Consider the following 55,058-nt stretch of genomic DNA (forward strand, 5'->3'; position numbering starts at 1 on the left):
GCCGTTCCGTCCGGAGCACGTCCTCGCCATCAGCGAAGTCGGGGTTCCAGTCGGGGACGTCCCGGCGGTCGCAGCTCGGGCCGAGGCAGCGTTCGGCATCGAGGCCTATGGCACCGGAACATCCGATTTCCGGCCCATCGGGAACGTCGAAGGCCTCCTCATCCTCGTCGCCCCCGGTCGGCACTGGTTCCCGACGGCGGTGCCGAGCGGGAGCACGAGCCTCTCGGTGCACATCGTCGGGAAGGCCGCGGGATCGCTGGAGCCCGCTCCCGGCATTACGATCCATTCGGATATTATCCGAATCTAGTTTCGGATTACTCTAGTAATTATCGTAACTATATTCTAAAATGGCTACATGGGGACGACGGGCGGGGTCGGGAGGCAGCGGGGCGTGGGAGCGTCCCCGGCAGTCAGCCTCGACGGTCTTCCTCCCGATGACGAGCTGCTCACCAAGGAGTACGAGGAGTACGGCTTCGTCGACCCGCTGAGCCCCGAGGGCAGGGCCTCCCTCCCGGTCATCGACGACTACCTCACCCTCGTGGAGGGCCTCGGGGCAGGAGAGATCGAGCCGGATTCCCTAGCCCCAGCGGTCCTGGCGCTCGTCGCGCCGCATCTGTCCGAGGGGCGCCCCTTGGAGGCAGCGGAGACCGGCTCAACACTGCTTGACCCAGCCGCGCTTGAGCCTTGGACCATCAGCGCGGGCGAGTGGGAGGCCGTCGGCATCCCCGCCCCTCGCCGTGACGACGACCTCGAAGGCGCCGCGCGGGCGCTCCGCCTCGAGCATGCGGCGGAGATCGTGCGGGCCATCGAGGAGACCGAGGTCGATCAGGCGCGCCTGGATGCACAGCGCGCCCGACTCATGGCCGAGCTCGTGCAGATCCACGAGCGGTCAGGGGATCTCCAACGGCGCCTCGAGGCCCCAGCCCTCGCGGCCTCCGAAATTGCCGCAGCACTCCGCGTGTCCCAGCGGACCGCGCGGGCGAGGGTCGAGGAAGCCCGCGCCCTCGCCGATCCCGCCCTGGCCCCGGTGCTCGCCGCCATGCGGGCCGGGCGTCTGACGCGGCAGCGTGCGGCGACCGTGCTCGACGCCGCCATTCCGGTCCCGTCCGCGCGCCTGGAGAATTTCGCAGCGGCGGCCACCGCCATCGCCGCCCCCGAGGACCCGGACCGCCGGCCCACCCTTCCCGCCTTGGGTCAGCGCCTGCGACGCCTCGCGGAGGACTACTGCGAGGAGCCCCTCGCGGCGCGCAGGGCCAAGGCCGTCACGGACCGCCGTGTGGAGGTGACTCCGGTGGGCGACGGCATGTGCTACCTCACGGCGCTCCTCCCCCTCGAAGTGGGAGCGGTGGTCGACACGCGCCTCGCGGCGATCGCGCGTTCGCTGCAGTCGCCCGCCGAGGCACGCACCGTCAACCAGCTCCGCGCCGACGTCCTGACCGACCTCCTGCTGGACGACCCGGGGCGGCAGCTCAGCGGCACCCCAGCCACCGGCGGCGCGCCGCTCGGTGGCGTGCGCCTGCAGCTCGTGGTGACCGCACCGGCGTCGACCGTCGACGGCACCGGCGACGCACCCGGCGAGATCCTCGGCTACGGCCCCATCGACCCCGACACCACACGGCGCCTCGCAGCGCAGGCCTCGACCTGGACGCGGCTGCTCGTGAGTGCCCGGGACGGAGCGCCGCTGTCGATCGGCCGCATCCGCTATGCACCCACCGCAGCCATGCGGCGGTTCCTCACGGTGCGCGATGCGACGTGCCGCTTCCCCGGGTGCGACAAGCCCTCGGCCGCCACGGAGGTCGACCACACGGTCGAATGGCACGAGGGCGGCCAGACCGACGTCCGCAACCTTGCCCTCCTGTGCCCCGAGCACCACCGCCTCAAGAGCCTCGGCCTCTGGACGGTCCGGCACCTCGGAACGGACACGGAGGTGCTTGGCACAAAGTCGCCGGCCGCTACGGCTGCACCGCCTCACGAGCGGGCGCCGAGCCGAGCGTCACCGCGCAGCCAAGCGTCACCACCCAGCCCCGAGCCCCCGGGCACTCTCGAGTGGACCGCGCCCTCAGGACGCCGCTACATCACCCACCCGTACCGCGAGGATCCGCCACCGTTCTGAGCCCAGCCCTGCGATCTGTCCCGCTGCCCACGAGCCGGGCCATTCGCTCCCCCGTGTCGGAGCCGGGCGCGGGAAGGTAGGCCACGATGTGCAGCGTCGGGGCATCCGCGGGCACGAGCTGGTGCTGCTCGAAGTCCAGCCGCCCGGCCACGGGATGGAGGAAGGTCCGGGCGCGGGAGGCGAAGCGGCGCACCTCGTGGTCGTCCCAGGCTCGGGCGAAGTCCGCGGAGTCCTCGCGCAGGCGCGTCACGAGCTCGACGTGCGCGGCCCGGTCCGCGTGCGAACCGGCCTCCGCGCGGTAGTCGGCCAGGAAGCTGCGCACCGTGACCTCCCAGTCGGGCAGCATGCCCCGCACGTAGGGGTCGGTGAAGGTCAGGCGCAGGAGGTTCCTGTCGCGGGCGGGCACGGTGGCGATGCCCGGGAAAAGCGCCTCATACCCGCTGTTCCACGCACCGATGTCCCAGGTCGAGGTCACCGCGAAGGCCGGCGAGGGATCCAGCGCATCGAGCAGGTGCTGGACGTGCTCGGGAACGGGCTCCGGGGTGCCGGGGACCTCGCGGGGCGCCGGCGCGAATCCGCTGAGGCCCAGGATGTAGTCGTGCTCGGGGGCGCTGAGGCGCAGGTTCACGGCCACGGCGTCGAGCACCTGGCGGGACGGGTGGATGTCCCGGCCCTGCTCGAGCCACGTGTACCAGGTGACCGAGACGCCGGAGAGGAAGGCGACCTCCTCGCGCCGCAGCCCCACGGTGCGGCCCCGGCCCACGGGCGGCAGGTCGTAGTCGGCCCGCACGGCCCGCTCCCGGCGGGAGCGGAGGAAGGCGCCCAGCTCCTTGCGGCGCGTCTCGGCGGGCGTGGCGGTGTCCAGGGAGGCCTCCTCGAACGCTAGCAGTTTCACTACTAGTATCGCTGCCGTCTGGCAGCCCGTCGCGCGCGCGTGGTGTTCTAGTCCAATGCCAGCTCTTCGCTCTCGTACCGTCACCCATGGCCGCAACATGGCCGGCGCCCGCGCGCTGATGCGCGCCTCCGGCGTCGCCAACTCGGACATCGGGAAGCCGATCATCGCCGTGGCCAACTCGTTCACCGAGTTCGTCCCCGGCCACACGCACCTGCAGCCGGTGGGCCGCATCGTCTCCGAGGCGATCCACGCTGCCGGCGCCATCGCCCGCGAGTTCAACACCATCGCCGTGGACGACGGCATCGCCATGGGCCACGGCGGCATGCTCTACTCGCTGCCCTCCCGCGACCTCATCGCCGACTCGGTCGAGTACATGGTCAACGCCCACTGCGCCGACGCCCTCGTGTGCATCTCCAACTGCGACAAGATCACCCCCGGGATGCTCATGGCCGCCCTGCGCCTGAACATCCCCACGGTCTTCGTCTCCGGCGGCCCCATGGAGGCCGGCCGCGTGACCCTCACCGACGGCTCGGTCCGCTCCCTCGACCTCGTCAACGCGATCTCGGACGCCGTGGACGAGTCCATCTCGGACGCCGACATCGACCTCATCGAGCAGAACGCCTGCCCCACCTGCGGCTCCTGCTCCGGCATGTTCACGGCCAACTCGATGAACTGCCTCACCGAGGCGATCGGCCTCTCGCTCCCCGGCAACGGTTCCGTCCTCGCGACCCACACCGCACGCAAGGCGCTCTACGAGCGGGCGGGCGCCACCGCCGTCGACCTCGCCAAGCGCTACTACGAGGACGACGACGACTCCGTCCTCCCGCGGTCCATCGCCACCGCGCAGGCGTTCGACAACGCCATGGCCCTGGACATCGCCATGGGCGGCTCGACCAACACGATCCTGCACCTGCTCGCGGCCGCGCAGGAGGCCGGCGTCGAGTACGGCCTGGCCGAGATCGACGCGAAGTCCCGCAAGGTCCCGTGCCTGGCCAAGGTCGCCCCGAACGTGGCCAAGGACAAGACGTACTACATGGAGGACGTGCACCGCGCCGGCGGCATCCCGGCGCTGCTGGGCGAGCTCAACCGCGGCGGCCTCCTGCACACGGACGTGCGCTCGGTCCACTCCCCCGACCTCGCCTCGTGGCTCGACGCGTGGGACATCCGCGGCGGCAAGGCCACCGAGGAGGCCCAGCAGCTCTGGCACGCGGCCCCGGGCGGCCAGCGCTCCTCGACCGCGTTCTCGCAGTCGAACGAGTGGACCTCGCTCGACACGGACGCCGAGGGCGGCTGCATCCGCTCGGTCGAGCACGCGTACTCGAAGGACGGCGGCCTCGCGGTGCTGCGCGGCAACGTTGCGGTGGACGGTGCCGTGGTGAAGACCGCTGGCGTGGACGAGTCGATCTGGACCTTCGAGGGCCCTGCCGTGGTGTGCGAGTCGCAGGAGGAGGCCGTCGAGAAGATCCTCAACAAGACGGTCAAGGAGGGCGACGTCGTGGTGATCCGCTACGAGGGCCCCAAGGGCGGCCCGGGCATGCAGGAGATGCTCTACCCGACCTCGTTCCTCAAGGGCCGCGGCCTGGGCAAGAAGTGCGCGCTCATCACGGACGGCCGCTTCTCCGGCGGCACCTCGGGCCTCTCGATCGGGCACATCTCGCCGGAGGCGGCCTCGGGCGGCACGATCGCCCTCGTCGAGGACGGGGACCTGATCCGCATCGACATCCCGAACCGCTCGATGGAGCTCGTGGTCGACGCCTCGGAGCTCGACGCCCGGTGCGAGCGGCTCGAGGCCACGACCGGCTACCACCCGGTGAACCGTGAGCGTGCCGTCTCCGCGGCCCTGCGCGCCTACGCGGCCATGGCCACCTCGGCGGACAAGGGCGCGGTGCGGGACATCGACGCGCTCACCCGCCTCACTTCGCCGCAGGCCCAGCCCATCGGCTGAGAAGCCCGGGCACTTCGACACAACTCAGGCGGCTCCTGCCCCCGAAACGGGGCCTGGGCCGCCTGAGTTGTGTCGTTCTGCACGCCGCTGGGCCCGCGCACGCCCACGCCCGGCTCAGCGCCGCCGGTAGTAGTCCCGCCAGATGAGCCGGTGGAGCGGGATGATCCGGGGAATCGACCGCAGGCCCGGGATGAAGGGCAGGAACATCAGCGCAAGGGTCAGGACCACCATGATCCCGGTGACCACGAGGTCCGCGTTGGCGAGCCCGTTGAACGGCGGGATCTGGTACCAGAAGGAGTAGAGCCACAGCCACGACTGCCCGGGGTAGTTGCCGGTCTCGTTCATCATGCCCCACTGGTCGCCCGTGAGGTGCTGGTCTGCTGCCAGGCCCTTGAAGTAGGTGCCGTCGCCGAGGAGCAGCTCGGTCCGGGTGCGGTCGAGGCCGGCGGCAGTCCCGCTCCCAGTCCCGCCGTCGAGGACCCGGTCGAGGGCGCCCGAGCGGGCCATGCCCAGGAGTGAGCTGGTCAGAGCGGGCACCGGGCCGTAGTTGCCGGGCGCGACCTTGCTGGGATCGCCGTCGGGCGCCTTGGTGAGGGCGTCCGAGTACGCGGCGGTCCAGTCGGCGCGCTGCTTGTCGGTGGCACCGGTCCACGCGGAGAGCGCCGAGGGCGGCTGGGGCAGCGCCGCGAGGGGCGCCACCACGAGGTCCTGCGCGGTGTCGATCGGCAGGCGGACCCCCGAGAGGCTCTGCAGGTCGATCGGGCCGAGGGTCTGGCTCACGCCCTGGGTGGCGTTGTACGGCGGCCCGTACTGGGCGGTGTCGCTGGTCCCCCCGAGCTCGGCCGTGGCCGTCGCCACGAAGTCCGACGGCGCCGCGCCAGCCCACGAGGCCAGCGTCACCGGGGCGTCGTCCGGGGACCCGACCACCGCCGCGAGCCCCAGAGTCAGCACCCCGACGACGACGAGCGCGTAGACGAGCTCCTTGACGAGGTCGTACTCGCGGACGGCCCCGCGCCAGGGCCTCCGGTCGAGATCGCGCCGGCCCTCGAGATCGTGCCGGCGGTCGAGGTCCCGTGGCTGGCGGGAGCGCGGCTGGCGGGAGCGGGACTGGCCGTGGCGCTCAGGGCCCGCAGCAGGCGGGCGGGACATGGTCGTCATGCCGGACCGCCCTCGGTGGCCCGAGGAGCCGCCTCCGCGTCCGCGGCCTGCATCCCGCTGAGCTGGGAGCCGCCGAGCTGTGAGCCGCTGAGCTGGGAGCCGCCGAGCTGGGCGTCGGTCTCGGCGGCCTCGAGCGGCGGGGCCACCCCGTGCACGCGCACGAGGAGCACGTGGAGCACCACGACGGCGCCCACGGCGAGCGGCAGCAGCACGATGTGCCACATCAGGACCTGGCCGAGGTTCGCCACGTTGAACCACGCGCCGACCCCCACGGCGTTGAGGGCGTCCTTCGCCTGGAAGGCGATCCACTGTGAATCGAAATTCGTCTGGAGGAGGTACCCGGTGAACGCCGTGACGATCGAGACGACGAACGCCAGGACGCCCGTGATCCAAGTGAGGGTGCGGCCGCCGCGCCACGACGCCATCCAGAACTTGCCCCAGAGGTGGATGACCATCGTCATGAAGAACAGCTCGACCGACCACAGGTGGGTGCTGTTGACGAAGTGGCCGAACGCGGACACGTGGTACCACGAGGGCCCGTTGAGCGCGAGGACCAGCCCCGAGATGACCACGTAGGCGAGCGCCGCGATGGCGGCCATCCCGAACACGTAGATCCACGAGGCGACGTAGCTGGGCTGGGTCTCGGGGAGGAGCTTGTCCGGTGGCAGGGTCCGCAGTCCCCAGCCCCGGAAGCGTCCGGTCCAGTTGACGATCCGGCCGCCGGGCTCCGGCTGCGAGGGCTGGGCGGTCACCGCTTGTCCCTCCCCCCGGGGAACGGCAGGAAGAGCGCTGCGACGAACAGCGCGATCATCGCGAGGATGACGATGAGGTTCCCGAGTTGGACCGTGAAGGAACCCCAGCCGAGATAGATGCCGGCCGCCTGGAGACGGAGGGCGCCCGCGAGGGCGGTCAATGGCGTGTCCACGCCATTACCGTCCGCCCCCGCGGCCGGGCGTACCTAGAGACTTTGTGCCTGTACTCCCAGATCAGCCCGGATTCCCGGCGAACTCACAGGACCCACAACGGACTCAGAACGGGTACGGCGCGATCTCCGGGCGCATGGTGAGCCACTGCACCTCGGTGAAGGCGTCCATGTTGGCCGTGGCCCCGCCGAAGCGGGCGCCGGTCCCGGAGGCGCCCACGCCGCCGAAGGGGGCGTTGGCCTCGTCCGAGACGGTCTGCTCGTTGATGTGGACCTTGCCGGAGTGCACGCGGTCGGCGATCTGCATCGCCGTGCCGACGTCGCCCAGGATGCCCACGGACAGCCCGTACTCGTTGGCGTTGACCAGGTCCACCACCTCGTCCACGCTCGTGAACCTCGTCACGGGCGCCACCGGGCCGAAGATCTCGTCGGCGAAGGCGGGGTTGTCCAGGTCGAGGTCGGCCAGGACGGTGGGCCGGTAGAACAGCCCCTCGAAGCTGCCGCCGGCCGCGAGCCGCCCGCCCTGGGCCACCGAGGCCTCGACGATGCCGTGGATGCGGTCGCGCTGCCGCTCGTCGATGATGGGGCCGAGCGCCACCTGCCCCGTGGCGGGATCGCCCACGGGGAGGTGCTCGGCCTTCTCGGCGAGGGCGGCGACGTAGTCCTCGTACACCGTCTCGTGGACGAAGTGCCGGCCGGTGGTCATGCAGATCTGGCCCTGGTGCATGAAGGATCCGAAGGCGCCCGCGGACGCGGCCTTGGCCAGGTCGGCGCCCGGGAGCACGATCAGGGCGTTGTTGCCGCCGAGCTCGAGGTGCGCGCGCTTGAGCAGCCGCGCCGCGGTCTCGCCGACCTTCCGGCCGGCCGCCGTGGAGCCGGTGAAGGAGACCACCCGCACCTCGGGGGCCTCCACCACGGCCTGGCCGGTCTCGGCGCCGCCGGGCAGGAGCGAGAGCACGCCGGCGGGCAGGCCGGCCTCCTCGAAGACGCGCATGAGGGCCACGCCGCCGCACACCGCGGTGCGGGGGTCCGGCTTGAGCAGCACCGCGTTGCCGAGCGCGAGGGCGGGCGCGACCGAGCGGATGGAGAGGATGAGGGGGAAGTTGAACGGTGCGATCACGCTCACGACGCCGACCGGCCGCCGCCGCGCGAAGGACCACCGGTCCTCGTCCGAGGTCAGGACCTCCCCGTGCGGGTGCGAGGGCAGGGCCGCGGCCTCGTAGCACTCGTTCGCGGCGATGTGCGTCTCGAGCTGCGCCTTGGGCGGGATGCCGCCGGACTCCCGGACGATCCAGTCCTGGACCTCCGCGGCGTGGTCCTCCCACAGCTGGCCGGCCCGCCGCAGCACCGCGGCGCGCTCCTCGGGCTTCTTCGCCGCCCACGCGCGCTGCGCCTCGGCGGCAACCCGCGCCGCCCGGTAGACGTCCTCGCGCGAAGCGGTCCCCACCGAGCCGAGCGTGGCCCCGGTGGCGGGCTCGGTGACGTCCTGCGTCCCGCCCGCCGCCTCCGTCCAGCCACCGATGTTCACCTTGCCGCCCCACAGGGCGACGTCATCGAGAAGTGCCATTGCCGTGTCCTCCTTGATCACTCACATGTCACTGAACGAGCTGGGGGCGCTGAACGAGCCCCGGTGCATAACGAGCCGTCAGGCGGCCCCCACCGCGCGCGCGGCCTCGGCGATCGAGGCGGCCGCCGCCTGCAGCTCGGGCACGAGGCGCGCGACCTCGGCGTCGCGGCCGGCATCCCGGCCGTCGCCGTCGATCCGCGCGGAGAGGGCCATGTTGATCGCCGCGACCGTGCGCCCGTCCGCCCCGAGGACCGGGACGGCGAGCGAGCGCAGGCCCACCTCGAGCTCCTGGTCGACGACGGCGTACCCCGCCTCGCGCACCCGGCCCACCTCGGCCTCGATCGCCTCGCGCGAGGTGAGGGTGCGCGGCGTGAGCGGGGCAAGCTCGGCGCGGGCGAAGTAGGCGGCGAGCTCGGCCGGAGTGAGGGCGGCGAGCAGGACCCGGCCCATCGACGTCGCATGCGCGGGGAACCGCGTGCCCGGCGAGATGCCCACCGAGATGATCCGGCGGGTGTGGATCCGGGCCAGGTAGACGATGTCGGTGCCGTCGAGGATCGCGAGGGAGGTCGACTCCCCGTGCCGGTGCGAGAGCTCCTCGAGGATGGGCTGGGCGAGCTCGGGCAGCCGCTGGCCCGAGAGGTACGCGTAGCCGAGCTGGAGCACGAGCGGGGTGAGCGAGAAGGTCCGCCCGTCCGTGCGCACGTACCCCAGCTCGACGAGCGTGTGGAGGAACCGGCGGGCCGTGGCCCGCGTGAGCGCCGTCCGCGCGGCGACCTCGGAGAGGGTCATCTCCTGGTGCTCGGCGTCGAACGCGCGGACCACGGCGAGCCCGCGCGCGAGTGACTGCACGAACGCGTCGCCCGGTTTCGACTCCGCGTCGCTCCGCTCAACCACCGGAAGCTCGGCCACAGGTTCCCCTCTGCTCTCGGGCTGCGTGTGCCCAGGCTGTGTGTACTCAGGCGGCGGGCAGCAGCGGCACGTCGACGAGGTCCTGGAGGTCCTCGAAGCTGATGCCGAACGTCTCGCGGACGCGCACGCCCTCCTGCGTGATGAGGAAGACGGCCTTCTCCGTGTACACCCGGGTCACGCGGCCCACGCCGGTCACAGGGTAGGTCAGTTCGGGGACGAGCTTGGACTTCCCGTCCTTGGTCAGCAGGGTCATCATCACGTAGACGTCCTTGGCCCCCGTGGCGAGGTCCATGGCGCCGCCCACGGCCGGGATCGCGTCCGGGGCACCGGTGTGCCAGTTCGCGAGGTCACCCGTGGCGGAGACCTGGAACGCGCCGAGCACGCACACGTCGAGGTGCCCGCCGCGCATGATCGCGAACGAGTCGGCGTGGTGGAAGTAGCTCGCCCCCGGAAGCTCGGTCACCGGGATCTTGCCGGCGTTGATGAGGTCCTGGTCGATCTGGTCGCCGACCGCGACGGGACCCATCCCGAGCATGCCGTTCTCGGTATGCAGCGTGACGTCCTGCTCCTCGGTGAGGTAGTTGGACACGTTGGTCGGCTGGCCGATGCCGAGGTTCACGAACGAGCCCGGCTCGATGTCCTTCGCGACCAGCTTCGCCATGTCGTCGCGGCCCAGGGGTGCGTCGCTGCTCTGGGGCACGGTGCTGGTCTCCGGCTCGGTGCCCGAAGCGGTGCCCGCCGAGGTGATGCCCGACGTCGTCTGCTCGCCCATGCGTTCAGCCCACCTTCACGATCGTGTTGACGTAGATGCCCGGAGTGATCACGTTCTCCGGATCGAGGCCGCCCACCGGCACGACCTCGGAGACCTGCACCACGGTGTGCTTCGCGGCGGCGGCCATGATCGGGCCGAAGTTCCGGGCCGTCTTGCGGTAGACGAGGTTGCCCTTGCCGTCCGCCTTGAGCGCCTTGATGAGGGCCACGTCGGCGTGGATCGGGGTCTCGAAGACCTGCCACTTGCCGTCGAGGAAGCGCGTCTCCTTCCCCTCGGCGAGCATGGTGCCGTAGCCGGTGGGGGTGAAGAAGCCGCCGATCCCGGCACCGGCGGCGCGGATGCGCTCGGCGAGGTTGCCCTGCGGGACGAGCTCGAGCTCGATCTCCCCGGCGCGGTACTTGGCGTCGAAGTGCCACGAGTCGCTCTGCCGCGGGAAGGAGCAGATCATCTTCTTCACGCGGCCTTCCTTGATGAGGAGCGCGAGGCCCTCATCGGCCTGGCCGGCGTTGTTGTTGACCACGGTGAGCTCCTTGGCGCCGCTGGCGAGCAGCGCATCGATGAGCTCGAACGGCTGCCCGGCGTTGCCGAACCCGCCGATCATCACGGTCGAGCCGTCCTGGACGGCTGCCACCGCCTCCGCGGCGGTGTCCTTGAATTCGAGGGTGTGTGCCACTGACGGCCCTTCCTTACTTCGCCGAAACGTTCTCGAGCACCACGGCGAGGCCCTGGCCCACGCCGATGCAGATGGCCGCAACGCCCCACCGCTGTCCGCTGCGCTGGAGCGAGCGGGCGAGCGTGCCGAGGATGCGGCCGCCCGACGCGCCGAGGGGGTGGCCCATCGCGATCGCGCCGCCGTGCTGGTTGACGATCTCGGGGTCGATCTTCCACGCGTCCACGCAGGCGAGGGACTGGGCGGCGAAGGCCTCGTTGAGTTCGACGGCGCCCACCTCGTCCCAGCCGATCCCCGCCTTGGCGAGGGCCCGGTTCGCGGCCTCGACGGGCGCGAAGCCGAAGTACTGCGGCTCGTTGGCGGCGGCACCGCGGCCGGCGATGCGGGCGATGGGCTCGAGGCCCAGCGTGCCCGCGGCGGCCTCGGAGCCGAGCAGCACGGCGGAGGCGCCGTCGGAGAGCGGGGAGGCGTTGCCGGCGGTGACGGTGCCGCCCGCGGTCGAGCCCGAGCGGTCGCCGTTGTCCTTGCGGAACACGGTCTTGAGCCCGGCGAGCTTCTCGGCGGAGGAGCCGGGGCGGATGCCCTCGTCGCGGGTCAGGTCGGTGCCGGGCACCGGGACCACGAGGTCGTCGTAGAAGCCGGCGTTCCACGCGGCGTCGGCGAGGGTGTGCGAGCGGGCGGCGAACTCGTCCTGGCGGTCGCGGCCGATCGAGAAGCGCTCGCGCAGCTGCTCGGTGGCCTCGCCGAGGGAGACCGTCCACTCGGCGGGCATGGTCGGGTTCACGAGCCGCCAGCCGAGCGTGGTCGAGGCGAGGGTCATGTCCCCGGCCGGGTAGGGCTTCTCGGTCTTGGGCAGGACCCAGGGCGCGCGGGACATGGACTCGACGCCGCCCACGAGCATGACGTCGGCGTCGCCCACCTGGATCTGGCGGGAGGCGATCATCGCGGCGTCGAGGGACGAGCCGCACAGCCGGTTCACCGTGGTGCCGGGGATGGAGACGGGCAGGCCCGCGAGGAGGGTGGCCATGCGGGCCACGTTGCGGTTCTCCTCGCCGGCGCCGTTGGCGTTGCCGAAGATGACCTCGTCGATCGCACCGGGCTCGCCGTCGCTGCCCTCGAGTGCCTCGGGGGTCAGGCCGGGCGCGCGGTCAACGATCGAGCGGACCATGTGGGCCGCGAGGTCGTCGGGGCGCACGCCGGCGAGGCCGCTGCCGAACTTGCCGAACGGGGTGCGGATGGCGTCGTAGACGAAGGCGTCAGTCATGAGTTCGAATCCTTGCTGGCATCAATCTGGTCGAGAGTGTTCTGGGCTACCTTGAAGGCGGTGTTGGCCGAGGGGACCCCGCAGTAGATGGCGCTCTGCAGGATCACCTCCTTGATCTCGTCGCGGGTGAGCCCGTTGCGCAGGGCCGCGCGGACGTGCATCGCGAACTCGTCCCAGTGCCCGTGCGCGATCATGGCCGTGAGCACGGCCACAGAGCGCATCTGGCGGCTGAGGCCGGGGCGGGTCCAGATGCCGCCCCAGGCGATGCGGGTGATCATGTTCTGGAATTCGGCGGTGAACTCGGTGGTGTTCGCGTTGGCCCGGTCCACGTGCTCGTCGGAGAGGACCTCGCGGCGCACGGCCATGCCGCCGTCGTACAGCTCGCGCTGGGTCGCGTCCGGCTGGACGGCCCCGGCCTGCTCCTGCGGGACCCAGTTCTCGCCGGCCTGCTGGTGGCTCATCGCGCCTCCTGCCCGGCTCCGGATCCGTCCACGCCGCTGGGCTTGCGGGCCGCTGCGGCGAAGTGCCCGCGGAGCAGGTCCGCGACGAGGGCGGGGTTCTCGGTCGGGGCGATGTGCGCGACGCCCGGGATCTCGACGGCGGTGCCGTCCTGGGCGTGCTCGGCCATCCACCGGGCATCGGCGATCGGGCAGACGGAGTCGAATTCGCCGGCCACGGCGAGGAACGGCACGGCGATCTCGCCGAAGCGGTCGCGGACGTCATAGGCGGCGATCGCGCGGCAGACCGCCGCGTAGCCGAACCGGTCGGCGTCGCGCAGGGTATGGAGCAGGCGCGAGGACTGGGTCGGGTGGGAGCCGAGGAAGCCGGGGGCGAACCAGATCTCCGCGGAGGCCTGCAGGCGGACGGCCGTGCCCTGCTTCGCGACCTGGTCGGCGCGCTCGGCGTAGCCCTCGGCGCCGTTGAAGCGGGCCGACGAGCAGAACATCGCGAGGCTCAGGAGGCGGTCCGGGTGCCGCAGCGCCAGCTCCGCGCCCGTGGCCCCGCCGACGGAATCGCCGGCGTAGTGGAAGCGGACGGGGTGGCCGTCCTGGGCGGGGAGGATCGAGTCGACCAGGGCCACGACGGCGTCCGCGAGCTCGCCGACGCTGAACTCGGTGTCCGGCTCGGCGGCGGGCGAGATGCCGTGGCCCGGGAGGTCCCAGCCGAGGATGTCGTAGTCCTCGCCGAGGAGGCGCGCGGCGTCGTCCCACATCACGGTCGAGGTCCCGAGCGAGGGCCCGAGGACCACGAGCTCCTTCTCCCCGAACTGCTCGCGCGGGCTCAGCCGGACGGCCTTGATCTTGGGCACGCTCACGTGCTCGTCCTTTCCCTCAGGTCTGTGGTGGATGTCGTGGTGCGGGTTCAGACTCGTGGGAGCTGTCCCCGCAGCGGTTCGCGGCGCTGGGCCACGGTGGCCTCATAGTCGGCGAGGATGCGGTCCACGATTCCGGCGGCGTCGCCGCGGTAGCCGGCCGGGTCGAGCAGCTCGTCGAGGCGCTCCTCGCTCACCTGGTCCAGGCGCACGACGCCGCGCAGCGCCTCGCGCAGGACCCTCGCCTGCTCGTCGGGGCCGGCGCCGTCCCTCGCGGCGCCGATCGCGGCGTCGACGGCGGACTGGACGCCCTCGCGGCCGCCGTCGGCGACGGGGGCGAGCTCGAGCATGATCCGCTCGCTGGTCAGCAGGGGGCCGGAGAGCGCGAGGTTGGCCCGCATGCGCTCGGGGAAGACCCGCAGGCCCTCCGCGAGCTCGCGCAGCGCGGCGGCCGCCCCCGAGGTCAGGCGAAGCAGGGTGCGCAGGGCGGGCCATTCGGTGTGCCAGGCCCCGCCCGTGCGCTCGTCCTCGGACAGGGCCGCGGCGAGCTCGACCTGCGCGGCGTGCGCGGGGGCCTGGAGCGCGGCGGAGCGGATGAGGGTGGAGAGGGCCGGGTTCTGCTTCTGCGGCATCGCCGAGGAGACGCCGCGCCCGGCGGCGAGCGGCTCGCCCAGCTCGCCGATCTCGGGGCGCGAGAGGAGCATGACGTCGTTGGCCACGTGCCCCGCGGCCGTGCAGGCGGCGGCGAGGGCGTGGGCGAGGTCGGTGACCGGCCCGCGGAAGGACTGCCACGGCGCCACGGCCGCGTCCAGGCCCGCGCGGCGCGCCCAGTCGGCCGCCAGCGTGGCGGGCTCGGCGCCGAGCGCGACGAGCGAGGCGTTGGTGCCCGCCGCTCCCCCGCACTGGACCGGGAACCGCAGCTCGGCGAGCCGGGCCTCCGCATGGGCCACGCCCTGGAGCCAGTTGGCGGCCTTGAGCCCGAAGCTCGAGGGGAGCGAGTGCTGCGCGAGCGTCCGGGCCACCTGGGGGGTGTCCCGGTGCTGCGCCGCGAGGTCCGCGAGCGCGTCGGCGGCCCCGGCGAGGTCGGCCGCGACGGCCACGACGGCACGCCGCGCCACGAGCTGGAGCGCCGAGTCGAGCACGTCCTGGCTCGTGAGCCCCTGGTGGACGGCCCCCTTGCCGGGGCCGTCCGGGTCAGCGTCCGCCACGGCGGCCCGCAGCGCCTTCACGAGGGGGATGACGGGGTTCCCGCCGCCCTGACCCGCCTCGGCGAGCCGGGCGGCGCTGAGCGGCCCGTCCGGCGAGCCGACGGCGGTCCGCACCGCGGAGCGGACCGCGGCGCCCGCGCCCCGGCCCGCGAGGCCGGCGGCCTCGAGCGCCTCGGCCCAGCAGGCCTCGAGATCGGCCATCGCGGCGGCCAGCGCGGCGTCGCCCGTGGGGGCCGCCACGGAGGGCGAGGCCCAGACGGGGGCGAGCAGGCCGACGTCGGCCGGGTCGAGGCTGGCCGGATCGAGGCTGGCCGGGTCGAGGCCCGAGGGGCTGGCCGCAGGACCGGTGGGCCCGGGGGTGGCGGGAACCGTCATCGCTTCGTCCTCGCCCCGCTACGGCTGGCCGTGGAAGTCGAGGAACACGGTCTCGTCCTCGCCCTGCAGGCGGATGTCCCAGTGGAGCGAGCCGTCGGCGAGGCGCTCGGCGATGAGCGTCTTGCGGCGGTCGGGCTCGAGGGCGGACAGGACGGGATCGTTCGCGAGCGCCTCGGTGTCCTCGGGCAGGTACACGCGGGTGAACAGGCGGTTCAGCAGGCCGCGGGCAAACACGGTCACGGCGATGAACGGGGCCTTGCCCGGCTCGGTCGGGCCGGGGTTGACGGTCGTGAAGACGTACTTGCCCGTGTTGCCCACCGCGACGCGGCCCCAGCCCGTGAAGGTGCGGCCGTCGCGGACCAGCGAGCCGGTCTCGGCCACCACGTTGCCCCTGGCGTCCGCCTGCCAGATCTCCAGCAGGGCGTCCGGGATCGGGTCGCCGTGGCCGTCCAGCACCGTGCCGTGCAGGGCGACGCTGCCCGGGGAGCCCGGCGGGACGAGCTCGCCGCCCTTCTCGAACGGCAGCGCGAAGCCGTAGAACGGGCCGATGGTCTGCGCGGGGGTGGCGGTCAGGCTGCGGGCCTGCCCAGTGCTCGCGGTCCCGGTGCTGTTCGTGGTCTCAGTGCTCATCGTCGCCCTGCTCTCCGTAGGCTTCGTTCTCGGTCCACGTGCGCTTCGGGCCGGTCAGGACGATGTCCCACTCGTAGCCCAGCGCCCACTCGGGCGAGGTCAGGTCATGGTTGTACTTTGCGACGAGGCGGTCGCGGGCGTCCTGGTCCACGATCGACTGGTAGATCGGGTCGAGCGGGAACAGCTGGTCGCCGGGGAAGTACATCTGGGTGATGATGCGCTGCGTGAACTCCGAGCCGAAGAGGCTGAAGTGGATGTGCGCGGGGCGCCACGCGTTGAGGTGGTTCTTCCACGGGTAGGCGCCGGGCTTGATGGTGAGGAACTCGTAGGAGCCATCGGGCCCCGTGATGCAGCGACCCACGCCCGTGAAGTTCGGGTCGATCGGGGCCGGGTGCTGGTCGCGCTTGTGGATGTAGCGGCCGGCCGAGTTGGCCTGCCAGATCTCCACCAGCTGGCCCGCCACGGGGCGGCCGTCGCCATCGAGCACCTTGCCGCGCAGCACCATGCGCTCGCCGAGCGGCTCGCCGTTGTGCTGGATGGTCAGGTTCGACTCGAGCGCGTGCACGTCCTGGTGGCCGAATGCCGGGCTGTAGAGCTCGATCGTCTCGGGGTCGGCGTGGTGCAGGCTCTTGGTGGGGTGCCGCAGGATCGAGCTGCGGTACGGGGCGTAGTCGACGCGCGGCTGCGTCTCGGCGGGGGCGCCTGAGGCCCGCCCGGCCTTGTAGGACTCCTCGATGTCCCGGATCTCCTGGCTGACAATCGCCTGATTGTCCGCCGCGGCGTCCGACGACTTGACGGGCTCGCCCATGGGCTCTCCTCCTCTAGCTTCCTTGCAGAGAGTCGTTTCTCAGCAGAGTGCCCCGCGCTTCGCCTGGCCTCCTGTTTCAGAGTAGCGCGATGTTCGCATCCTGGACAAGTGTTCGCGATGCGAACAAATCAAGACGCCCAGGTCCAGCGGGGCTGTGCTGCCAATGTAGGTCTGGACACGCGGTGTGATCTATGGAACTTCCGATCAACGGAAGAAGTTGGGACCGACAGGCAGGCGAGGGCCAGGCCTCCCCCGTTTCGGTCCCCGGCCCCGCGGGTACTGGTGGGAGGTGCTGACGGGAGCCGTGGCCATGGGCCACGCGTCAAAGGTCTTCTCCTCGACCCACTGGTTCGGGATTCCCATCGCGCTGCTCGGCGCTGTCTTCCTCGCCTTGGGCACCATCTACCAAGGACGTGGAGTCGGGGCGCACGCGACGCGGGAGACGAGCCTGCGGGCCCTCGTGCGCAGGCCCGTCTGGCTCGCGGGGAGTGCGATGCTCGGCGCCGCCGTGCTGCTGCAGCTCGCGGCCCTCCGGTTCTCCCCCCTCATGGTCGTCCAGCCGATCGGCGCCGCCGCGCTCGTGGTGACGGCGCTCGTCAATGCCCGCGCGGCCAGCCGCGCTCCCGGCCGGAGGCAGACGGCGGCCATCCTCCTCAGCGTCGTCGGCATCGCCGCGTTCGTCGCCGTGGCAGCGGTCTCGGCGCAGGACGTCGAGATCAGCGACACGCACCTGCGCACGATCCTGGTCCTCCTCGCGGTGGCCGTAGCCGCGGCACTGGCCGTGGGCGCCCGCACCCGAACGCACCCCAGCGCCACCCTGTCCACGGCCGCGGCCGGCGTCCTCTACGGGTTCGTGGCGACGCTCGTGAAGGCCGTGATCGGCCGCCTGGTGCAGGGGGACTTCGCGTGGCTCTCGCTCGTGGGCGTCGCCGGACTCGGCGTCGCGGTCGTCGTCGGTGCCCGGCTCGTCCAGAAGGCGCACGCTGGCGGCAGCGACGAGCTCGTCGTGGCGGGGCTGACCGTCGTGGACCCGATGACCGCCGTCAGCCTCGGCATCGTGGTCCTCGGCGAGGCCGACGCCGCCCCGCCGGCGTCCTTCGCGGGCTTCCTCGCCGCGGGGGCCGCCGCAGTGGTGGGCGTGTGGCTGCTGGCGAAGTCCCAGGAGCACCACCAGCCCGCCGCCGGCAGCCGCACGAGGGAGGGATGAGCATGGGCAGCGTCTCCATCGTGATCCCTGCCTTCAACGAGGAGGGCCTCATCCGGCGCAGCCTCCAGGCCGCGGTGGACCAGACAGTCCCCGCCCGGGAGATCCTCGTGGTCGACAACGGCTCGGCCGATGCCACCGCACGGCTGGTCCGCGAGTTCCAGTCTGCCCATCCGGGCAGCGGAATCCGGCTGCTCAGCCAGAACGGGGCTTCGGGGATCGTCCCCACCCGCAACTATGGCTTCGACGAGGTCACCGGTCGGATCATCGGGCGCTTCGACGCGGACAGCCTCCCCGCCCCGGACTGGGTGGAGCAGGTCGAGGCCTGCTTCGCGGACGGCACCGTCGCGGCAGCCACCGGCCCGGTGTACTACTGGGACCTCCCCTTCCGGCGCTTCCTGCTGCGCCTGGACGCTGTGGTGCGCCGCCTGACGCTCACGGCGGTGCCGAACGAGTACCGCTTCCTCTTCGGTTCCAACATGGCCCTCCGCGCGAGCGCCTGGGAACTCATCCGCGGAGAGACGTGCACGGACGAGCACGACCGCATGCACGAGGACATCGATCTGGCCCTCCATCTGGCGGGAAGGGGCCTTCGGATCGCCTACAGCCCGTCCATGGTCACGGGCATCTCGTCCCGCCGGCTCGACGACTCACCGCGGGACTTCGCCTCCTACGTCACCCGCTTCGGCCGCACCTATGCGGCCCACGGCATCCACTCGAAGCGGCTGGGGGCACCCACCGTGTTCTTCCTCGGCGTCTACGGCCCGGCGAGGCTGCTGCGGAGGGCCTATGCCCGCTGGTCGCGGAGCGATCGGGGAAACGTCTGAGCCCTACCTCCGGCGCCCAGCAAGGGCGAGGCGCAGAGCGACGAGGCCGATGACCGAGACTGCGACCAGACCCGCGAGGTAGAACTCGGAGGACAGCGACGCCACCGCCTGGTCGGTGCCGGGGCGCAGGAACCCGTAGTCCAGGGCGGGAACGGCATTCCCGGTCACGACCACGGCCAGGAACGCGGCGATCCCGCCCATCGAGTCCCACAGCCCGTGGAGCAGAGAGACGCCCACGTAGGCCATGAGCACCCCGGCGCTGAGCCGGTAACGCCCTCCGGGAGCGCGGGCGGCGGCACCGAAGATGATCGCGCCGAGGAGCGCCGTCCAGAGTACGTGCCCGAGAGGGGTCATCACCGAGCGCATCACCTCGGTCTGCAGCAGGGAACCCAGATCGATCCCGTTCTGGGTCAGGGCCGAATTGAACGCATAGCCCGCTGACTCGAAGGCCGCGAACCCCGCCCCCACGCAGGCCCCGAGCAGCGCGCCCAGCCGCGGCTGCCGGGGCAGCACGGACCGGCCGACGACCAGCAGGATGACCGCCTTGACGAACTCTTCGATGAAGCCGACACGGAAATAGATCCACGGCGTCGGATGCAGCTCCGATTCGAGGACTGAGGCGCCGAGGACGCCGAAGACCCCGCCGACGAAGAAGGCGAGGAAGAGCTGGACGGGCACCAGGTTCCCGCCGATCCGTTCGGTCGCGAACAGCACCACCGAGAAGGGCACGAGGAAGCTTCCCAGCAGGATCAGGGTGGGGACCAGGTTGCTGTTGCCGGTCTGGGCCGTCACAACGATCGTGGCGATCCAGAGGACGAAGCCACCGAGCAGCGCCTTCCACCACCACCCGTGGCGATGGGTACGTCGTGGTGCCGAGAGTGCGTTCATGGCGGGCATCCCTTTCCGGTCCTCCTCTACCCCCGCCGCATCGCGAGGAAACGCCGAGGGCTGCCGCGGAAGCGCCCGACCAAACAGAAAACGACCCGGCAGCCGAGGGCTGCCGGGTCGTTCCGCGTCAGGAGATCAGGCGCGGCGCTGCTTGCGCACGAAGCCCAGGGTCGCGACGATCGCGACGCCGAGGACGAGGGCGCCGGCGCCGATCCAGACCATGAGCATCGGGAGCGAGGCACCCGTCTCGGCGAGGGCGGCGCCGCCGGCGTTGCCCATCGAGGCGCTCGTGCCGGTGTTGGCGACGCTGGCCGGGACGACCGTGATGGTGGCCGTGCCGATGTTGCCCGAGGTGAGGCCCTTGGCGGTCAGCGTGTAGGTGCCCGAGGCGTCAGCCGGCAGGGTCACGTTGAAGGAGACGGCGCCGGTGGCGGACGCCTGCTTGGTGAACTGGGTCGTGACGGCAGCCTTCACGACGGAGAGGGTCACCGCGGTGTTCCCGGTCACGGAGGCGCTGACCTCCTCGTTCGGAGCGAAGGAGCCAGCGGCGAAGTTCACGGTCACGGTTCCACCGGGAACAGCATCGCCCGAGACGGTGATGTTGTTGCTCACAACGTAGGCGGCGTTGGCGGCGGACGGCGCAGCGACCAGCGCCGCGACGGCGACGGCTAGGACTGCGAGGGCTTTCTTCAGCATCACGAGGCTCCCCCAGAAGGTGATTGATAGTTGACAGTCGGTTCTGCAACCGCCCGCGACGATGGTTCTAACACGGACACGTTACCGAGCTACATCTTTGCACGAAAGTGCCGATAGGGAAAAGGTAGGCTTATTAACAGTTGGTGTCGAAATCAAGCCTGGCGTTGTTTCGGCGTGTTCACCCCCGAGGAATTGGAGGCGCAGCGTCGTCGAGGCGCCCGGCGCCAGGGACACGTAGGTCTGGGCCACGGGGTAGCCGGCGTCGGCATCGCGGTGCACATCGAGCGGCTTCGAGTCCTTCCAGGCCCCGAGGAACACGGCGGACTGGGGAGCGTACACATTGACCTGGGTCTTCACCACGCCCGGCGGGACGCCGAACACGCCGCCGCCGGTCACATACCGCGGCAGCGCCGTGGCCGCGTTCGGCGAGGCGGCGCTCGTCAGCGTCACGTCCACCTGCCAGGTGGGCCTGCCGTCCTGGCGGCACATGGCCCCGCTGACGCTGTAGGCCTCGCGGAGGTAGTAGTCCATCTTGGCCCCGGTCGCGTCGTTGAGGTAGACGCCGAAGGAGTCCTTGGACGAGCTCGAGGCGGGCGGCCAGCCGGCGAGGTCCGCGGCGGCGATGGCGTCCTGCTCCTGCTTGTCAGGGCTCCATGCGAGGAGCCTCCGCTCCGATGCGGCATGTGCCAGGGCGTCGAGCATGGCCTTCGGCTGGAAGCCTCCGGCCGAAACCTTCTGGAACACCGCCGCCGCGGCCGTGGCGAAGAACTCGTCCTTCTGCTGGACCACGCGGTAGTCGGCGTACGCATCGCTGAGGAGCAGCCGCACCGCGTTGCCGCTGTCCATGGTCTCTCCGCTCGGCAGCTTGACCGGTCCCGTGGCCTTGAGCAGGTAGCCCAGGGCCACGGGGTCGAGGGAGACGACGCCGTCCACCTTCTGCCCGAACTGGCGCCGCCACATCTCGGTGGCCAAGCGGGCACTCACCGGGAACTGCGGGGTGAGGTTCACGTCCTGGAAGTACTGGCCCGTGATGGTCTCGTAGAGGCCCTGGGTCTGGTCCGTCAGCGGCAGGACGGGCTCCTCGAACGGCCCGATGTTCTTGCCCGCCGCCTGCCGCCCGAGCGTGATCTTCCCGTGGTCCACGCGGACCTCGGCCGCAGCGCCGGGGATGCCTCCCGTGGCCCGCAGCTCGGCGTTGTTCTGGAAGATCACCAGATAGGTGCGCGGACCGTCACTGCCCAGCATGGCGGGAAGCACGCTCGTGGCCGTGTCCGCGGCCGAGACCTGCTGGGCCGCCTCGCCCACCACGGTCTTGAAGCGCTCGAGCCCGTCACGGACGGGAGGCAGCGTTCCGTCCCCGGGCGTGAGCGCCGCGAGCTGGGCAGAGGCATCCTTGAGCGCCTTGTCGGCCTGGACGATCGCCGGGCGCGCGGCCGAGACCGGCTTCAGGTCCACGGCGCCGTGGGACGGCTTCAGCGTGGCCGGGCTGATGGTGCCGGCGACGTCGGCCAGCGGCAGCACTGCCTGGTGCGTGACCGTGCCGAGGATGTCCGCGAGCCGGGAGCCGGTGGAGAAGTTGGTGCCCACGAACGGCACGTGGGCGGCCAGGCCCCAGACCGGATCGTCCACGTAGGAGCGCCCGGCGTCGACGTGGGCGGCGAACTGGCGGGCCGAGTCCTGGGCTGCGCTGCCCTGTCCCGCGACGACCTGGGTCTGGATCACCTTGGCCAGGCGCTGGGCCTCGCCGATCTCCTGCTGGGCCAGGAACGCCCGCACTCCGAGCCACACGCAGCACCCGAGCAGGAGCAGTACGGCGACGGCGGCACCGGCCAACCACGCTCCCATGCGCCCGCTCGGCCAGCGCAGGCGGCGACCGCCGGAGCGGCGGCCGGCCACCCGGCGTCGGCCGCTCTCGGGTCGGCCGCCCTCGGACGGGGCCTCAGCATGCGCCTGCGGTGACGGCCTTCTTCGGCGCAACGGCTGGTCCTTCCCCCTGGGCCACATGGCAGCGAACGCCCCGGCCCGGCGATCCTGCCGTGGCGGCGACGTTCGGCATCGCCATCCTACGGGACGGGGACGGGCCCGGTGGTAGCCTTCGATCCGTGCGCCGCCGGGCGCCCGGATACCCGCGATGACGGCCTGTGATGCCGCCCTGTGAGTGGAGGACCATGGTCACGAAGACCTCCCGCCGCGTCCCGCGGCTCGTGTGGGCCGGCCTCGGGCTGGTCGCCGCGGTGCTGTGCGGCTGGACGGTGGAGGCCGCCGCGTCCGCCCGCCTCGACCCGGCCCTGCTGGGGATCGCCGCCTACGTGCTCGTCTGGGTCCCGCTCGTCCTCGCCCTCATGCTGAGCTTCGCCGGGCAGACCATGCGCGAGGCGGCGGCGTTCCTGGGCCTGCGGTTCCGGGCGATGGACCTCCTGTGGGGCGTGGGCATCGGGTGCCTCGCCCGCGCGGCGGACGCCCTCATCCGCACCGTGGCCACCGGCTCGACCGGCCTGGCTCCCCAGCCCACGCTGAGCTCGATCGGCGGGATCGGCGTCCAGGCGCTCGCCCTGGGCGTCATCGCGCCCGTGGTCATCGCGCCGATCCTCGAGGAGACCTATTTCCGCGGCCTCGTGCTGCGCTCCCTCGCCGCCGCCCTCGGCAGGCTCTCCGCCGCGGCGAGGTGGGGCGCCGCCGTCGTCATCACCGCGGCCGCGTTCGCGCTGGTGCACGCCCTGCTGCTGGCCGGCACGCCGGGCGAGGCGGTCCTCACCGGCGTCTCGACGTTCCTCTTCGCTCTCCTGGCGGGGGCGGTCGCGGCGGCGACCCAGCGGCTCGGGGGCGCCATCGTGGGGCACGTGGTCTTCAACGGGCTGGGCGTGCTGCTGACCTGGGCCGTCTGACGCGGCCAGTCGCCCCGAGGAGATTCGGACCCGGGCGACTCAGGCCTTCGGCTGGCGCCCGATCAGGCAGGCCCCCTGCGCGACCGGGGCCGCGAGCTCGGTCGAGATGCTCGCGTCCGAACGGACGAACTGCCCCACGAGGCAGTCCGCGCCCACCCGGACCGAGACCGTGAGCACGGGGGCCTGGAGGTTGGCGCTCGTCTGGTCTGCGCTGCGCTGCATCGCGGACGGCGCGAACCCCGCAGCGGCCAGCGCCCCGGTGAGGGTGGCCGCGTCCACCGACGAGGACGACGCCGACCGTGCCGCGCCTTCCAGCGTCCGCGTGAACACCCCGAGGTTCTCCGTCGGGGAGGCTCCCGGGTCGAACCGGGTGAGGCTGCGGGCGGGCGAGGGCGTGGGCGCCGGGGCGGCCGGCGCGCTGGTCGCGGGAGCCGCGGTTCCGGGCTGGGCGCTGGGCGTGCCAGCGGAGCCGGCACCGGCACCGGCCGCGGCACCGAGGTCGAGGCCCTGCAGCGCACCGGCAAGCCCGATCCCGCCGACCGCCAGGAGCACCACCACCACGGCCGCCCACACGAGGTTCTTCGTCCGGCTGCCCCTGCCCTCGCTCATGCGCCCCCGCCCACGGTCGCCTGGTCGTCCACGAAGGTCGCGGCGAGCCAGGGGAAGACCCACTGGTCGAGGACGATGAGGAGCACCGCGGCCATCAGGGTGAGGATCAGGATCCTCGCAAGGAGGGGGCCGGGGAGGGACCTCCACAGGGCTCGGTACATGTCAGCCGTCCTTCGCGAGGGTGGGGGCGAGCTCCGCGGGCGGCGCCGTGTCGAAGCCCACGAACGTCCCGTAGGCCGCCACCCGCTCGAGCGGGGGGAAGATCGCCGGATAGCACGTGGTCAGGGTGATGAAGCGCTCGCTCCCGGCCGTGCGGGACACGGTGGGCACGGCGTTGAGCACGTCGATCGCGTCCGGCTGGACGAACTGGAAGTTGCGGAACGTGTAGGTGTACCAGCCGAGGGAGGTCTGGATGTAGACCTTGTCGCCGAGGCGGAGCTTGCTCAGGTTCAGGAAGCTGTTGCCGTAGCCGATGTCGTGGGCGGCGACCGCGAAGTTCCCGACGCCGCCGGGCATGGCCGTGCCGGTGTAGTGGCCCACGCCCGCCGTGACGCTGTTCAGGACCCTCTCGGTGTCCACGGACTGCCGCACGATCCGGCGCCAGCCGTCGCCCAGGCGGGGGATGTAGATGACGCCGATGGTGTCCGCGACGGCGGGGGGCTCAGCGGCGACGGGGATGGTCGCGGCGGCCGGGGCGGCCTTCGGGCCGGCGGTCGCGCCCGAGGGCTTCGGCGCCGGGACTGCCGGCGGTGTGGCCGGCGCCTTGGCCTTGAGCTGCTGGGTGAGCTGCCTGCTCTGCTCGGCGGCCACCTTGTCCTGGCGCAGGCCCACGACCCACGGGTTGAAATACGCGTACCAGAGGATGAACAGCCCGATGATCAGCGCGAACGTGATCAGCAGTTCCCCGGTCACGCCCAAGGCCTTGATCAGGGCCGCCCGGCCTGCGGTCCCGCGTGTCGCCGCCACGTTCCTCCCCCACCAGCTTCGGCTCCCAGCCCTTCGAGGATACAAGCTCGCCCGCGGCGTCCGCGCCGGGCGCCCGCGCTGCGGCTACGGTGAGGACCATGTCCACACCCCCTCCCATCCGCGTCCCGTACGGCCCCCATCCCGACCAGTGGGGCGACCTCCACCTCCCGGCCCCCGGCGGCGGCCGTCCTGGCGGCGGGTGGCGCGGGATCGCCGTCGTGATCCACGGCGGCTACTGGCGGGAGAAGTACACGGCCGAGCTCGGGGCCCCTGTTGCCCGTGACCTCGCCGAGCACGGCATCGTGGCGTGGAACCTCGAGTACCGCCGGGCGGCCACGGACGGGCCGGACGGCAGCCGGACCGCGGGCGACGGCGGGTGGCCGGCCACGTTCCTCGACGTCGCCGCCGGGATCGACCGCCTCGCCGACGTGCCCGTCCTCGACCTGCTCGCGGGCGACGACGCCGCGCGGCTCGCGGAGCTGCTCTCGGCTGGGCGGGTGGTCAGCCTGGGTCACTCGGCCGGCGGCCATCTCGCCGTCTGGGCCGCCGGGCGGCACCGGCTCCCCGCGGGCGCGCCGGGGGCCGCCCCGGCCGGCGAGGGGCCCCGGGTGGCGCTGCGCGGCGTCGTGAGCCAGGCCGGCGTGCTGGGACTCGCCGAGGCGGAGGCGCGCGGGCTCAGCAGCCACGCGGCGAGGAATCTGATGGGCGGCGCCTCGACGGACTCGGCCGAGCTCGCCCAGGCGTTCAGGCTCGCCGACCCCATGTGCGCGCTGCCGATCGGCGTGCCTGTCCACGCCGTCCACTCGCGCGACGACGACGCGGTGCCGTTCGCCCTCTCGGAGGCCTACGTGGCCGCGGCCCGGGCGGCCGGCGATCCCGCGGTGCTGCACGTGACCAGCGGTGACCACATGGCCGTCATCGACCCGGCGCACGAGGCATACCGCCTGTGCCGCAGCCTCGCGGAGGAGCTGCTGGGCTGAAGCATCAGATGGCCCGGTCGGCATCTTGACCGACGCAGGGCAGCGGACCGACAGTGTGCTCTGTGAGGCGCGAGGCAGTCCGCGAATACCTGGCCAGTGCGCTCTGGGCGATGCCGACTGCTGCGGCCGTCCTGGCGCTCGTCGTCGGGGCGGGACTCTCCTCGGTGATCGTCGACCCGGCGTCGCCTTTCGCTGCCCTGGTGTTCCAGGGGACGTCCGACGACGCGCGCAACCTGCTCGTCAGCATCGCAAGCACCATGGTCACCGTCATCGCCCTCGTCCTCGGCCTGACGGTGGTGGCCCTCCAGCTCGCCTCGACGCAGTTCAGCCCGCGGCTGTTGAGGAACTTCCTCCGCGACATTCCCAACCAGCTGACCCTGAGCGTCTTCGTCGCGACCTTTGCCTACAGCACGGCAGGGCTGTACACGGTCGGCATCGCCAGCGGCCAGCGGGTCGAGACCTACCCCCGCCTCGCGGTCAGCGGCGCGCTGCTCCTCCTGTTCGTGAGCATGGTCATGCTGGTGTACTTCGTGCACCATCTCGCGCATTCGATCCAGATCGACCAGGTGATGAAGGGCGTCGAGAAGGCGACCCTGAGAGTGCTCGAGCACTCCTTCGTCGAGGGGGATCCCACGGTGCGCCTTCCGACGCCGCCGCCGGGCGCGATCGCCCTGACTGGGACGCGGTCCGGCTACGTCCAGGCGGTCCACGCCGAAGCCTTCGTCGCGGCGCTGGAGGCCAGAGGCCTCAGCGCCCTGATCGTCCCCATCGTAGGGCGCCACGTCGTGGCGGGGACGGCGCTCGCGTGGGTGTGGGGCACGGAGGACAGCGGCACACCCGACCTTGATCCGCGGTCCCTGGCAGACCTCCACCGGGTGATCCTGCAGACCGTCAGGATCGGCTACGAACGCACCCTCGAACAGGATGTCGCGTTCGGCATCCGCCAGCTGGCCGACATCGCGTCCAAGGCGCTCTCGCCCGCCGTGAATGATCCCTACACCGCGAACCAAGCGGTGGACCACCTCGCATCGATCCTCGCCGCCCTCACGGTCCGTCAGCACGGGCCCCGGGCCGTGAAGGACGGGAAGGGCAGGGTGCGGCTGCACGTGCCGGCTCGGGACTTCGAGTACCTCCTGGAACTCGCTCTGGGGCAGGTGCGCCGCTACGGCGCCAACGAGCCCAGGGTGGTCCGTGCTCTCCTGCGGGTGTGCCGCGACGTCGGAGGGTTCGGCGACGAGGCCCACCGCGCCGTCGTCCGACGCTATGTCACGACGCTCCTCGACGACGTCCAGCGCATGGTTCCCCAGGCTGCGGACCGCGAGCCGCTGCTGGCGGAGGGCGCCGCGGTCCTGGCGGCGCTCGCCTAGGAGGGAGGCGGCAGCCGGCCGTCATCAGGCATCGTCGGCGATGCCCTCCTCTGCCTCGGCTTCGGCGTTCCGCGTCCCCCGGGGCCGTCCGGCCTTGACCCAGGCCGCGTAGAGCCCCGCGGCGATCAGGACCGCGGCGGCGAGGCTGATGGCAGGGAGGCCGCGGGCAAGGTTGGCGACCAGGGTGAAGGCCACGACCAGGGCGCCCGCGACGTTCAGGACCAGATGCCCACGGCGCCCGTCCCGGTGGGAGAACAGGGCCATGGACACCAGGCCGGCAAGGAAGCTCAGGAACACGGACACCGCGTAGAACAGCACGAGCTCCTGATCGTCCCCGTCCGCGGCGGCGGTGACGGCTGCGGCCAGGAGGACGAACACCGCGGTTCCCCAATAGGGCGTGTGGTGGACGTTGGACCTCCCCAGAGGGGACGGGAGGATGCCGACGCTCTCGCCGCGGGCGTCCGTGTGCCGGGCCAGGGCCTTGAGCAGCCCGGGACCTGCCTGGAAGGACGAGCTCGCAGCGGAGAGCAGGAGGAGCGCGGTGACCAGCTGGAAGGCGGCGAAGACGGGCGCAGGGGCCACGAGGCGTGCCAGTTCGGCGATCTGGGTGCTCTCCGCAGGCGGGATGCCCACGCCGAGCTGGACGGCTTCCAGGGTCAGGCCGAGGGTGATTGCGCCGACGACACCGAGGGTGAGCCATAGGGTCACCCTCCCAAAGCGGGCGCGCCCGGCGTTGTCGAGCTGGCCCAGCTGGGCGATGGCCGAGGAGGGTGCTTCCACCCCGGTGGCCAGGGCCATGGCCACCGGGAACGCCAGCACGACCGCCAGCACGGGGCCCTGCACAGGTGCCGCGCCTTGGTGCGCCGCGGCCTGGGGCTCGGCGAAGAGCCCGTAGGCGAGGACGAAGCCGGACACGGCGATGAAGGCGAGGGTCATGGCGGCGAACACCAGCCGGCCGAGGTGCCCGAACCACGTCATTCCCCCGACCACGAGCACCAGGGCGACGGCGAGAGGCAGCCGCCATGGGGCAAGGGCGGGGAAGTACGCGATCACGGCAGAGGCGCCGGCGGAGACGCTGATGGCGATGGTCAGCACGAAATCCACCACGAGCGCCCCGATCGGCAGGAAGGACCAGCCGTCGCCGAAGGCTTCCCCGACGGCGGCCGAGGCCCCTCCCCCTCCCGGGTAGCGGCCCACCAGTTGGCGGTAGTTGAGGATGACGAGGGCGATGATCGCCACGACCAGCACCATGGTGGGTGCAAGCAGGGCCAGGTTGCCGTCCAGGGCACGCAGGGCGGCCTCGATCGCGTAGGCGACAGAAGAGACCGGGTCCGCCATCACGGCGAAGGCGAACCCCAGGAGGAGGGCGGACTCTGAGCGCAGCAGGCCGGGGCCGAGCTGGGCAGGAGTGCGGGATGACGTGCGCATGGGAACCTCCGGTTCGGCAGCAGTCCGATACGACTGCCGACCAGACTTCCCGGCGCACCTGCCCCCAGCCTAAGACTCCGGGACGGCCCGCGGAGGGCCCTTTACGCAACCTTTGCGTGGCCCGGGCCGACCCTTCTCGCCCCTTCACAACGCCGCCCAAACAGCGTAGACACGGAAGGTCAGCCCAGCCCATCCCTAGGAGCACCCCCATGCGCTACCGCAAGCTCGGAAGTTCTGACCTCGAGGTCTCGGAGATCTCACTCGGCTCGTGGCTCACGTACTCGGGCGGCATCGAGGAGGAGCAGACCCGCGCCTGCACGGAGGCCGCGTTCGACGCCGGCATCAACTTCTTCGATACCGCGAACGTCTACGGTCGGGGCGCCTCGGAGACGGCCTGGGGCGAGATCCTCTCGAAGCACCCGCGCGATTCCTACATCCTGGCCACGAAGGTGATGGGCCGGATGTCCGACACCGACGCCGGCCTCGCCCCCGAGCAGATCGCCAAGCAGATCGATGCCTCCCTCTCGCGGCTGCAGACGGACTACGTGGACCTCTACCAGGCGCACCGCTTCGACACGTCCGTGCCGATCGAGGACACGATCGAGGCGTTCCAGAAGGTTCTCGCGCAGGGCAAGGCGCGCTACCTCGGCTTCAGCGAGTGGACCCCGGAGCAGATCCAGGCCGCGATCGACATCGCGGGACCCGACCTGTTCGTCTCCTCCCAGCCGCAGTACTCGATGCTCTGGCAGGCGCCCGAGGCCGAGGTCTTCGGGCTGTGCGCGGCCAACGGCATCTCGCAGATCGTCTGGTCCCCGCTCGCCCAGGGCGTCCTGACGGGCAAGTACAAGCCGGGGCAGGACATTCCGGCGGACAGCCGCTTCGCCAACGACTCCATGAACATGGCCAAGGACCTTGTGCTGTCCGATCCGGTCCTCGAGGCCGTGCAGCGCCTCGTCCCCATCGCCGAGGGCGCCGGGCTGGACCTGCCGACCATGGCCCTCGCGTGGGTCCTGCGCCGCAGCGAGCTCGCCTCCGCCATCACCGGCGCCTCCCGCCCCGAGCAGGTCCACGCGAATGCGGCCGCGTCCGGGGTCGAGCTCTCCCCCGACGTCCTCAGTGCCATCGACGAGGCCCTCGGCGACGTCCCGATCCGCGGGCCGAGGCTCGCCCCCAATGCGCAGGAAGGGGTCCTGCACCGCGCCTGAGGCGAGGGCGCGCGGCGGCGGCGACCACGCGCCGTCGTGCGCCCGGGTGCGCTACGCCCCCGGCTGGCCCGCGACCCAGGAGCGGGTCACGCCGAGGACGCGCTCCCCGTCGAGATCGGCGAGCGAGGCGCCCACGAAGCGGACGGCGGCCTCGGACGTCTGCCAGCGGAAGCGGTAGGCGGTCGAGGTGGCGGCGTCGGCGATCGCGGCCCCGGCGTCCGCGGCGGTCTGCGCCCCCGCGAAGGCGCCCGAGGTGCGCGCGAGGTAGGCCTCGAGCTGGGCGCCGTACGCGCCGACGTCGGCCGGCCGCTCGACGTTCGCCACGAACTCGCTCGCCACCGCGGCGGGCTCGACGATGCTCACCCGCACCCCGAACGGCTCGACGACGGGTGCGAGGGACTGCATGAAGCCCTCGACCGCGAACTTGGCGCCGCAGTAGGCGTCGGCGAAGGGCTGGCCGACGGCGCCGCCCACGCTCGTCACGGTCACGATGCGGCCGTGGCCGCGCTCGCGCATGCCCGGGAGGACGAGCCTGGCCAGGTGCACGGGCGCGAGGTAGTTGACCTCGAGCTGGTCCCGGATCACGTCCATCGGGAGCTGCTCGGCCGTCCCGACGCAGCCCCTCCCGGCGTTGTTGACGAGGACGTCGATCCTGCCGTGGTCCGCGGCCACGGCGTCGACGAGCCCCTCCGCGGCGGCGTGGTCGACGACGTCGAGCGCGCGGACATCGAGGACGACGCCGGCCGCCTCCGCCGCCTCGCGGAGGGCACCGGCGCGCGCGGTGTCGCGCATCGTGGCGACCACGGTCAGGCCGCGGCGGGCAAGTTCGACGGCGGCGTGCAGCCCCATCCCGGACGAGGTGCCTGTGACGAGCGCGACATCGGGCATGCGCACAGGGTAGCAACGCCCCGTGGATCGGCAGCGCGGGAATCCGGGACCTCGGACTCTGGGGACGCGGCCCCGAACCGCGCAAGGTGGGGTGGTCAGGCCGCCCGCAGTGCGGGCGCGACCGGCGGAGTCGGGAGGCATGATGTCTGGCGCAGGAGAATCGCCGGCGACGGGACGGGACGAAGGCTCCCAGCCGCTCGCAGGCAGCACCCCGAAGGGCAGCGAGGCGAGGGGCTCCGCGGATCCGACGTCCTACGGGACGGCGCCGGCTCCCGAGCGGGGCTACAAGTACGGCTCGGGAACACGCGAAGGCTGGAGCGAGACCGAAGAGGTCGAGCCCGGGCCCGAGGACGATGTCCTCTGAGGCCCTGACACAGGCCGGGCGCTGATGGCCGGCCCCCTGACGGGACCCCTGCTCGTGGGCGCGCCCACGGACGGGGTGCTGGGGCGGGTGCGCGAGGAGCTGGAACGCCGCGGGCAGGCCGCGGCCGTGCTCGCCCCCGCGGCGTACGCGCGCCGGGTCTCGGTGACGATCGGCGGCCGCACCGCCAGGGTCGAGCCGGACGTGCCGCTCCTCCTGAGGTCCCGGGAGCCGGGGGCGGACACGGCCGGCGCCGGCGCCGTGGCGGAAGCCCTCGCCCTCGCAGGCGCCCTCTCGGCCTCGCCGGTGGTCAACAGGCCCCCTCTGGGACTCCCCGCGGCACCCTCGTCGCGCGAGGCGATCGACTGCCTCATGTCCGCCGGCAGGATGCGCCCGCCGCTGCTCCTGGCCGAGCGCCGCAGCGGCGCAGGGCCCGTGGACCCCGCGGCCTTCGAGCAGGAACCGCTCCCCGGCCCGGACGGCGCGGAGCACGGCACGGCGGTGCGGTTCCGTGAGCGGATGCCGCCGGGGTGGCTCTATCAGAAGGTCCTCGTGGTGGGCGACCAGTGCTGGCTTTACCACGAGACGGTGGCCGCGCCACCCGAGATCCGACGACTGAGCCTCGAGACCGCCGCGATGTCGGGGCTGGCCTTCTGCTGCCTGTACTGGCGCACCCTCCTCCCCGAGCCCGGGACGGGCCCTCTCCTGCTGCGCCTCGCGCGGGTCTCGGCCCAGCCGACCGAGGCGGAACTGGCGGACATGGCCGGCACGGCGGTGTCCGCGGTCGCTGACCTGCTGCTCGCATGAGCGTCCTCCTCCTCGGCCGCGGCCACGACCCCGTGCTGGCCTATCTGGCCGACCGGGGGCGCGCGCTCGGGGTGCGGTGCGATGCGGTCGACGCCGGGCGGATCGCCGCGGAGGGGTCCTGGGACCTCAGGCTGCCCGGCGGCGGGGTGCTCCGCTCGGGCACGGCAGCCTGGGACCTCTCGGCCTACACCACGGTCATCGCGCGGGGCCTGGAGCTCGAGGCCGCCGGCGGCCCGGCGCCGCACGGCTGGGCCGGATTCGTCGACTCGATCGGCCCGTGGCTGCGGACCTGCCGCCCGGCGGTGGTCAACCCGCCCGCACACCCCGGGGGCGCACCCCCGGCCGCCCTCGCCCTGATGGCCGCGATGGCCGCGGGGCTGCCCGCGGCGGACTGGCGGTGGGAGCTGGACCGGGCGGCCCGGGCTGCTTCCGGCGCCGCGGGCAGGTCGGCCAGCGGGACTGCCGACGGCTCTGCCGTGCACAGCCTGTACGTGGTGGGCGAGGCGGTCCTCCCCTCCCCCGCCGGGCCGGGCGGCGGGCAGCTGCCCGGCCCCGAGGTCCACAGCGCGCTGGCCCGGGCGACCGCCAGCCTGGGCTGGCTCCTGGCCCGGTGGGACGCGTCCGTGGACCGCGACGGCGTGTGGCGCTGGCGCGGAGCCGACCCCGGGCCAGACCTCCGCCGCGACGACGGCCTCCTGGACGGCGGCGTCTCCCGCGCGGTCCTTGCCCTGCGTTCCCGCCCGCCGAGGAGCACTCTGGCGTGGCCGGCCTCCGCCCCGCGGGGACCTGCCGCCGGGCCGGCCCTCCACCGCGGCGGGTGCCGGAGCGGGCTCGATCCCTGCCCCTGCGGATCGCCGGCCCGGATTGACCTCGTGGACCGGCTCCTGGCCGAGGCCGCTGACCGACTCGACCACGGCCTCCAGGCCCCCGAACGCTGGCAGGGGCCGATGCGGCGCGAGAGCCTCCGCTACGGGACGGCGCCGGAACGGGCGCACTATGAGGACGCGTTCAACGGCCTCGCGCGGGATTCGTCGTCCGGGGCGGTCCCGCCGCTGACGGTGGACCGCCTGCGGGCGCTGCACGTGGAGGCCGGCGGGGATGGGGCGCTGCGCACCGTGCACCTGTGGATCCCCGGCGGCCACACCTTCCCGCACCCCGCAGCCGTGCTCCCGCTCCTGCAGGAGCTGTGCGCGGCGTACGAGGAGGACATCGGGGCCGCGTCCGCCGGCGGCCCCCGGACCGGCTACAGCGCGGCCCTCCGCCTCCACCTCGGGCTGCTCACGATCCATCCCTTCCGGGACGGGAACGGCCGGCTCTCCCGCCTCGTGGCCGCACGGGAGCTGATGCGCGGTGGGTACCGCGCCCGGGTGCTGACGATCCTGGACCAGCACTACGAGCAGTGGCCCCACGTGTACACCGCTCTCCTGACCGCGGTCGAGGACGGGCGGATCTGCCGGCCGGCCTGCGTGCTCGGGATGCAGCTCGCGGCCCTCGTCCGGGCCTGGCGCGAGGCCCCTGCGCTCGCCCGCACCCGGCGGGCGGCGAGCGGTGCCCTTCCGACCGTGGGCGAGGGAGCCCTGGCCCAGATCCTCGGGCCCGTCCTCGCGGACGCGGCGACGGCGGACGAAGGGAGGTGACCCCGCGTCGCGCGGAAGGTGACCCCGGGTCACGCGGGAGGTGACCCCGCGTCGCACGCAAGGTGACCCCGCGTCGCACGCAAGGTGACCCCGGGTCGCACGCAAGGTGACCCCGGGTCGCACGCAAGGTGACCCCGGGTCGGGGAGGCGACCGGGCGGCGTCGTGCGTCCGGGAGCGCAGGCGCGCGGGGGCTGCCCCGCCCGGCCTTGTGGGCTGGCCCACTCCTCGCGTACCATCGTTGTGAGCGATATTAGAACACGGTGTTCCATTATGGAACACCGAGCGAGATATCGGACAGGCAATGCGATGGCGAGTGGTCGCCACCCCACAGAGAAGTGAGGAAACCCATGCAGTTCCACCATCACGGCTACGTCTCCACGAACCCCAAGGTTCAGCCGGCCGCGGGCGTCGGCCTCAACCGCCCCGAGGAGCTCCCCGACCAAGTCGACGTCCTGATCATCGGCACCGGCCCCGCGGGCATGATCACCGCCGCGCAGCTGTCCCAGTTCCCGGACGTGACCACGCGCATCATCGAGCGCCGCCCCGGGCGTCTCGAGATCGGCCAGGCGGACGGCATCCAGGCCCGCAGCGTCGAGACGTTCCAGGCGTTCGGCTTCGCCCCCGAGATCATCGCCGAGGCGTACCACATCACCGAGATGAACTTCTGGCAGCCCGACCCGGGGAACCCCCAGAACATCGTCCGCACCTCCCGCGCGGTCGACGACGAGATGGGCATCAGCGAGTTCCCGCACCTGATCGTGAACCAGGCCCGCGTCCTCGACTACTTCGCCGACGTCATGCGGAACTCCCCCACCCGGATGACCCCCGACTACGGCTGGGAGTTCCTCGGCCTCGAGATCGGCGAGGGCGAGTACCCGGTGACCGTGCGGATCGTCGGTTCCGGGCCCGAGAACCAGGGCCAGGAGCGCACCATCAGCGCCAAGTACGTGGTGGGCTCGGACGGCGCGCGCTCCAAGGTGCGCGACGCGATCGGCTGCGAGATGAGCGGCGACCGCGCCAACCACGCCTGGGGCGTCATGGACGTCCTGGCGAACACGGACTTCCCGGACATCCGCACCAAGTGCGCCATCCAGTCGCACGACGGCGGCAGCATCCTCCACATTCCGCGCGAGGGCGGGTACCTGTTCCGCATGTACGTGGACCTCGGCGTGGTGCCGGACGACGACCACGGCAAGATCCGCCAGACCCCGCTCGAGGAGATCATCGCCCGCGCGAACAAGATCCTCCACCCCTACACCGTGGACGTGAAGAGCGTCGCGTGGAACAGCGTCTACGAGGTGGGCCACCGCGTGACCCACCGCTTCGACGACGTCCCCACCTCGCTGGCCGGCACCCGCACCCCGCGCGTGTTCATCACGGGCGACGCATGCCACACCCACAGCGCCAAGGCCGGCCAGGGCATGAACGTCTCGATGCAGGACGGGTTCAACATCGGCTGGAAGCTCGGCCACGTCCTCGAGGGCCGCAGCCCCGAGAGCCTGCTGTCGACCTACACCGCCGAGCGCCAGGTGATCGCGCAGAACCTCATCGACTTCGACCGGACGTGGTCCTCGATGATGGCCAAGAAGCCCGAGGAGTTCGAGAACCCCCAGGAGCTCGCCGACTTCTACGTGCGCACCGCCGAGTTCCCGGCCGGGTTCATGACCGAGTACACCCAGTCCATGATCGTGGGCGCGGCCAGGCACCAGGCCCTCGCCACCGGCTACACCGTGGGCAAGCGCTTCAAGTCCGCCCGCGTCGCCCGGATCTGCGACACGAACCCGCTGCACCTCGGCCACCTCGCCGCGGCGGACGGCCGCTGGCGCATCTACGTCTTCGCCGATGCCGCCAAGCCCGGCACCGCCGGCTCGACGCTCGAGAAGTTCGCGGACTGGCTCGCGACGGACCCGGCCTCGCCGGTCGTCGCCACCCCCGAGGGCCTCGACCGCAACGCCTGGTTCGACGTGAAGGTGGTCTACCAGCAGGACCACCGCGCCTTCGACCTGAACGACGTCCCGGCCGTGTTCAAGCCCCAGGTGGGCGAGTTCGGGCTCAACGACCTCGAGAACGTCTTCGGCACGCTCCCGGACGATGACATCTTCGCCCAGCGCGGGATCGACCGCGACGGCGTGGTCGTGGTGGTCCGCCCCGACCAGTACGTCGCCGACGTCCTGCCGCTCGCGGCCACCGACGAGCTCGGCGCGTTCTTCGCCGGCGTCCTCAAGGGCCACGCGGCAGCGCAGGTCTGAGCCGCTCGGCCGCACCGCCACACGAAGCACGACGGCGCGGGGCCGCCTTCCGTACGGGAGGCGGCCCCGCGCCGTCGTCGTCCGCGGAATTGCGGAAATGCGTCTGCAGGCGGCCTTCGGCGCGCGAGGTGAATTGTTTCCGGGTGAGGGCCACTGGGCAATTGCGGGCCACAGCAGCATCAAGCGAAACATTGATAACGGAAGGCCTCGCCATGATCGACTCACTCACTGCGGGTCTCGCCGAAGTGGCGCGATTCGTCCCGCAGTTCCTGCTCTTCCTCGTCATCCTCATCGTGGGCCTGCTGGTGGCCAAGGCCATCGCCAAAGCGCTTTCTCGGCTCCTGGCAAAGGTGGGCTTCGACCGCTGGGTTGAGCGCGGCGGCGTGAAGCGCGCCCTTGCCAATTCCAATCTCGACGCCAGCGAGATCGTCTCGAAGATCATCTACTACGCGCTGGTGCTCTTCGTGCTCCAGTTCGCCTTCGGCGTCTTCGGGCCCAACCCGGTCAGCACCCTGCTCGCCGCGATCATCGCCTTCCTTCCCAAGATCGTGGTGGCGATCATCATCGTGATCGTGGCCGCCGCCATCGCGGCCGCGCTCAAGACCCTCATACAGGGCTCCCTCGGCGGGCTCTCGTACGGCCGCACCCTCGCCAACATCGCGAGCATCTTCGTGATCGGCATCGGCATCATCGCCGCGCTGAACCAGGTGGACATCGCGGTCACCGTCACGACGCCGATCCTCATCGCGGTGCTCGCGGCGATCGTCGGTGTGGTCATCGTCGGTGTGGGCGGAGGCCTCATCAAGCCGATGTCGCAGCGCTGGGAGCGCTACCTCTCCCGCGCCGAGGAGGAGGCCCCGCGTGTCAAGGCCCAGGCGGACGCCGCTCCCCCGGCCAGCGAGCAGATCAAGCAGGCGGCCCGGGCGCACATGCCCGACTCGGCCGACGGCGGCGCCCACAAGTACTGAGCGCACACTGGGCCTAGGGCGCGTACCACGCCAGAGCACGACCGGACGCATGAAGGAGGAACCGCGATGCTCACCAACGCAGACCTCGAGGACCTCAAGGACGGCCACGGGGACGTGGTCTCCCAGGACGGGGAGAAGATCGGCGGCATCGGCGACTTCTACCTTGACGACGAGACCGACGTCCCCACCTGGGTCACCGTGAAGACCGGGCTCTTCGGGACCAAGGAGTCCTTTGTGCCCCTCGAAGGGGCACGGATCGCCGAGGAGAATCTCGTGGTTCCCTACACGAAGGACCACGTCAAGGACGCGCCCCGGGTGGACGCGGACGAGCGCCTCGAACCCGGCGAGGAGGACCGCCTGTACCGGCACTACGGCCGCTCGGCGCCGGAGGATCTGGCGGACACGGAGCGGGCGCAGAACGAGGTGGCCCTGCAGGAGGGCCCCGTCGGGCAGCTGCGGGAGAGCCGCCTCCGCAGGCACCAGCTCGGGACCAGCATGAACCAGCCGGTCCCGGTCGTCACCGACGTTGACCGCACCCCGGTCGAGACGGACAGGAGCCTCGATGACGACGGACCCCGCTGACGGACAGGACGTCGCAGGCCAGCGCGCCGGCGGGGAGCAGCCACCGGCCGCTCCCCCTCCCGCCACCCGTCCGACTTCCACGCCGCCAACCGGACCTCGGCGGGAGGAACCGGAGGTGCAGCCCGCGTACGCGCGGCAGGGCGTGTCCCGGGCGGGAGCCACCTGGACCGCCGTCATTGCGGGGCTCGTGGTCTTCATCCTGCTCGTGGTGTTCTTCATCCAGAACCAGGACATGGTCCAGGTCCATTTCCTCGGTCTGATCGGGCCTGTGCCACTGGGCCTCGCCCTGTTCATTGCGGCGGTCGCCGGCGGCGTGCTCGTGGCGATCGCCGGGGCCATCCGGATCATCCAACTCCGGGCGGCCGCGCGCCGCGCGCGGCGCGGGACCGCACGGTAGCCGTCTGCGCAGGCGGCCGCCCGACGGCGAGCGCAACCCGGATGTTGCCCGCCGCATGGATGAGGACCGCGACCACGAGGAAGGCGGCGAGCACCTGGCCGGTCGTGGCAGCCACGGCCGGCCACCCGCCGTCGAGCGTCGGATCGAGGAACGTGTAGACGTACCAGCCGTCGATGCCGCCGCGGATCCACGAGAACGCGAGGAACGCCGCCGGGTAGGCCATCCACGCGATGGGGCGCCACCACCGGCCGCCGACGGTGCGGGTGACGAGGAGCCAGTCGAGCGCCATCACGAGCGGGACGATCCGATGGTGGATCATCTGCGGCCAGTACAGGTCCAGGGTCCACCACGGCTCGTTCGGCGGGGCAACGAGGACCACGTAGATGATCCCCGTCATGACCAGGTAGAACGTGAGCGCGCCGAACAGGTGGTCCCACCTGAGCGGGAGGCCTGCGCGCGGGAACGCCGCGGACAGGATGAGGACGAGTCCCACGGCCAGGTTGGACTGGACCGTGAACTCCGAGTAGAGCTGCGGGATGTCGACGTCATTGGTCGGCAGCGTGGCGTCGACCGTCTTCTGCATGAGGGCCACCAGCGCCGCGACGCCCACCGTGGCGCGCACGAGACGGACCCAGAGGCGGTCCGGGGACAGCGCGTGGTTGGCTCCGAGGTTGCGCGCGACCGGGGGAAGGAGACTCGATGTCGCGCTCATCGGCCCAGTCTGCGCCGGCACCGGAGCCAGGCCCAGAGACGAAAGTACCGTCAGTCGCCCCGGGCCCCGCTCCACATCTCCCCGGCTCAGAACCCGGACGGCATCCTCGGTGTGTAGTGCTCCTCGAGGGCCCTGACCTCGTCCTCGGTCAGCGCCAGCTCAAGGGCAGCGGCGGCGTCCGGGAGGTGATGGGGCTTGGTCGCGCCCACGATCGGTGCGGACACCACCGGGTTCCGCAGCACCCAGGCGAGCGCGACCTGCGCCATGGGCACGCCCCGGGCCTCCGCCACGCGCTGGAGGGCATCGACGATCGGCTTGTTCACCTCGCCGGAGTAGCGGCTCTGCAGGGGATCGGTCGTGGCGCGCGCGGTCTGCTGGTCGCTCCACGGCCGGGTCAGGCGGCCCTTGGCGAGCGGGCTCCACGGCATGCTGCCCACGCCGGTCGTGGCCAGCAGCGGCATCATCTCGCGCTCGTCCTCGCGCTCCACGAGGCTGTACTGGTCCTGCATCGAGACGAAGCGCGTCCAGCCGTTCGCCTCCGCGGCGTGCTGCATCGCCTGGAACTGCCAGGCCCACATGGACGAGGCGCCGAGGTAGCGCGCCTTTCCGGCCTTGACCACGTCGTGCAGCGCCTCCATCGTCTCCTCGACCGGGGTCTCGGGGTCGAAGCGGTGGATCTGGTACAGATCCACGTAGTCGGTGCCGAGGCGGGCCAGGGACGCGTCGATCTGCTCCATGATCGCCCGCCGGGACAGGCCGCGGCCGCCGGGGCCCTCGTGCATCGGGAAGAAGACCTTGGTGGCCAGCACCACGTCCTCGCGCCGGGTGTACTCCCTGATCGCGCGGCCCACGATCTCCTCGCTCGAGCCGTAGCCGTAGACGTTCGCCGTGTCCCAGAACGTGATGCCGAGCTCGACGGCCTGGCGGAACAGGGGCTCGGCCGCGTCATCGCCGAGGGCCCACTCGTTGTAGCCCCGTGAGGGGTCGCCGAAGCTCATGCAGCCGAGGGCGAGGCGGCTCACGCGGAGCCCAGAAGTGCCGAGACGGGTGTACTGCATGGGAGAAGAGTCCTTTCGTCAGCGGTCCGGATGGAACCGACGCTACGCCGCCGCGCCACGACGAGGGAGGCCCTGCCAGTGCCCGGCTCGGCGGGTTGAACCGCCCGGGCCCGGTGGCCGAGGCTGGGACGATGAATGAAACGGTCTGCCGCGTCCGCATCCGCTGTACCCCCGAAGCGCTGTGGGGCGCGCTCACCGACACCGAGGTGCCCCGGCCGTGGAAGAGCGGCGAGACGGTCCACAGCTCGTGGGCGCCCGAGGCAGCCTACGAGCTGCGCGCGGGCGGGTCGGAGGTGGCCCTCGGGCACGTCATCGCGATCGACCCTCCGCGGCGGCTCAAGGCGACCTTCGATCCCCGCTGGGACCCGGTCGTGGTGAACGAGCCGCCGGGGACCCTCGAGTACCGCATCGAGGCCGCCGAGGAGGGCACCTGCGAACTCACGGTCCGGATCACGGGGCTCAGCGGCGCCTCGGCCGCCGCGGTGGAGCGGGACACCTCCGCGACCTACCTGCGCCTGAAGGAGTGGATCGAGGCAGGCGGGGACCAGTAGACCCGGGGGCGGAACCGACCGGCTTTCGCGTTCGGTGGCGCCCGAGCCCCGGCGTGTCCGGGCGACACGCCGGGAGTGCGGCCTCATAGCAGGTCGGAATCGCTGCCCCCCAGAAAAAAGGCGCCCGAACCGCCCTTCCATCTGAAAGTCATCTCCTGAAGGTCAATGTCCTGACCATGCCCCACAGGAGCTGACCTACAGAAGGTGCCCACAGGAGCTGACCTACAGAAGGTGCCCACAGGAGGTGACCCACAGGAGGTGCCCTGCAGGAGCTGCCCCACAGAAGGTGACCCACAGACGGGGCGGCCCCTCGGCGCTGGTGCTCACTCCGTCTCCTGCTGGCGGGCGAGGCGCACCTCCTCGGCGTCGAGCTCGCCCTCGATGGTGCGCAGGACCGTGTCGTCGATCGTCTTCTCATCCCGCAAGCGCACCACCGTGGCCCGCTTGTGGCCGATCAGCGCCAGCCGCAGCCGGGCGTACTGGCGGGTGCGCGCCACGGCCGGGTGGTCCTCGTCGTCGAAGCCGGCGGTGATGGCGGCCAAGTGCTCGTCGTACTCATGGTGGATGCGCTCGAGCACCTCGTCGTCCACGTTGATCTCGCGGGCGAGGTCGGGCAGCGCCTTGAAGGCCTCCTCGATCGCCGTGCGCTTGGCGAGCAGGAGCTCCTCGGTGACCTTCGTGTCCTCGGGGATGCGGGACCACCGGATGACCCTCGGCAGCGCAGAGCCCTGGAGCGCCAGCGACGCGACCACCACGAAGGCCGTGACGAACACGATCGCGTCCCGCGCCGGGTAGTCCTGCGGGACCGCGAGCGCGACGGCGAGCGAGACGGCGCCCCGGACGCCCGCCGTCGTGCTCATGACCCGGGCGCGGTTCGTGGTGCGCAGCTTGCGCTGGTGGGGGCGGCGGTCCACGGCCCTGATCACGTAGGCCGAGACGACGAGCACCGCCAGGCGCGTGACGAGGATGGTGCCGTACACCGCCGCGGCGACGAGGAGCACACTGCCGAGCGGCTGCCCATGCTCGGCCTGCCCGGCGACGATCCCGCCCAGGGCGGACGGCAGCGCCAGGCCCACGAGCACGAACAGGGCACCGTTGAGGAGGTAGCTGCCGATCCCCCAGACCGCGACCGTCTGCTGGCGGGTGTAGGCGGAGACGGCGAGCGGGGCGGCCTGGGAGATGTACAGGCCGCACGAGACGACGGCGAGCACGGCCGAGGCGTGGACGAGCTCGCCCCCGAGGTACGCCACGAAGGGGGTCAGCAGGGTCGCGGCGTTGCCGGCGAGCGGGTTCTCGATGCGCCGGCGCACCCAGAGCATGGCCCATGCGAGGGCGACGCCCACGGTCACCCCGCCCACGAAGGAGTAGAGGAACTCGCCGGTGACCATGAGCGGGCTGATGTCCACGGACCCGGTGGCGAACCCGACGGCGACCCCGTAGACCACGAGGGCGGTGCCGTCGTTGATGAGGCTCTCGGCGTGCAGCACGGTCATCTGCCGGCGCGGGAGGAGCCCGTGGGCGATCGCGGCCACCGCCGTGGCGTCCGTGGGGGCCACCGCGGCGCCGATGATCCAGGCGGGGCCCCAGTCCATCCCGAGCGCGTGCGCCACCGACGCGACCGTGCCCGCGGTGATGACCACCAGGAGCGTCCCGCTGAGGATGATGCCGCGGATGAACCTGCGGATCTCGCGCAGGGACGTGGTGAGGCTCTCCCAGTAGAGCAGCGGCGGGAGGAACAGCAGCAGGACCGTCTCGGGAGGCAGGCCCACGCCGCGAAACTCCGGGACCAGGGTGAGCGCGAGGCCGAGGAGCACGAGCAGCAGGGGCTGGGTGATGCTGATCCTGGGTGCGAGCAGGCTCCCGACGACCACTGCCGCGCCGAGGGCAACGACGAGTTCCAGACCGAGCATGTCCAACCTTTCGAGCAGGGCCCCGCACTGAATGTAGCGCCGCGCCGCCGCGCTTGGGAGGCACTGCCGGTCCAGGGATCGGCCCTGCCTCCCGCAGACGGCCGCGAGCGCGTTGACTGGTGTAGTTACCCGCTGGACCCACGGAAGGAAACCCATGGACGTCTCACCCGTCTGGCTCATCACCGGCTGCTCCACCGGGCTCGGCCGCGCCCTCGCCGAGGCCGTCCTCGCGCGCGGCGACCGCGCCGTCGTGACCGCGCGCGACGCCGCCTCCGTCTCCGACCTCGCGGACGCCCACCCCGAGACGGCCCTCGCCGTCCCGCTCGACGTGACCGACCCGGCGCAGGTGGCCTCCACCGTCGCCGCCGCCCAGGATCGCTTCGGGCGCATCGATGTGCTCGTGAACAACGCCGGCTACGGGTACCGGGCAGCCGTGGAGGAGGGCGACGACGCCGACGTGGCCCGCCTCTTCGCGACCAACGTGTTCGGCCCCGTGGCCCTGATGAAGGCGGTGCTGCCGGGCATGCGTGACCGCCGCTCGGGGGCGATCGTGAACATCTCCTCCATCGGGGCGCGGCTCTGCCCGCCCGGCTCGGGCTACTACTCGGCCACCAAGGCCGCGCTCGAGGGCATCTCGGGCTCGGCCCAGAAGGAGCTCGCGCCGCTGGGGATCTCGGTGACCGCCGTGGAGCCGGGCGCGTTCAGGACCGACTTCGCGGGCCGCTCACTGACCCAGTCTGCCGAGCCCATCGCGGACTACGCCGAGACCGCCGGGCAGCGGCGCAAGGAGCACGACACGGTCCACGGGACCCAGGCCGGCGACCCGGCCAAGGCCGCCCGGGCCATCATCGCCGCGGTGGACGCCGAGCAGACGCCGGCGTTCCTGCTGCTCGGCCGGGACGCACTGGCCGGCTACCGCGCGGTGGCCGAGGCGCAGGCGGCGGAGGTCACCGCGTGGGAGTCGGTGAGCGGGTCCACGGGGTTCGAGGGCTGAGGCGCTGAGGGGCTGAGGGCGCGATTCTGCTCACGCCCGGCCGACCCGGGGGTGCGACCCCGGCCTGTCCGGCCTCGGCACGCCGGGGCGCCCCTCGAGCATGAGCAGAATCGCTCGCGCAGGCCCTCGGATCAGGCCTGGGCGTGCTCGGCGGGCACCGAGCCGTCGTCCTCGTAGCGCTCGGCCCGGGCCAGCTCGCGGCCCGCGACGTACCCGAACGTCAGCGCCGGCCCGAGATTGATGCCCCCGGCCGGGTAGAAGCCGCCCATGATGCTGGCCTGGTCATTGCCGGCCACGTACAGGCCCTCGACCGCGGAGCCGTCGGCCCGCAGCACCCGGGCCCGCCCGTCCGCGGCGAGCCCCGCGAAGGTCCCGAACGACCCGGGCACCACCTTGACCGCGTAGAACGGGCCCTTCTCGATCGGTGCGAGCGAGGGGTTCGGCCCGACCTTCGGGTCGCCGCCGTACCGGTTGAACTCGGTCTCGCCGCGCTCGAACTCGGGGTCCGCCCCGCGCCGGGCGCCCTCGTTGAACCGCTCGACCGTCTCGCGCAGGGCGGCCGGGTCGATGCCGCACGCCGCGGCGAGCTCCTCGAGGGTCCGTCCGCGCTTGAGGTAGCCGGAGCGCAGGTACGGGAACAGGGGCACGGGAAGCGGTTTGGCCATGCCGAGCGGGTACCTGCGCACGAACCGCGAGTCGGCGATCTGCCACGATTCCACTGCTTCGCCCTCGGGCGTCGCGGCGACGAGCGCTGAGACGTAGTCGTAGTAGCCGTTCGCCTCGTTGACGAACCGCTTCCCGTCCCGGCGCACGCCGATCGATCCGGGCTTGGCGCGGTCCATGATGTGCGGGAAGTTCCCAACCCGGCCGCTGCGGTACGGGACGAGCGAGACCGGGCACCACGCCGCGGGCGACTCGACGTCGGTGACGAACTGCGCCCCGACCGACTCGCCAAGCGTGATTCCGTCGCCGTCGGCCTCCTTCGGCGCGAGCGTCCAGTGCTCGCGCCCGGTGGGCGTCTTGGGGAACAGCGCGGCGCGCCGCTGCACGTCGTTCGGGAACCCGCCGGCCGCGAGGACGACGCCGCGCGCGGCCTCGATCTCGTACCGTCCTTCCGGTCCGCTCACCACGGCGCCGGTGACGCGCCCCGAGTCGTCGGTGGTGAGCCGGACGGCGGGGGTCGAGACCCGCACGTCGACGCCGAGGTCCTCGGCGCTCTGCAGGAGCCGCCCCACGAGCGCGGTCCCGTTGACGAGCTGCATGCCCCTGCGGTGCACGGCGAGGTCGAGGACGTGCCGCCCCACCCGCCAGGCCGCATACGCAAGGCCCTGCAGCGAGCCCTGGGACGCCGAGAGGAACCTGGTCAGGTCCGGGCCGGCCATGATGCCCATGCCGAGGAACGAGGTCTCGTAGAGCTGACCGCGCAGGAGCCTCCGCACGCGGGGCGAGAGGCGGCGGGCGTTGATCGGCGCCGGGCCGACGGAGCGGTGTCCCGTCCCCGCGCCGGGGGTCTTGCCGTAGATGTCCCTGATCTTCGCGCCGGGCGTGAACTGCAGCCGCGTCCGGCCGTCGAAGAAGCCGACCATGTGGGGCACGGCGTCGAGGAACGCGTCGATGCGGGCGGCGTCGTACCGGTCTCCGAGCCGGTGGCGGAGGTAGGTGCGGAACTGCTCGGGGTCCTCGTCCACGCCGTCGGCCTTCGCGAGCGCGTTGCCGGGGGTCCACGCCCAGCCGCCGGACCAGGCCGTGGCGCCGCCGCAGACCTCGGCCTTCTCGACCACCACGACGCGCAGCCCGTGGTAGGCGGCCGTCACGGCCGCGGACAGGCCGCCGGCGCCGGAGCCGATGACGAGGACGTCGGTCTGGACGGCGGGTACGGCAGAGGATGTCGGGACGGGGGCGGTCATGCGGAGGCTCCGTTCGGTGCAGTGCGGGTGCGGTGGCCGGGCCCGGTGGCCCGTGCCCGGACGAGCGCCTCGGCATCCGCGAGCACGCGGTCGGCGCCCTGCTTCAGGCGGCGCGCCCAGCCGAGCGCGCCGAGGCGCTCGACGTCGCGCGGAGACGGCGCCTCGACGCTCACCGGCAGCGCCGGGGCCAGGGCGGCGACGATCTCGGCGAGCGCGAGGCCGCCCTCGCCCGGGACCAGGCGGGCGGCGCGGGACTCGTGGACGAGGCCCTCACGGTCCCCGGGGCGCTGGGCCGGGGCGTCGCAGAGCTGGAGCATCGGGACGAGGTCGGCGATGGCTGCGAGCTCCCCGAGCGTGCCGCCGAAGCGGCGGAAGTGCAGGGTGTCGACGACGACCTGGGTGCCGGCGCCCCGGGCTGCCGCAGCGGCCGCGGGCAGCGCGCTGATGCGCTGGTAGGAGATGGGCTCGAGCGTGGGCGTGATGCCGAACTCCCGGCCGTCCTCGGCCATCCGGGCGAGGTTCTCGGCGAACCGGGCAGGCTCGGAATCGGCTCCGGCCACGGTCATGGTCCGGGCGCCGAGGGCGTGCCCGGCCTCGAACATGCGCAGCCAGGCGTCGCGCTGGCCATGGAGGCCGCCCGTTCCGTCCATGAGGAGGAATTCGATGTCCACCACGCTCACGCCGGTGGAGCGGACGTTGGCGAGCGTCTGGGCGAGCATCGGCGAGCCGGGCTGCAGGTCGTACGGCCGCTCCGCCGAGGTCACGGGCCGGACGCGGGCGCCGATGAAGTCGAACCCCGCCTCGGCGGCGAGGAGGACGAGGTCCGGCGGGGCGGTCCCGAGGAGGGAGAGCTGGGCGAGGCCCACGGGGCGCCGCGGCGCGGACGCGGTCTGGGCGGCGGTCATGCGGATGCTCCTTCGAGGATCGGGGCGGAAGGGGCGGGCGATGCGGCGGGCGCGAGGGCGGCGGCGAGGCGCTGGGCGGCGTCGTACCCGCTCTTGATCGCATTCGACGCCGTGGGCGGGGTCTGGTCGACGACCGTCCCGGCGAGCACCACGGGAACGCCCGCGCCGAGCCCGAGCGCGGCCTCGCGGCCCTCCCGGTCCACGGCCGCGCCGAGGGGCACCACGCCGCGGGAGACCAGGAGGGGCCCGGGCGCCTCGAGCCACCGCTCGCCGGCGGCCCCGACGACGCGGACGCGGCCTTCCGGGGTGCCGGGCTGCTCGGCCTCGACGATGCGGGCGTCGAGCACGATCCGCACGTGGGGGCTGGCCTCGAGCCGCGGGACGGCGAGGATCTTGGCGCGGCGCCCGGATTCCGGGGCGATGGCCTGCTCGGGCCCGACGAGCAGCACGCGCGTGCCGTGGGCCGCGAGGGTGTCCGCCACGGACAGGGCCACCGAGTCGGCGCCCCAGATCGTCACCGCGGCGGGCCAGGCGCCCTCCTCGGGGCGGCGGTCGCCGGCGAGGAGGCCCGGGCGGCCGGCGAGCCAGTCGCGCACGTCGAGCACGCCGCCGTCGGGCGCCTCGGTGCGGCCGCCGGTGACCGGAAAGCCGGGCGCGGGGCGGGTCCCGCCGGTGGCGAGGACGATCCCGTCGGCGCCGAGCGCCCGCGCGAGGCCTGCCAGGTCCCGCACGTCCGCGGCGGCGCCGAGGCGCACCTCGACCCCGAGGCGCGCGAGCTCCGCGCGGTTCCACTCGAGGTAGCGGTGGAAGTCGGGCGTGGGGCGCATCCCGGCGGCGAGCGCGAACTGGCCGCCGATCCGCTCCCCCGACTCGAGCAGCGTGACGCGCGCACCGGCCTCGGCGAGCTCGCGCGCGGCGGTCAGGCCCGCGGGCCCGGCGCCGAGGACCACGGTGTGGGGCGGGGAGGAGCGCACAACGGCGCCCGGCCGCCCCGCGTCGTCGGCCGGCACGAGGCGCGGGGCCGGCACGGGAACCCGCGAGCGCCCGACCGCCGGGTTGACGGTGCACGTCACCTGGCCGAGGCCGAGGTTGTCGATGCAGACGTTGCAGGCGATGCAGGGCCGGTACGGGGCACCGTCCAGGACGCCCTGGACGAAGGCCGGGTCGGCGTGCACCGCACGGCCGAGGGAGACGAAGTCGCACACGCCGTCGGCGAGCACCGCCTCGATGGCCTCGGGCGAGTTGAGCCGCCCCGCGAGGCCGAGGGGCAGGCCGAAGCGGCGGTAGGCGCGGGCGTAGTCGGCGAGGACGCCGGGCCTCCACTCCCCCGACTGCACGATCCACTCGCCGGCCTCGTAGGAGCCGGCGGAGAGGTCCAGGAAGTCCAGCGCCTCCAGGTCGAGCCGCGAGACGACCTCGAGGGTCTCCTCGGCGCCGAGTCCGTCCGGGACGCCCTCGAGCACGGAGAGGCGGATCCCGACGAGTGCCTCGGGCGCGGCCGCCCGGACGGCCCGGATCACGAGGTTGGCGAAGTGCTCCGGGGCGCCGAACTCGTCGGAGCGGCCGTTGGTGCGGGCGGACATGAACTGGTGGACGAGGTAGCCGTGCCCGCCGTGGATGCTGATGGCGTCGAACCCGGCCGCGACGGCCCGGCGGGCCGCCTGGGCGTAGGCGTCCACGAGCTGGTGGCACTCGCGCGTGCTGAGGGCACGGGGCAGTTCGCCGCCGGCGACCTCGCACGGCACCGCGGCGGGCGCGACGGGCGGGAGCCCGCTCACCGCGGACTGGGCGGTGCGTCCGCCATGGTTGATCTCGACGGCGGCGAGCGCGCCCGCTGCGTGGATGGCGTCGGTGAGCTCCCGGAATCCCGGGAGGACGGCGTCGGTATGCAGGCCGAGCTGGTGGGTGCGGCCCTTGCCGTCGGCGCGCACGTACGTGGCCTCGGTGGTGACGATGGCGAGGCCGGCCCGGGCGCGGGCCACGAGGTAGTCCGCGTACTGGACGGTGATGCGCCCGTCGGTGGTGCCGTAGTTGCGCTCCATCGGGGAGCTCACGAGCCGGTTGCGGAGGGTGCGCGCCGGGCGGCCGTTGCGGCCCAGGACGAGCGGCTGGGAGGCGTGGTGGGTCATGAGGCACCTTCTGGGGTGGCGGCGGGCTGGGTCAGGCGGACCGGGCGGCCGGTGCGCGAGGACTCGTAGACGGCGAGGAGGATCGCCAGGGCCGCGGTGGCGTCGCGGCCCGTGACGGCGGGCTCGCGGCCGGCGCCGAGGGCCTCGACGAAGTCGCGGATCTGGGTGGCGTGGTGCGGGATGAGCTGGCCGTTGATCGTGGCCAGGTCCACGTCCGGGTCGATGCCGGCGGGGTGCGCGGGCTCGGAGTCGATGGTGCGGCCGCGGGCGAGGATGGTCACCCGGCCGTCGGTGCCCTCGGGGAACTCGGTGAGCTCGGCGGTCGCGCCGGTCTCGCCCGTGATGCGGATGCTGACCCCGAGGCTCGGGGCGGCGGCGGTCGTCGCGGAGAGCGTGGCCATCGCCCCGGAGGCGAAGCGGAGCACGGCGGCCGCGGTGTCCTCGACCTCGATCGCGTGCGTGAACGTGCCGAGGTACCCGTGCACCTCGACGACCTCGCCCATGAGCCACTGCAGGAGGTCGAGGTAGTGGATGGCCTGGGTCATGAGCACGCCGCCGCCGTCGGTGGCCCACGTCCCCCGCCAGGCGGCGGCGCTGTAGTACTCCGGCTCCCGGTGCAGCAGCACCGAGGCGTGGCCGAGGATCGGCCGCCCCAGCGTGCCGTCGTCCACCGCGGCGCGGAGGCGCTGCGCGGCCGGCCAGAAGCGGCGCTGGAACAGGACTCCCAGGCGCACGCCGGCGGCGTCGCACGCGGCGACCATCCGCTCGGCGGAGGCGAGGTCGATCGCGATCGGCTTCTCGCAGAGGACGTGCGCCCCCGCCGCCGCGGCGGCGAGGACCACGGCCTCGTGGGTAGGGTGCGGAGTGCACACCGAGACGAGGTCGACGCCGGCGGCCAGGAGCTCGCCGACCGAGCCGAATGCGTGGGGGACGCCCCAGCGCTCGGCGGTCTCGCGGGCACGGCCCGGGTCGACGTCGCACACGGCCACGACCGTGGCCTCGGGGATCGCGGCGAACGCCTCGAGGTGGTTGCGGCTGATGGCCCCGCAGCCCACGATCCCGACGCGGTAGGGCGCACTCATGACAGCTCCGTTCCGGCCTGCGCGGCGAGCTCGAGGAAGTGGGCGCGCATGCGGGCGCGGTCTGCGCGGCGGCCGGTGAAGAGCTCGAACGAGTCGGCGGCCTGCGCCACGGCCATCCAGCCGCCGTCGAGCACGCGGCACCCGGCGGCCCGGGCGGCCTTCACGAGCTGGGTCTCCAGGGGGCGGTAGACGACGTCGGCCACCCAGTGCCGCGGCGTGAGCGCGGAGGCGTCGAAGGGGGTGCCCGGGTGCCCGACCATGCCGATCGGCGTCGCGTTGACCACGCCGTCGGCCTCCGCGAGGCGGGTGGGCACCTCGTCGAGGACGACGGCGGCGACCCGCCCCGCGCCGTCGGCCGCGGCTGCGTTCCCGGCTGGGTTCCCGGTGCGGCGCCCGGCGAGGCGTGCGGCGAGCTGCTCGGCGCGGGCAGGCTCGGCGTCCGCCACGAGGAGGGTCCCGGCGCCGGCGTCGAGGAGGGCGCGGGCCACGGCCGAGCCGGCGCCGCCCGCGCCGACGAGCAGCACGGTGCCGAGGGCCGCGCCGGGCAGGCCCTCCAGGAGCGCCGCGCGGAAGCCCGTGTGGTCGGTGTTGCGGCCGGTGAGCCGCGCGGCGGCGCCCGATCCGCGGCGGCGCGGGCCGCGATCGTGCGTGTCGATGACGACCGTGTTGACCGCCCCCAGCTCCCGCGCGTCGTCGGAGAGCCCGTCGAGGCCGGCGATGACCGACTGCTTGCACGGGTGCGTCACGTTCAGGCCCGTGTAGCCGAGCCGGGCGGCGGCCCGGGCGAGCTGCCCGGCGTCGTCGGGCGCGAGGCCGAGCGCGTCGAGGTCCAGCGTGCGGTAGGCGTAGCGGAGGCCGTGGGCGGCGGCCTCGCGCTCGTGCAGGAGCGGGCTGAGCGAGCCGGCGACGTTGGCGCCGATGAGGCCGATGAGGTGGCTGGGGGCGGTCATGGTGGTCCTTGTCGGTGGGGGTCAGTAGGTGGCGCGGCCGCCGGAGAGGTCGTAGACGAACCCGGTGGTGTAGGAGGCGTCCGGGGAGGCGATGTACTCAACGAGAGCGGCGGCCTCTTCCGCGGTGCCGAGCCGGCCCATCGGGATCCGGGCGAGGTCCGCGTCCGTCACCGCGAGGTCGCGGATGAGGGGCGTGGCGACCTTGCCGGGCGCCACCGCGTTCACGGTGACGCCCGAGGCCGCGTACTCCTTGGCCAGGGCCTTGGTGAGGCCCAGGATCCCGGCCTTGCTCGCGGAGTAGGCGGCCATCCCCGCCACGCCCTCCTTGCCCGCGGTCGAGGCGAAGTGGATGAGCCGGCCCGAGCCGCTGCGGGCCAGGTGCGGCAGGACGGCCCGGGAGACGAGGAACGCCCCCGTGAGGTTGACCCGCAGCATCCGCTCGAAGGACTCGACGGTCTCCTCGGCCGCCGGGCGGACCCCGCCGACGATCCCGGCAGTGTTGACGACGACGTCGAGCCGGCCGCCGGTCTCCGCGAGGGCCTTGGCGACGCCCGCCTCGACGGACGCCGGATCGGTGACGTCGAGGTCCACGTGGGCCACGCCGGAGGCGGCGCCGTGCCGCGGGGCACCGGGCAGGTCGGCGGCGACCAGGGCCGCCGCGGCAGGGGCCATGCGCTCGACCACCGCGCGGCCGATGCCCGAGGCGGCCCCGATCACGAGGCACCGGCGCCCCGCCGGGACTGTCCCGCTGGCGGGCATCAGTTCCCCGCCGTTCCCCGGGCCGGGACGGGGAGCGCCTCGGACGGCTCCGCGCGGCGGGAGCGGCGGCCGAGCTCGTCCTTGGGCACCCGGTACGTCTCGCGCGCCGAGAGCACGGCCAGTGCGGAGACGAGGCAGAAGGCCACCGTCATCCAGCCCACGGGGCCCCAGTTGGCGGAGTCGCCCGCGGTGATCGCGGCGCCGATGGCCGGGGTGAAGCCGGCCACGACGAGGCCGAGCATGAGGCTCACGGCCATGCCGGAATAGCGCGTCCTGGCCGGGAACAGCTCGGGGAAGTAGGCGGGGTAGACGCCGTTGGGCATGGCGTAGAAGACGCCCGTGAGGCCGATCCCGGTGGCGAAGATCAACGGCCAGCTCCGGGTCGAGAGGGCCCCGAAGAACGCGAACACCATGACGGCGCTGCCCAGGGCGCCGACGATGAAGACCGGCTTGCGGCCGATCCTGTCCGCCAGGAGCGCGAAGAGCGGCTGCGTGAAGACCGTGACGGCGTTGGCCACCGCGATCACGACGAGCATGGTCGGCTTGTCCAGCTTCACCACCGCGGTCGCATAGGTCAGCGCGAACACGGTGAAGACGGTGCCGACCATGGTCACGAGGGCGGCGAGGGTCACCCGGACCACGTTGGGGAAGTCGTTGCGGAACAGGTCCACGAGCGGGACCGCGGCGGTCTTGGCGTCGTCCTTGATCTCGGCGAACAGCTCGGGCTCCTCGAGCCGGCGGCGCAGGTAGAAGGCGACGAATGTGACCACGGCGCTGAGCAGGAACGGGATGCGCCAGCCCCAGGACAGGAGGACCGACTGCGGGAGCATGGTGACCGGGATGAACACGATGCTCGAGACCACGATGCCGAACTGGATGCCGCTCATGGTGAAGCTCGTGAAGAAGGCCCGGCGGCCCTCGGGCGCGTGCTCGAGCGTCAGGGAGCTCGAGCCCGGCGACTCTCCGCCGGCGGAGAGCCCCTGGATGAAGCGCAGCGCGATGAGCGCGGTGGGCGCGAGGCCCCCGACGGCGCTGTAGGTGGGGAGGCAGCCGATGAGGAACGTCGAGGCGCCCATGAGCACGAGGGTCAGCAGCAGGACGTTCTTGCGCCCCATCCGGTCGCCGAAGTGGCCCCAGATCACGGCCCCGAGCGGGCGGGCGACGTAGGCGACCCCGAGGGTGGCGAACGAGAGCAGCGTCCCGGCCGCGCCGGCGTCGGGGAAGAACAGCTTGCCGAAGAACAGGGCCGCGGCGGAGCCGAAGATGAAGAAGTCGTAGTACTCGAGCGTGCTGCCGAGGAAACCGGACAGGGCCGCAATCCGCGCGTTCTGGGTGCGCGGCGTGCGGGAGTCGGCGGATGTCGACGCTGACATGGATGCTCCCTTCGGGTGATGCCGCTCACGGGAGGTGGCGGCTCATCCAGCATGGGGGCGCCCATTGTGGTGCGTCCAACACTTAGTTGATCTAGGACTATGTGCAATTCGCACACAATCCTGGAGGGTCACTCCACGGCGGGGGCCGGGGCCTCCTCGGGCCGGGCCTGCGAGCGCGGACGCCGGAAGGTCAGCAGGAACGCGACCACGGCCGCGATGAACAGCAGGCCGGAGACCCAGGTGTTGACCCGGAGGCCGAGGATGAGGTTGGCGTAGTCCGAGCGCATGAGCTCGAAGACGAACCGCCCGGCCGTGTAGACCGCGACGTAGAGGGCGAGCACGCTCCCGGCGCCGAGCCGGACCTTCCGGTCGAGCCAGATGATCGTGGCCGCGGTCACGAGGCACCAGATCGACTCGTAGAGGAAGGTGGGCTGGAAGTACCCGAGCACCACCGGGTTGCCGGCGGCGTCCGTGACGGCCCGGCCCGTGGAGAGGTCCATCTGGTGGATCTGCAGCCCCCAGGGCAGCGTGGTCGGGTCGCCGTAGAGCTCGTTGTTGAACCAGTTGCCCCACCGGCCGATCCCCTGCGCGGCGAGCACCCCGGGGGCCACGGCGTCGGCGAAGCCGAGGAAGGAGGCGCCGGCGCGGCGACAGCCGATCCACACGCCCACCGCGCCGAGCGCCACGGCGCCCCAGATGCCGAGGCCGCCGTCCCAGATGGCGAACGCGTTCCACGGGTTCTTCCCGGGCAGGAAATACAGCTCGGGGTCGGTGATGACGTGGTAGATGCGTCCGCCCACGATCCCGAAGGGCACGGCCCACAGACTGATGTCGATCGCCTCGCCGGGCCGCCCGCCCCGCTGCCGCCACCGGCGTGCCGTGATCCACACGGCGACGGCGATGCCGAGCATGATGCACAGGGCATAGAAGTGGATGGTCAGCGGTCCGAGATGGAAGCCGCTCACGGTGGGGGACGGGAAATAGGCCGGGACCGACACGCTCGCGCTCACCGCCGGATCCTACCAATTCCAGATGGCCGGCACCTGGCCAGCGGGGTCACGCCGGCGTGGGCAGCACCTGCTCGGCGACCTCGAGCACGTGCGGCAGCACGCGGGAGGGGTTGGCGGGGGCCCACGCGAGCCCGTGCTGGAGGTAGGGCTGGGGGCCGGAGAGCGGGACGTACACCGCCCCGTGCGGCAGGATGTCGCTCATGCCCTCGCTCACGAGGCTCACGCCCATCCCGGCGGCGACGAACGTGAGGATCATGAACGGGTCGCCGATCGTCTGCACCACCCGCGGCCGGAACCCCGCCGCGACGCAGGCTGCCGTGGCCGTGCGCTCGAGGTCCGAGCCGCCACCGGAGGGCATCATGATGAAGTCCTCCTCGCGCAGCTCGGCGAGGTCGAGCGCGGCCCGCTGGGCGAGGGGGTGGTCCACCGGCACGACGGCGCCGAGCGCCTCCCGCGCGATCAGGCGGGAGGCGAGCGGGGACGGGTCGAGCGGGAGTCCCACGAAGGCCAGGTCGAGCGTTCCCTGCATGAGCTGCGCGACGGCGTCGCCCGTCACCACGCGGCCCTGCAGCGAGAGGACCACGTCCGGGTAGCGGCGGCGCAGCGCCCGGGTGAGCCGCGGGAGGGTGCGGTGGTTGATGGCGCCCGTGAAGCTCATGGTCAGGTGCCCGTAGACGGTCCCCACCGAGGCGTGGGCGGCCTGCCGGGCGACCTCGAGCTCGTCCAGGGCGCGGTAGGCGTGCGGCAGGAGGGAGCGGCCGGCGGGGGTGAGGGCCACGCTGCGCGTGCTGCGGTCGAACAGCGGCACGCCCATGTCCTTCTCGAGCTTGCGGATGGTCTGGCTCAGCGGCGACTGGGCCATGTGCAGCCGCGTGGCCGCGCGCCCGAAGTGCAGCTCCTCGGCCACCGCGACGAACGCCTCGAGCCACCTGATCTCCACGGGCCCATTCAAGCACCGGCAAGGGGGCTCTCCCCGCGGGACGCCCGGGCGCGCCCCGTGGATTTCGGGACCGGAGCGAGCCGGGAACTCGCGTGCAACTGGGGGGAGGAGCCGGGTGCACGGGCAAGCGCCCGCAGGGCTGCGTCTTCGCCCAGACGTCCGGCCGCGTCGCCGCGGCGGCCGGGAGGGCAACCTGCGAGGTGATCCGCGAGCGGCTCGGTGCGCGGGCCGCGCTCGGCACCCTCGTGACGCCCTTTCCTGGTGAGGGGAGACGTGTCGGGGATGCCGGAGGCGCGGTCCGCGCCTGGAGTGTCGATCCCATTCATTGGGATGCTGCCTCCGGACCCGGGATCCGGCCCAGCAGACTGAGCGGGACCAAGCCCACCCCCTCGAGAACCCCGGAGGACCCATGGCGCTCTTCGCCGTCACCTACGAGTACACTGACGCGCCCCGGCAACGGGACGCCCACCGCCCCGAGCACGTCGCCTTCCTGTCCGGCCTCCACGAATCCGGGCGCCTCGTCGTCTCAGGCCCGGCCGACGGCGGCACCCGGGCGCTTCTGGTCTTCTCAGGGGAATCGGCGGACGACGTCGCGGCCCTCCTCGACGACGACCCGTTCCGCCGGGAGGGGCTGATCGCTCGCCGGACGGTCTCGGCCTGGAGCCCGTTCTTCGGCAAGGAGCGGCTGGACCCCGCTCCTGCAGAGGAGCCGGCCCGATGAGGCTCGCCCGCACCGTCGCGGCCGAGACGATCCGCTACGAGGAGGCGCCGATCCCCGCGCCCGAGCCGGGACGCGGCGTCGTGCGCGTGCGGAGCGTGACGCTGTGCGGCACCGACGCGCACATCTGGGAGGACGACTACGCGACCGAGCTGCCGATCGTCCAGGGCCACGAGTTCTCGGCGACGATCACGCGGCTGCATCCGCAGGACGAGGGCGGCCCGTTCGCGGTGGGCGACGACGTGGTGGTCTCGCCCTTCGCGGCCTGCGGCCGCTGCTACGCCTGCACAATCCGGAGGCCCAACGCCTGCGCTCACATGAGCGTGTACGGCTGCTATGACGACGACGGGGCGCTCGCCGAGTTCATGCTCGTCCCGCTCGCCCGGACCCGCCGGATCCCCGAGAGCCTGCCCGTGGACCTGGCGCCGCTGTGGGAGCCGGTCTCGATCTCGCTCCAGGCGGTCCGCCGCGGCCGGGCCCAGCGCGGGGAGCGCGTGCTCGTGAACGGAGCGGGGCCCATAGGGCTCTTCGCGCTGCTCGCCCTGCGCGAGGCGGGGTGCAGCGTCA

Annotated in this window: 54 protein-coding genes (2 of these 54 running past the window's edge); 20 read left to right on the forward strand and 34 right to left on the reverse strand. The window is 72.6% G+C overall.

Translation table 11 applies throughout. The features are described 5' to 3' along the window. Both ACVWWH_RS03975 and ACVWWH_RS03980 read left to right on the forward strand, forming a co-directional pair. Positions 1–307, forward strand: the end of a protein-coding gene (locus tag ACVWWH_RS03975) for a VOC family protein (protein WP_457315702.1). The gene continues 374 nt to the left of window position 1, outside the view; 307 of the gene's 681 nt are visible here — the last part of the coding sequence; its start codon lies beyond the left edge, outside the window; it ends in the stop codon at positions 305–307. 48 nt (positions 308–355) lie between these two features. Beyond that, on the forward strand, positions 356–2,113 hold the full coding sequence (locus tag ACVWWH_RS03980) for a DUF222 domain-containing protein (RefSeq protein ID WP_457315703.1): 1,758 nt from the start codon (positions 356–358) through the stop codon (positions 2,111–2,113). Here ACVWWH_RS03980 and ACVWWH_RS03985 read toward each other — a convergent pair. Beyond that, the gene (locus tag ACVWWH_RS03985; RefSeq protein ID WP_229710853.1) at positions 2,076–3,008 is read right to left on the reverse strand and encodes a helix-turn-helix transcriptional regulator; all 933 of its coding nucleotides are present in this window, start codon (positions 3,006–3,008) and stop codon (positions 2,076–2,078) included. The two genes, ACVWWH_RS03980 and ACVWWH_RS03985, sit on opposite strands and share 38 nt — an antisense overlap. Before the next feature lie 55 nt (positions 3,009–3,063). Between ACVWWH_RS03985 and ilvD the strand changes: the two genes are divergently transcribed. Then, positions 3,064–4,953 (forward strand): dihydroxy-acid dehydratase, encoded by a 1,890-nt coding sequence (gene ilvD, locus ACVWWH_RS03990; protein WP_457315704.1) that lies wholly within the window; start codon positions 3,064–3,066, stop codon positions 4,951–4,953. A 114-nt stretch (positions 4,954–5,067) separates the two neighbouring features. On the opposite strand, the gene ACVWWH_RS03995 is transcribed toward ilvD, so the two are convergent. From ACVWWH_RS03995 to pcaH, 13 genes are all read right to left on the reverse strand, one after another. Beyond that, entirely contained in the window at positions 5,068–6,111 is a 1,044-nt protein-coding gene (locus ACVWWH_RS03995) for a hypothetical protein (RefSeq protein WP_457315705.1), read from the reverse strand. Further along, positions 6,108–6,863, reverse strand: a complete 756-nt coding sequence (locus tag ACVWWH_RS04000) for a cytochrome b N-terminal domain-containing protein (RefSeq protein WP_457315706.1) — start codon at positions 6,861–6,863, stop codon at positions 6,108–6,110. Before ACVWWH_RS04000 ends, ACVWWH_RS03995 begins: the two co-directional genes overlap by 4 nt. After that, positions 6,860–7,036 (reverse strand): hypothetical protein, encoded by a 177-nt coding sequence (locus ACVWWH_RS04005; RefSeq protein ID WP_157089151.1) that lies wholly within the window; start codon positions 7,034–7,036, stop codon positions 6,860–6,862. The genes ACVWWH_RS04000 and ACVWWH_RS04005 overlap by 4 nt, the downstream gene beginning before the upstream one ends. Before the next feature lie 103 nt (positions 7,037–7,139). Beyond that, on the reverse strand, positions 7,140–8,600 hold the full coding sequence (locus tag ACVWWH_RS04010) for a benzaldehyde dehydrogenase (protein ID WP_457315707.1): 1,461 nt from the start codon (positions 8,598–8,600) through the stop codon (positions 7,140–7,142). 78 nt (positions 8,601–8,678) lie between these two features. Further along, a complete protein-coding gene (locus tag ACVWWH_RS04015; RefSeq protein WP_457315708.1) occupies positions 8,679–9,509 on the reverse strand; it encodes an IclR family transcriptional regulator domain-containing protein in 831 nt (276 codons plus the stop codon). A gap of 46 nt (positions 9,510–9,555) precedes the next feature. After that, a complete protein-coding gene (locus ACVWWH_RS04020) occupies positions 9,556–10,170 on the reverse strand; it encodes a 3-oxoacid CoA-transferase subunit B (RefSeq protein WP_457315836.1) in 615 nt (204 codons plus the stop codon). 115 nt (positions 10,171–10,285) lie between these two features. Then, positions 10,286–10,954, reverse strand: coding sequence for a 3-oxoacid CoA-transferase subunit A (locus ACVWWH_RS04025; protein WP_066501337.1), 669 nt, complete (start codon positions 10,952–10,954; stop codon positions 10,286–10,288). A 13-nt stretch (positions 10,955–10,967) separates the two neighbouring features. Beyond that, entirely contained in the window at positions 10,968–12,215 is a 1,248-nt protein-coding gene (locus ACVWWH_RS04030) for a thiolase family protein (protein WP_457315709.1), read from the reverse strand. Continuing rightward, positions 12,212–12,676: a 4-carboxymuconolactone decarboxylase gene (gene pcaC, locus ACVWWH_RS04035; protein ID WP_066501342.1), complete on the reverse strand. Its 465-nt coding sequence runs from the start codon at positions 12,674–12,676 to the stop codon at positions 12,212–12,214. The genes ACVWWH_RS04030 and pcaC overlap by 4 nt, the downstream gene beginning before the upstream one ends. Then, positions 12,673–13,530, reverse strand: a complete 858-nt coding sequence (locus ACVWWH_RS04040; protein WP_457315710.1) for an alpha/beta fold hydrolase — start codon at positions 13,528–13,530, stop codon at positions 12,673–12,675. The genes pcaC and ACVWWH_RS04040 overlap by 4 nt, the downstream gene beginning before the upstream one ends. Before the next feature lie 47 nt (positions 13,531–13,577). Then, the gene (locus tag ACVWWH_RS04045) at positions 13,578–15,110 is read right to left on the reverse strand and encodes a lyase family protein (protein WP_457315711.1); all 1,533 of its coding nucleotides are present in this window, start codon (positions 15,108–15,110) and stop codon (positions 13,578–13,580) included. Between the two features lie 18 nt (positions 15,111–15,128). Next, positions 15,129–15,740 (reverse strand): protocatechuate 3,4-dioxygenase subunit alpha, encoded by a 612-nt coding sequence (pcaG, locus tag ACVWWH_RS04050; protein ID WP_457315712.1) that lies wholly within the window; start codon positions 15,738–15,740, stop codon positions 15,129–15,131. Beyond that, entirely contained in the window at positions 15,730–16,548 is an 819-nt protein-coding gene (gene pcaH, locus ACVWWH_RS04055; protein ID WP_457315713.1) for a protocatechuate 3,4-dioxygenase subunit beta, read from the reverse strand. Before pcaH ends, pcaG begins: the two co-directional genes overlap by 11 nt. A gap of 310 nt (positions 16,549–16,858) precedes the next feature. Here pcaH and ACVWWH_RS04060 point away from each other — a divergent pair, with 310 nt between their 5' ends. Together ACVWWH_RS04060 and ACVWWH_RS04065 are read left to right on the forward strand one after the other, a co-directional pair. Then, on the forward strand, positions 16,859–17,755 hold the full coding sequence (locus ACVWWH_RS04060) for a multidrug DMT transporter permease (RefSeq protein WP_457315714.1): 897 nt from the start codon (positions 16,859–16,861) through the stop codon (positions 17,753–17,755). 2 nt (positions 17,756–17,757) lie between these two features. Continuing rightward, positions 17,758–18,579, forward strand: a complete 822-nt coding sequence (locus ACVWWH_RS04065) for a glycosyltransferase (protein ID WP_457315715.1) — start codon at positions 17,758–17,760, stop codon at positions 18,577–18,579. Positions 18,580–18,582: 3 nt separating this feature from the next. On the opposite strand, the gene ACVWWH_RS04070 is transcribed toward ACVWWH_RS04065, so the two are convergent. The 3 genes from ACVWWH_RS04070 to ACVWWH_RS04080 all read right to left on the reverse strand — a co-directional run bounded on the left by ACVWWH_RS04070 (position 18,583) and on the right by ACVWWH_RS04080 (position 22,008). Further along, positions 18,583–19,467, reverse strand: coding sequence for a PrsW family intramembrane metalloprotease (locus ACVWWH_RS04070; protein ID WP_457315716.1), 885 nt, complete (start codon positions 19,465–19,467; stop codon positions 18,583–18,585). Between the two features lie 135 nt (positions 19,468–19,602). Next, positions 19,603–20,163, reverse strand: a complete 561-nt coding sequence (locus ACVWWH_RS04075; RefSeq protein ID WP_457315717.1) for a hypothetical protein — start codon at positions 20,161–20,163, stop codon at positions 19,603–19,605. Between the two features lie 81 nt (positions 20,164–20,244). Continuing rightward, complete coding sequence (locus ACVWWH_RS04080; RefSeq protein ID WP_457315718.1) at positions 20,245–22,008, reverse strand: DUF4012 domain-containing protein; 1,764 nt, start codon at positions 22,006–22,008, stop codon at positions 20,245–20,247. A 323-nt stretch (positions 22,009–22,331) separates the two neighbouring features. Between ACVWWH_RS04080 and ACVWWH_RS04085 the strand changes: the two genes are divergently transcribed. Continuing rightward, positions 22,332–23,048, forward strand: coding sequence for a CPBP family intramembrane glutamic endopeptidase (locus tag ACVWWH_RS04085; RefSeq protein ID WP_457315719.1), 717 nt, complete (start codon positions 22,332–22,334; stop codon positions 23,046–23,048). Between the two features lie 39 nt (positions 23,049–23,087). Here ACVWWH_RS04085 and ACVWWH_RS04090 read toward each other — a convergent pair whose 3' ends face one another. Genes ACVWWH_RS04090 through ACVWWH_RS04100 form a run of 3 tightly spaced genes read right to left on the reverse strand, consistent with a single transcriptional unit; the run spans position 23,088 to position 24,623 of the window. After that, entirely contained in the window at positions 23,088–23,657 is a 570-nt protein-coding gene (locus tag ACVWWH_RS04090; protein WP_457315720.1) for a DUF6993 domain-containing protein, read from the reverse strand. Further along, on the reverse strand, positions 23,654–23,818 hold the full coding sequence (locus ACVWWH_RS04095; RefSeq protein ID WP_169803090.1) for a hypothetical protein: 165 nt from the start codon (positions 23,816–23,818) through the stop codon (positions 23,654–23,656). The genes ACVWWH_RS04090 and ACVWWH_RS04095 overlap by 4 nt, the downstream gene beginning before the upstream one ends. Position 23,819: 1 nt before the next feature. Further along, positions 23,820–24,623 carry a class E sortase gene (locus ACVWWH_RS04100; protein WP_457315721.1) on the reverse strand — a complete coding sequence of 268 codons (804 nt, stop codon included), beginning with the start codon at positions 24,621–24,623 and terminating at the stop codon, positions 23,820–23,822. 98 nt (positions 24,624–24,721) lie between these two features. Between ACVWWH_RS04100 and ACVWWH_RS04105 the strand changes: the two genes are divergently transcribed. Both ACVWWH_RS04105 and ACVWWH_RS04110 read left to right on the forward strand, forming a co-directional pair. Next, a complete protein-coding gene (locus tag ACVWWH_RS04105; RefSeq protein ID WP_457315722.1) occupies positions 24,722–25,603 on the forward strand; it encodes an alpha/beta hydrolase in 882 nt (293 codons plus the stop codon). A 62-nt stretch (positions 25,604–25,665) separates the two neighbouring features. Beyond that, complete coding sequence (locus ACVWWH_RS04110; protein WP_141305397.1) at positions 25,666–26,970, forward strand: DUF2254 domain-containing protein; 1,305 nt, start codon at positions 25,666–25,668, stop codon at positions 26,968–26,970. Positions 26,971–26,994: 24 nt separating this feature from the next. Here the strand turns inward: ACVWWH_RS04110 and ACVWWH_RS04115 are convergent, their stop codons facing one another. Then, entirely contained in the window at positions 26,995–28,398 is a 1,404-nt protein-coding gene (locus ACVWWH_RS04115) for a hypothetical protein (protein ID WP_457315723.1), read from the reverse strand. Between the two features lie 209 nt (positions 28,399–28,607). Here ACVWWH_RS04115 and ACVWWH_RS04120 point away from each other — a divergent pair, with 209 nt between their 5' ends. Next, positions 28,608–29,603 (forward strand): aldo/keto reductase, encoded by a 996-nt coding sequence (locus tag ACVWWH_RS04120; RefSeq protein WP_457315724.1) that lies wholly within the window; start codon positions 28,608–28,610, stop codon positions 29,601–29,603. A 51-nt stretch (positions 29,604–29,654) separates the two neighbouring features. Here the strand turns inward: ACVWWH_RS04120 and ACVWWH_RS04125 are convergent, their stop codons facing one another. Further along, complete coding sequence (locus ACVWWH_RS04125) at positions 29,655–30,491, reverse strand: SDR family NAD(P)-dependent oxidoreductase (protein ID WP_457315725.1); 837 nt, start codon at positions 30,489–30,491, stop codon at positions 29,655–29,657. A 139-nt stretch (positions 30,492–30,630) separates the two neighbouring features. Here ACVWWH_RS04125 and ACVWWH_RS04130 point away from each other — a divergent pair, with 139 nt between their 5' ends. The 7 genes from ACVWWH_RS04130 (at position 30,631) to ACVWWH_RS04160 (ending at position 37,493) form a co-directional block, all read left to right on the forward strand. Further along, entirely contained in the window at positions 30,631–30,855 is a 225-nt protein-coding gene (locus ACVWWH_RS04130) for a hypothetical protein (RefSeq protein ID WP_457315726.1), read from the forward strand. 24 nt (positions 30,856–30,879) lie between these two features. Then, on the forward strand, positions 30,880–31,659 hold the full coding sequence (locus ACVWWH_RS04135; protein WP_457315727.1) for a hypothetical protein: 780 nt from the start codon (positions 30,880–30,882) through the stop codon (positions 31,657–31,659). Beyond that, on the forward strand, positions 31,656–33,296 hold the full coding sequence (locus ACVWWH_RS04140; protein WP_457315728.1) for a Fic family protein: 1,641 nt from the start codon (positions 31,656–31,658) through the stop codon (positions 33,294–33,296). Before ACVWWH_RS04135 ends, ACVWWH_RS04140 begins: the two co-directional genes overlap by 4 nt. A 348-nt stretch (positions 33,297–33,644) precedes the next feature. Further along, positions 33,645–35,546, forward strand: a complete 1,902-nt coding sequence (locus tag ACVWWH_RS04145; protein WP_457315729.1) for an FAD-binding monooxygenase — start codon at positions 33,645–33,647, stop codon at positions 35,544–35,546. A gap of 212 nt (positions 35,547–35,758) precedes the next feature. Further along, on the forward strand, positions 35,759–36,514 hold the full coding sequence (locus ACVWWH_RS04150; protein ID WP_066501391.1) for a mechanosensitive ion channel family protein: 756 nt from the start codon (positions 35,759–35,761) through the stop codon (positions 36,512–36,514). A gap of 66 nt (positions 36,515–36,580) precedes the next feature. Continuing rightward, the gene (locus ACVWWH_RS04155) at positions 36,581–37,096 is read left to right on the forward strand and encodes a PRC-barrel domain-containing protein (protein WP_457315730.1); all 516 of its coding nucleotides are present in this window, start codon (positions 36,581–36,583) and stop codon (positions 37,094–37,096) included. 115 nt (positions 37,097–37,211) lie between these two features. Further along, entirely contained in the window at positions 37,212–37,493 is a 282-nt protein-coding gene (locus tag ACVWWH_RS04160) for a LapA family protein (RefSeq protein WP_457315731.1), read from the forward strand. Here the strand turns inward: ACVWWH_RS04160 and ACVWWH_RS04165 are convergent. Then, entirely contained in the window at positions 37,441–38,205 is a 765-nt protein-coding gene (locus ACVWWH_RS04165) for a Pr6Pr family membrane protein (protein ID WP_457315732.1), read from the reverse strand. The genes ACVWWH_RS04160 and ACVWWH_RS04165 overlap by 53 nt on opposite strands. An 86-nt stretch (positions 38,206–38,291) precedes the next feature. Then, a complete protein-coding gene (locus tag ACVWWH_RS04170) occupies positions 38,292–39,263 on the reverse strand; it encodes an aldo/keto reductase (protein ID WP_457315733.1) in 972 nt (323 codons plus the stop codon). A gap of 131 nt (positions 39,264–39,394) precedes the next feature. On the opposite strand from ACVWWH_RS04170, the gene ACVWWH_RS04175 reads away from it, so the two are divergent. Continuing rightward, positions 39,395–39,814, forward strand: a complete 420-nt coding sequence (locus ACVWWH_RS04175; protein ID WP_457315734.1) for an SRPBCC domain-containing protein — start codon at positions 39,395–39,397, stop codon at positions 39,812–39,814. A 323-nt stretch (positions 39,815–40,137) separates the two neighbouring features. On the opposite strand, the gene ACVWWH_RS04180 is transcribed toward ACVWWH_RS04175, so the two are convergent. Then, a complete protein-coding gene (locus ACVWWH_RS04180; RefSeq protein ID WP_457315735.1) occupies positions 40,138–41,724 on the reverse strand; it encodes a Na+/H+ antiporter in 1,587 nt (528 codons plus the stop codon). 154 nt (positions 41,725–41,878) lie between these two features. Here ACVWWH_RS04180 and ACVWWH_RS04185 point away from each other — a divergent pair, with 154 nt between their 5' ends. Further along, complete coding sequence (locus ACVWWH_RS04185; RefSeq protein ID WP_066501403.1) at positions 41,879–42,718, forward strand: oxidoreductase; 840 nt, start codon at positions 41,879–41,881, stop codon at positions 42,716–42,718. Positions 42,719–42,849: 131 nt separating this feature from the next. On the opposite strand, the gene ACVWWH_RS04190 is transcribed toward ACVWWH_RS04185, so the two are convergent. From ACVWWH_RS04190 to ACVWWH_RS04230, 9 genes are all read right to left on the reverse strand, one after another. Next, positions 42,850–44,625 carry an FAD-dependent oxidoreductase gene (locus tag ACVWWH_RS04190; RefSeq protein WP_457315736.1) on the reverse strand — a complete coding sequence of 592 codons (1,776 nt, stop codon included), beginning with the start codon at positions 44,623–44,625 and terminating at the stop codon, positions 42,850–42,852. Next, positions 44,622–45,530: a sugar phosphate isomerase/epimerase family protein gene (locus tag ACVWWH_RS04195; RefSeq protein ID WP_457315737.1), complete on the reverse strand. Its 909-nt coding sequence runs from the start codon at positions 45,528–45,530 to the stop codon at positions 44,622–44,624. Before ACVWWH_RS04195 ends, ACVWWH_RS04190 begins: the two co-directional genes overlap by 4 nt. Then, entirely contained in the window at positions 45,527–47,659 is a 2,133-nt protein-coding gene (locus ACVWWH_RS04200) for an FAD-dependent oxidoreductase (protein WP_457315738.1), read from the reverse strand. Before ACVWWH_RS04200 ends, ACVWWH_RS04195 begins: the two co-directional genes overlap by 4 nt. After that, entirely contained in the window at positions 47,656–48,741 is a 1,086-nt protein-coding gene (locus tag ACVWWH_RS04205) for a Gfo/Idh/MocA family protein (protein ID WP_457315739.1), read from the reverse strand. Before ACVWWH_RS04205 ends, ACVWWH_RS04200 begins: the two co-directional genes overlap by 4 nt. Then, complete coding sequence (locus ACVWWH_RS04210; RefSeq protein ID WP_457315740.1) at positions 48,738–49,691, reverse strand: shikimate dehydrogenase; 954 nt, start codon at positions 49,689–49,691, stop codon at positions 48,738–48,740. Before ACVWWH_RS04210 ends, ACVWWH_RS04205 begins: the two co-directional genes overlap by 4 nt. A 21-nt stretch (positions 49,692–49,712) precedes the next feature. Further along, a complete protein-coding gene (locus ACVWWH_RS04215; RefSeq protein ID WP_457315741.1) occupies positions 49,713–50,450 on the reverse strand; it encodes an SDR family NAD(P)-dependent oxidoreductase in 738 nt (245 codons plus the stop codon). After that, positions 50,450–51,823 carry an MFS transporter gene (locus ACVWWH_RS04220; protein WP_457315742.1) on the reverse strand — a complete coding sequence of 458 codons (1,374 nt, stop codon included), beginning with the start codon at positions 51,821–51,823 and terminating at the stop codon, positions 50,450–50,452. Before ACVWWH_RS04220 ends, ACVWWH_RS04215 begins: the two co-directional genes overlap by 1 nt. A 128-nt stretch (positions 51,824–51,951) precedes the next feature. After that, the gene (lgt, locus tag ACVWWH_RS04225) at positions 51,952–52,833 is read right to left on the reverse strand and encodes a prolipoprotein diacylglyceryl transferase (protein ID WP_457315743.1); all 882 of its coding nucleotides are present in this window, start codon (positions 52,831–52,833) and stop codon (positions 51,952–51,954) included. Positions 52,834–52,879: 46 nt separating this feature from the next. Then, positions 52,880–53,773, reverse strand: coding sequence for a LysR family transcriptional regulator (locus ACVWWH_RS04230; protein ID WP_066501413.1), 894 nt, complete (start codon positions 53,771–53,773; stop codon positions 52,880–52,882). 409 nt (positions 53,774–54,182) lie between these two features. Here ACVWWH_RS04230 and ACVWWH_RS04235 point away from each other — a divergent pair, with 409 nt between their 5' ends. Then, complete coding sequence (locus ACVWWH_RS04235; RefSeq protein ID WP_066501415.1) at positions 54,183–54,494, forward strand: YciI family protein; 312 nt, start codon at positions 54,183–54,185, stop codon at positions 54,492–54,494. Next, on the forward strand, positions 54,491–55,058 hold the 5' portion of the coding sequence (locus tag ACVWWH_RS04240) for an alcohol dehydrogenase catalytic domain-containing protein (RefSeq protein WP_457315744.1). It continues 527 nt past the right edge of the window; 568 of the gene's 1,095 nt are visible here — the first part of the coding sequence; it begins with the start codon at positions 54,491–54,493; its stop codon lies off the right edge, out of view. Before ACVWWH_RS04235 ends, ACVWWH_RS04240 begins: the two co-directional genes overlap by 4 nt.

Source organism: Sinomonas sp. RB5 (genome assembly GCF_054063535.1).

Bases quoted from the DNA above. Each gene is read 5' to 3' on its own strand.
- ACVWWH_RS04195 (WP_457315737.1), bottom strand. From the start codon at position 45,530: ATGACCGCCGCCCAGACCGCGTCCGCGCCGCGGCGCCCCGTGGGCCTC.
- ACVWWH_RS04070 (WP_457315716.1), bottom strand. From the start codon at position 19,467: ATGAACGCACTCTCGGCACCACGACGTACCCATCGCCACGGGTGGTGG.
- ACVWWH_RS04085 (WP_457315719.1), top strand. From the start codon at position 22,332: ATGGTCACGAAGACCTCCCGCCGCGTCCCGCGGCTCGTGTGGGCCGGC.
- ACVWWH_RS04180 (WP_457315735.1), bottom strand. From the start codon at position 41,724: ATGCTCGGTCTGGAACTCGTCGTTGCCCTCGGCGCGGCAGTGGTCGTC.
- pcaG (WP_457315712.1), bottom strand. From the start codon at position 15,740: ATGAGCACTGAGACCACGAACAGCACCGGGACCGCGAGCACTGGGCAG.
- ACVWWH_RS04010 (WP_457315707.1), bottom strand. From the start codon at position 8,600: ATGGCACTTCTCGATGACGTCGCCCTGTGGGGCGGCAAGGTGAACATC.
- ACVWWH_RS04075 (WP_457315717.1), bottom strand. From the start codon at position 20,163: ATGCTGAAGAAAGCCCTCGCAGTCCTAGCCGTCGCCGTCGCGGCGCTG.
- ACVWWH_RS04155 (WP_457315730.1), top strand. From the start codon at position 36,581: ATGCTCACCAACGCAGACCTCGAGGACCTCAAGGACGGCCACGGGGAC.
- ilvD (WP_457315704.1), top strand. From the start codon at position 3,064: ATGCCAGCTCTTCGCTCTCGTACCGTCACCCATGGCCGCAACATGGCC.
- ACVWWH_RS04125 (WP_457315725.1), bottom strand. From the start codon at position 30,491: ATGCCCGATGTCGCGCTCGTCACAGGCACCTCGTCCGGGATGGGGCTG.
- ACVWWH_RS04175 (WP_457315734.1), top strand. From the start codon at position 39,395: ATGAATGAAACGGTCTGCCGCGTCCGCATCCGCTGTACCCCCGAAGCG.
- ACVWWH_RS04135 (WP_457315727.1), top strand. From the start codon at position 30,880: ATGGCCGGCCCCCTGACGGGACCCCTGCTCGTGGGCGCGCCCACGGAC.
- ACVWWH_RS04215 (WP_457315741.1), bottom strand. From the start codon at position 50,450: ATGCCCGCCAGCGGGACAGTCCCGGCGGGGCGCCGGTGCCTCGTGATC.
- pcaC (WP_066501342.1), bottom strand. From the start codon at position 12,676: ATGAGCCACCAGCAGGCCGGCGAGAACTGGGTCCCGCAGGAGCAGGCC.
- ACVWWH_RS04105 (WP_457315722.1), top strand. From the start codon at position 24,722: ATGTCCACACCCCCTCCCATCCGCGTCCCGTACGGCCCCCATCCCGAC.
- ACVWWH_RS04200 (WP_457315738.1), bottom strand. From the start codon at position 47,659: ATGACCCACCACGCCTCCCAGCCGCTCGTCCTGGGCCGCAACGGCCGC.
- ACVWWH_RS04120 (WP_457315724.1), top strand. From the start codon at position 28,608: ATGCGCTACCGCAAGCTCGGAAGTTCTGACCTCGAGGTCTCGGAGATC.
- ACVWWH_RS04190 (WP_457315736.1), bottom strand. From the start codon at position 44,625: ATGACCGCCCCCGTCCCGACATCCTCTGCCGTACCCGCCGTCCAGACC.
- ACVWWH_RS04145 (WP_457315729.1), top strand. From the start codon at position 33,645: ATGCAGTTCCACCATCACGGCTACGTCTCCACGAACCCCAAGGTTCAG.
- ACVWWH_RS04220 (WP_457315742.1), bottom strand. From the start codon at position 51,823: ATGTCAGCGTCGACATCCGCCGACTCCCGCACGCCGCGCACCCAGAAC.
- ACVWWH_RS04060 (WP_457315714.1), top strand. From the start codon at position 16,859: ATGGGCCACGCGTCAAAGGTCTTCTCCTCGACCCACTGGTTCGGGATT.
- pcaH (WP_457315713.1), bottom strand. From the start codon at position 16,548: ATGGGCGAGCCCGTCAAGTCGTCGGACGCCGCGGCGGACAATCAGGCG.
- ACVWWH_RS04170 (WP_457315733.1), bottom strand. From the start codon at position 39,263: ATGCAGTACACCCGTCTCGGCACTTCTGGGCTCCGCGTGAGCCGCCTC.
- ACVWWH_RS04150 (WP_066501391.1), top strand. From the start codon at position 35,759: ATGATCGACTCACTCACTGCGGGTCTCGCCGAAGTGGCGCGATTCGTC.
- ACVWWH_RS03980 (WP_457315703.1), top strand. From the start codon at position 356: ATGGGGACGACGGGCGGGGTCGGGAGGCAGCGGGGCGTGGGAGCGTCC.
- ACVWWH_RS04095 (WP_169803090.1), bottom strand. From the start codon at position 23,818: ATGTACCGAGCCCTGTGGAGGTCCCTCCCCGGCCCCCTCCTTGCGAGG.
- ACVWWH_RS04045 (WP_457315711.1), bottom strand. From the start codon at position 15,110: ATGACGGTTCCCGCCACCCCCGGGCCCACCGGTCCTGCGGCCAGCCCC.
- ACVWWH_RS04140 (WP_457315728.1), top strand. From the start codon at position 31,656: ATGAGCGTCCTCCTCCTCGGCCGCGGCCACGACCCCGTGCTGGCCTAT.
- ACVWWH_RS04090 (WP_457315720.1), bottom strand. From the start codon at position 23,657: ATGAGCGAGGGCAGGGGCAGCCGGACGAAGAACCTCGTGTGGGCGGCC.
- ACVWWH_RS03995 (WP_457315705.1), bottom strand. From the start codon at position 6,111: ATGACGACCATGTCCCGCCCGCCTGCTGCGGGCCCTGAGCGCCACGGC.
- ACVWWH_RS04030 (WP_457315709.1), bottom strand. From the start codon at position 12,215: ATGACTGACGCCTTCGTCTACGACGCCATCCGCACCCCGTTCGGCAAG.
- ACVWWH_RS04210 (WP_457315740.1), bottom strand. From the start codon at position 49,691: ATGACCGCCCCCAGCCACCTCATCGGCCTCATCGGCGCCAACGTCGCC.
- ACVWWH_RS04020 (WP_457315836.1), bottom strand. From the start codon at position 10,170: ATGGCGAAGCTGGTCGCGAAGGACATCGAGCCGGGCTCGTTCGTGAAC.
- ACVWWH_RS04080 (WP_457315718.1), bottom strand. From the start codon at position 22,008: ATGGGAGCGTGGTTGGCCGGTGCCGCCGTCGCCGTACTGCTCCTGCTC.
- ACVWWH_RS04235 (WP_066501415.1), top strand. From the start codon at position 54,183: ATGGCGCTCTTCGCCGTCACCTACGAGTACACTGACGCGCCCCGGCAA.
- ACVWWH_RS04115 (WP_457315723.1), bottom strand. From the start codon at position 28,398: ATGCGCACGTCATCCCGCACTCCTGCCCAGCTCGGCCCCGGCCTGCTG.
- ACVWWH_RS04130 (WP_457315726.1), top strand. From the start codon at position 30,631: ATGATGTCTGGCGCAGGAGAATCGCCGGCGACGGGACGGGACGAAGGC.
- ACVWWH_RS04165 (WP_457315732.1), bottom strand. From the start codon at position 38,205: ATGAGCGCGACATCGAGTCTCCTTCCCCCGGTCGCGCGCAACCTCGGA.
- ACVWWH_RS04205 (WP_457315739.1), bottom strand. From the start codon at position 48,741: ATGAGTGCGCCCTACCGCGTCGGGATCGTGGGCTGCGGGGCCATCAGC.
- ACVWWH_RS04185 (WP_066501403.1), top strand. From the start codon at position 41,879: ATGGACGTCTCACCCGTCTGGCTCATCACCGGCTGCTCCACCGGGCTC.
- ACVWWH_RS04065 (WP_457315715.1), top strand. From the start codon at position 17,758: ATGGGCAGCGTCTCCATCGTGATCCCTGCCTTCAACGAGGAGGGCCTC.